The organism is Streptomyces sp. NPDC002853, from assembly GCF_053591915.1.
The window spans coordinates 339,710-395,204 of the sequence record NZ_JBSFUS010000008.1; the positions used below are offsets into that span (position 1 = coordinate 339,710).

Sequence of the window (55,495 nt, forward strand, 5' to 3'; positions counted from 1 at the left end):
CTGCTGCTGATCGGCGCCGTCGCCTTCGGCGCGGTCTCGGTCCTGAACGCCTACGCGACGACGCCCGAGCTGCTCATGCTGGCCCGCGCGCTGCTCGGTGTCGCGGGTGCGACGCTGATGCCGTCCACGCTCGCGCTGATCCGCAACATCTTCCACGACCCCCGCGAGCGCAGCCTCGCGGTCGGCATCTGGGGTGCCATGGCGTCGGCCGGTGCCGCCGTCGGCCCTGTCGTCGGCGGTTTCCTGCTCGAACACTTCTGGTGGGGCTCGGTCTTCCTGATCAACCTGCCGGTGATGGCGGTCCTGGTCGTCGTCGGCATCAAGTTCCTGCCCGAGTCGAAGAACCCGGCGCCGGGCCCGTGGGACCTGGTCAGCGTCGTGCTCTCGCTCATCGGCATGATCGCCGTCGTGTACGCCATCAAGGAGGCGGCGGCGCACGGCATCCGCTGGGACATCGGGGCGGCGGCCGTGCTCGGCGTGGCCGCGCTCACCTGGTTCGTACGGCGCCAGCTCACCCTGACGGCGCCTCTCCTGGACATGCGTCTGTTCCGCAACCGGGGGTTCTCCGGGGCGGTCCTCGCCGACCTCCTCACGGTCCTCGGGCTCTCGGGCCTGGTCTTCTTCCTCTCCCAGTTCCTGCAACTGGTCCAGGGGCGGCGGCCGTTCGAGGCGGGCCTTGCCGAACTGCCCGCCGCGGTGGGCGCGGTGGCGGCCGGTCTGATCGCGGGCATGGTCGCGCGGCGGTTCTCCGTGCGCGCGGTGGTGGCCGGTGGACTCGCGGCGGTGGGCATCGCGCTTGCGGCGCTCACCACGCTGGAACAGAGCACCGGCTATCCGCTGCTCGGGGCCTCGCTCCTGGTCGTCGGCATCGGCGCGGGCTTCTCGTTCACGGTGACCGCCGAGGTCATCCTCTCCAGCGTGCCCAAGGAGCAGGCGGGCGCCGCGTCCGCGGTCTCCGAGACGGCGTACGAACTGGGCGCCGCCCTGGGCATCGCCCTGCTCGGCTCCATCGTCACCGGTGTCTACCGCGACTTCACCGCCCCGGCGGGCACCCCGCCCGAGGTGGCATCGGCAGCGCACGAGTCACTGGGCGGCGCGGTGGAATCCTCCGCGAGCCTGCCCGCCCACGAGGCCCAGGCCATGCTGGCCTCGGCCCAGGGCGCCTTCGTCGACGGCCTGCGCCTGGCGGCGGGTGTGGGCGCGGGGGTACTCATCGCCACCGCCGTGGCGGCGTGGTTCCTGTTGAAGGGCTCGAAGCTGGAGGACGGCGTGGAGCACTAGTCATTGACCGCTGACACGAAGGAGGGCCGTACCCCGCGGGGTACGGCCCTCCTTCGTGCGTCGCGTACCGTCAGGCGGCTTTCGCCTTGGTGGCGTACATGTCCACGTACTCCTGACCGGAGAGCTGCATGACCTCCGTCATCACGGAGTCCGTCACGGCGCGCAGCACGTAGCGGTCGCGGTCCATGCCCTCGTAGCGCGAGAACTCCATCGGCTCACCGAAGCGCACCGTCACGCGGCCCGGCCGCGGCAGGCCCTTGCCGCCCGGCTGGAGCTTGTCCGTGCCGATCATCGCGAAGGGGACGACGGGCGCACCGGTCATGAGGGTCAGCCGGGCGATGCCCGTACGGCCGCGGTACAGACGGCCGTCGGGGGAGCGGGTGCCCTCGGGGTAGATGCCGAAGAGCTTGCCCTCCTCCAGGACGCGTCGCCCGGTCATCAGCGCGGCGACACCGCCGTGGCCGCCGTCGCGGTCCACGGGGATCATGCCGGAGCCGGTGAAGAACCAGGCCATCAGGCGGCCCTTGAGCCCCTTGCCGGTGACGTACTCGTCCTTGCCGATGAAGTACACCGGACGCGGGCAGACGAGGGGCATGATCATCGAGTCGATGAACGTGAGGTGATTTCCGGCCATGATGACCGGGCCAGTGCCCGGAATGTTCTCTGCGCCTTCCACCCGAGGGCGGAACATCAGACGCAAGATCGGTCCGAGCACAGCCTTGATGAGCGCGAGACGGGACAACGGGCCCTCCGGTGTCAACGGGTCGACGACGAGTATGTGCAGGTGAGGACGATACTCGCGGGTCCACGCTCACCGCACATCGGGTTCACGCACTGGATACGCAGAGTTGACATGCAGGTGCGTGGTGTAGCCCTCGGACCGCTCTCCCTGTGATGACGTTATCCCCGTGTGCCCCATGTGGCGCGTCCTAGTGGCCCTTGTCACGCGCCGAGGTCACGCGCTGCCACGCAGTTCCGGGGCGGACGCGCCGTACCGATGCCCACCGAAAGGACCCCACCCCGCACACCAGTCGCCATCCGGCGTCACCCTTACGTTCGGTCCAGGGTCTCCCGTCCGTCACGTGAGGCCACCTACGATCGTGCCGCTTTGTCAGGTGCAAGGCAGTACATCGGGAGGAGCGCTCAATGGCCACACAGAAGCCGGGTCGGTCGGGGTCGGGGTCGGGGGAGCGGAGCCCGGGGCGACGCGCGGTACTGGGAGCGGCGGTCCTCGGGGCGGGCACGGCCGTCGTGGGACTGCCCGGCGTGGCGAGAGCCGACGCCAGGCACGGGCACAGAGACCTGCCGGTCCCCACGGTCGTCGCGCACCGCGGCGCCAGCGGCTACCGGCCCGAGCACACGCTCGGCGCGTACCAGCTCGCCCTCGACATGGGCGCGCACGTCATCGAGCAGGACATCGTGCCCACCAAGGACGGCCATCTCGTATGCCGTCACGAGAACGACATCACCGGGACCACGGACGTCGCCGCGCACCCCGAGTTCGCGTCGCGCAAGACCACCAAGTCCGTGGACGGCACCTCCTACACCGGCTGGTTCACCGAGGACTTCACGCTCGCCGAGCTGAAGACGCTGCGCGCCAAGGAGCGCATCCCCGGCACCCGCCAGCGCAACACGCTCTACGACGGCCGCTGGGAGGTGCCCACCCTGGAGGAGGTCTTCCGGTGGGCCGACAAGCAGGGACGTGAGCGCGGCAAGCGGGTCTGGCTGCACATCGAGACCAAGCACCCCACGTACTTCCGCAAGCTGGGCCTCGGTCTCGAGGAGCCGCTCGCCAAGCTCCTTCGCAAGTACGGTCGGCACAAGAAGAGCTCGCCCAACTTCCTGCAGTCCTTCGAACCCAGCAGCATCCAGCGCCTGAACAAGCTGGTCGACCCGCCGCTCGTGGTGCTCCTCTCCGGCGCGAGCTCCCGCCCCTGGGACTTCGTCGAGGCGGGCGACCCGCGCACCGTCGCCGACCTCATCAAGCCCGAGGGCCTGAAGTGGATGGCGTCGTTCGCGCAGGGCATCGGCCCCACGCTCGACCTGATCATCCCGAGGAAGCCGGACGGAAGCCTCGGCACCCCGACCACCCTGGTCAAGGACGCGCACAAGGCGGGCCTGATCCTGCACCCGTACACGATGCGCAACGAGAACACCTTCCTGCCCGCGAACTTCAGGAAGGGCACCGACCCGGCGGCCTACGGCGACGCCTTCGGGGCCTTCAAGGCGTACTTCGAGACGGGCATCGACGGGATCTTCTCCGACAACTGCGACACCGCGCTGCTCGCCCGCGAGGACTTCGTCAACGGCTGACCGCCCGGCCCCGGTTGGGGTGACAGACGGCCGCCCCGGCAACCTCCTGCCGGGGCGGCCGCGTCACGCCCTGCATGACTCACTCGCTCATCCCCACGCTGCGCCCGCTCCTCGCCGCCGAGGCCTCCGCCGCGGCGCACGGCTCTGGCGCCGACCCCGGTGACCTGGAACAGGCCGTCTGGCTGCGCCTGTTGGAACGCATGGACGCCGCCGACCCACCCGCCGACCCGGCCACCTGGCTGCGCGCCGCCGTCGCCGCCGAGGCACGCCACAGCCGACGTACGCAGGAGCGCGAGGTGGCGTACGCGGCCGAGCCCGCCGACGACTCCGAGTGCGGGCCCGAGCAGCGCGCCCTGCGGGCCGACCGCGACCGCACCCTGCACGCGGCGGTGCGCAGACTGCCCGGCCGCTGCCCCGGTCTCATGGCGGCGCTGCTGTCCCCCGAGGACCTCACCTACCGGGAGATCGCAGGTGAGTTGGGAATGTCACAGGGCAGTCTGGGGCCCGAACGTTCCCGTTGCCTGGGATGCCTGCGCAGAATGCTCGCGGCGGAGGTTGCAGCTCCTGCACCGTGGGGAATGGAGCGATAGACAACCGGCGGAGCAGGTGAGCGGGAGGCATGCACACATGGGCATGAGCGTGACCATCTCGGAGGCGGGCGGACAGGACGCCGAGAAGATCCTCAAACTGCAGTACCTGTGCTACCAGAGCGAGGCCGAGCTGTACGGCGACCATTCCATCGAGCCGCTCACGCAGTCCCTCGACTCCATCAAGGCCGAACTGACCACCGGGAACGTGCTGGTGGCCCGCCTCGGGGACGAGGTGGTCGCGTCGGTGCGCGGCACGGTCGACGCCGACGGAACGGCGCGGATCGAGAAACTCATCGTCCACCCCAGGATGCAGCGCCACGGTCTGGGCGGCCGGCTCCTGGACGCGATAGAGAGGCGCCTCGGCGCGGGCGGCACCGCCAAGTGCTTCCAGCTCTCCAGCGGCCACCGCAGCGAACAGAACCTCCAGCTCTACCGCAAGCACGGCTATACGGCGGTGAACACCCGGCATGTGAACGACCGGCTCACGGTGGTGACGCTCGCCAAGGAGTCGGCCGACCAGGCGTATGCGGCCAGGGCCTAGCGCCCCGCCCGCCGCGCCTTGGTCAGCCAGAAGATCGCCGTGACCGGGAGGATCACCGGGATGAACAGATAGCCCATCCCGAAGTCCGACCACACCGTGGCATCGGGGAAGGCGGACGGCTCGACGAGCGTCCACGTCCCCACCGCCAGGACGCCCACCAGCTCGGCGGCGCAGCACACCAGCGCCGCCTTGCGGGCCCTCTCGCCGCCGCGTACGAGCGAGTACGTGATGAAGCCGTAGACGAGACCCGCGAGCGCGGACAGCGTGTACGCGAGCGGGGCCTTGTGGAAGTCCGCCGAGATCTGCACGGCCGAGCGCGACACGGCGCCGACCACCATCACCCCGTACAGCCACACCAGAAGGATGCCGGGACCGCCGACCAGCTTCTGGCGGGCGGGAGCCTCCGGCCGCCCGGAGTTCTCGGGTTCGGTCACCGTCACCTCAGCCTCCCCAGATGTCGTAGAGCCGTACCTGGAGCACGGCGAGGACCACGCCACCCGCGGCGACCGTGATGGAGCCCCAGCGGGTGCGCTCGGCCAGGGACATGAAGCCCGCCGCCGGCACGCAGGCGAAGGAACCGATCAGATACGCGATGAAGATCGTCATGCCCTGCTCGGGCTTCTCGCCCCGGGCCAGCTGGACGATGCCGACGATCAGCTGGACCGTGGCCAGGAAGGTCACCACGCCCATGCCGATGAAGTGCCAGTCCTTGGTCGGCTGGTCACGGTAGGCGGCGAAGCCGCACCACGCGGCGAGCGCGAGCGCGGCCACGGCGGTCGCGATCGTCAGGGCAACAAGCATGCCGTGACTTTATTACGGGCCCTTTGACCCCATGCGCGCACCCCTGAGACCCCATGCGCGCACCCCCGGGGCGACCCGTACGCTCGAACACCATGAAGATCCACGCTGAAGCGCTCCTGTTCGACAACGACGGCACCCTCATCTCCTCGATGGCGTCGGTGTACCGCTGCTGGACGCGGCTGGCGCAGGAGTACGGGATCACCGCCGAGGAATTCGCCCGGGTCGAGCTGCACGGCCGCCCCGCCGCCGAGATCATCGCCGACATGCTGCCCGCCGAGCGCGTGGCCGAGGCCGTCGCCCGCATCGAGGAGCTGGAGGTCTCGGACGTCGCCGGCGGCGTCGTGCTCCTTCCCGGCACCCGTGAGCTGCTCGCCTCCCTGCCGCCCGAGCGCTGGGCCGTCGTGACCTCCGCCGGGCGGCGCCTCGCGGAGGCCCGGCTCGCGGAGGTCGGCATCGACCCCGCGATGCTGATCGCCGCCGACGACATCACGCGCGGCAAGCCGGACCCGGAGCCCTTCCTGCTCGCGGCCGCGAAACTGGGCGTGGACCCGGCGCGCTGCGTGGTCTTCGAGGACGCGCCCGCGGGCCTCACGGCGGGGCGCGCGGCCGGCATGACCACCGTGGCGTTGGCCACAACACACACCGCCGGCGAGCTCACCGCCGATGTCGTCGTGAAAGACCTCTCGGCCGTGTCCGCACAGGCCACCGAGGGCGGCGTGGAGATCACCGTCGCGAGCTGAGCAGCCACCGCCGACGCCCGCACCTGTCCACCGGCTGTCCGTATACCGGACAATGGTGGCGGTGCGTGACCGCACGCGTGTTTTACTGGTCCACATGACCACGACGAGCAGCCGCAACCCTGCGACCGAGGCGATCACGACGCCCGGTGCTCGTTGTATGTGTCGAATGTGCGCCTTCTGAGGGCCCCCCCACCACTCCTGAGCATCGCGCCCCGAAGCGAAGCCGCTGTGCCGCGCCCCTGTGCGACGTACGCCTTACCGGCGGACGAGACGTAGGAAGCGAGCCTGCCCCGCGCACACCTCCTCCGGTTCCTTTCGCCACCGCGAGAAACCGTGCCGCGTTCCCCACGAATGCCCCGTGCCCGGCGAAAACCGCGCCGCGCACTCGACAGTGACGGAAACCCCTGTGATCACCACTTCCGGCCTGACCAAGGTCTACCGCTCACGCGGTCGTGAAGTAACTGCCCTCGACGGCGTCGATCTGCATGTCCGCGAAGGCGAGGTGTACGGCGTCATCGGCCAGTCCGGCGCCGGCAAATCCTCGCTGATCCGCTGCGTGAACCTCCTGGAGCGCCCCACCGCCGGCACCGTCAGCGTCGCCGGCCAGGACCTCACCGCCCTCGCGGGGCGCGGCAGCCGCGCGAGCAAGGACCTGCGCCGGGCGCGCAGCCGCATCGGCATGGTCTTCCAGCACTTCAACCTGTTGTCCTCGCGCACCGTCAAGGACAACATCGAGCTGCCCCTGGAGATCCTCGGTCTCAGTGGCGCCGAGCGCTCCCGCAAGGCCCTCGAACTCCTCGACCTGGTCGGCCTCGCCGACAAGGCGAAGTCCTATCCGGCGCAGCTCTCCGGCGGCCAGAAGCAGCGCGTCGGCATCGCCCGCGCGCTCGCCGGTGACCCGAAGGTGCTGCTCTCGGACGAGGCGACCAGCGCCCTGGACCCGGAGACCACCCGCTCCATCCTCAAGCTCCTGCGCGACCTCAACCAGCAGCTCGGCCTGACCGTCCTGCTGATCACGCACGAGATGGACGTCGTCAAGAGCGTCTGCGACTCCGCCGCCCTCATGGAGAACGGGCGGATCATCGAGTCCGGCACCGTCACCGAGCTGCTCGCGACGCCCGGCTCCGAGCTGGCCGCCGCGCTCTTCCCGGTCAGCGGCGACGCCACGGGCGAGAACCGCACCGTCGTCGACGTGACCTTCCACGGCGAGGCCGCGACCCAGCCGGTCATCTCCCAGCTGTCGCGCACGTACAACATCGACATCTCGATCCTCGGCGCCGCGATGGACACCGTCGCGGGCAAGCAGGTCGGCCGGATGCGTATCGAGCTGCCGGGCCGCTTCGAGGAGAACGTCGTCCCGATCGGCTTCCTGCGCGAGCAGGGACTGCAGGTCGACATCGCGAACGTCGCGGGCGAAGACCCCGCGACCGCCCCGAAGGACAGCACGCTGCTGGTCAAGGAAGGTGCCAAGTGACCTGGTCGGAGATGCAGCCCCTGCTGGAGCAGGCCTGTTGGGACACCCTCTACATGGTCGGCTGGTCGACGCTGATAGCCGTCGTCGCCGGACTTCCGCTCGGCATTCTGCTGGTCCTCACCGACCGCGGCGGGCTGCTGCAGAACACGGTCGTGAACAAGCTCATCGGGCAGATCGTGAACATCGCGCGCTCGATGCCCTTCATCATCCTCATGGTCGCCCTGATGGGCTTCACGCGCTGGATCACGGGCACGACCATCGGCCGCGAGGCCGCCATCGTGCCGCTCGCGATCGGTGCCACGCCGTTCTTCGCGCGGCTCGTGGAGACCGCGGTGCGCGAGGTCGACGGCGGCCTCGTCGAGGCCGTGCAGTCGATGGGCGGCAACACCTGGACCGTCGTACGCAAGGTCCTGGTGCCGGAGTCGCTGCCCTCGCTGATCTCCAGCACCACCACGACGATCGTCACGATCATCGGCTACTCGGCCATCACCGGCGCCGTCGGCGCGGGCGGCCTCGGCGACATCGCCATCCGCTACGGCTACCAGCGCTTCGAGACCGAACTGATGTGGATCACGGTCGGCGTCCTCGCCGTCGTCATCTCGATCATCCAGTTCGCGGGCGACTACGCGGCCCGCAGGCTGCACCGGCGCGGCGGCCACTCGGGCGCCGCTCCCAAGCTGCGCCTGCTCAAGCTCAAGACGTCCGCGCCCCAGGCCCCCTCGATCTGAACCCACCCCGCACACCCCATCGCGGGGCGTACCACCCATGGAGAAAGGCACTTTTCGTGCGTAACACCGCCAAGATCACCACCGCTGTCCTCGCTGTCGGAGCCCTCACCCTCGGTCTCTCCGCCTGCGGCTCCGACAAGGGCTCCGCCGCGGGAGACAAGGACGGCGCGCTCATCGTCGCCGCCACTCCCACGCCGCAGGGCGAGATCCTCGACTACGTCAAGAAGAACCTGGCGAAGAAGGCCGGTCTCGACCTCGACGTGCGGGAGTTCACCGACTACGTCACGCCGAACACCGCCGTGGAGCAGGGCGAGGTCTTCGCCAACTACTTCCAGCACAAGCCGTACCTGGACGACTTCAACAAGAAGAACGGCACGGACATCGTGCCCGTCCCGAACGCGACGGTGCACCTGGAGCCGCTCGGCATCTACTCCAAGAGCGTCAAGAAGCTCGACGACCTGAAGAAGGGCGCCACGGTCGCCCTGCCGAACGACACCACCAACGAGGCCCGCGCGCTCAAGCTCCTGGCCGAGAACGGCCTGATCGAGCTCAAGAAGGGCGTCGGCTACGAGGCCACTCCCAAGGACGTCTCGAAGAACCCGAAGAACCTCAAGTTCAAGGAGATCGAGGCGGCCCAGGTGCCCCGCTCCCTCGGTGACGTCGACGCCGCGGTGATCAACGGCAACTACGCCCTTGAGGCCAAGCTCAGCCCCGCCAAGGACGCCATCGTCGCCGAGCCCGCCAAGGGCAACCCCTACGGCAACTTCCTCGCCGTGAAGAAGGGCGACGAGAACGACCCGCGCGTGAAGAAGCTCGCCAAGCTCCTCACCTCGCCCGAGGTCAAGAAGTTCATCGACGACAAGTACGACGGTGCCGTCGTCGCGGCGTTCTGATCATGCGTACGCCCGTCATGGCCGCTGCCGGTGTCCTGGCCCTCACGCTCGGCCTGACCGCGTGCGGTGCCGGATCCGGCTCGGAAGGCGCCGACGGTGACACCCTCACCGTCGGCGCCACCCCGACCCCGGCCGGCGAAGTCCTCACGTACATCAAGGAGAACCTCGCGAAGAAGAAGGGACTCGACCTCACGATCACGGAGTTCACGGACTACGTCACGCCGAACACCGCGCTCCAGGAAGGGTCCCTCGACGCCAACCTCTACCAGCACACCCCGTACCTGGAGGACTTCAACAAGTCCAAGAAGACGGAGCTCACGCCGGTGACCGAGGTCTATCTGCCGCCGATGGGGGTGTACGCGAAGAAGACGAAGGACGTCACCAAGCTGCCCGCGGGTGCGACCGTCGCCATTCCCAACGACACCACCAACGAAGGCAGGGCGCTGCAACTCCTCGCCTCCAAGGGCGTCATCGGGCTCAAGAAGGGGGCCGGTTCGACCGCCACCCCCGGGGACATCACGTCCAACCCGAAGAAGCTCACCATCAAGCCGCTGGAACCCGCCCAGCTGCCCCGCTCCCTGGAAGACGTCGAAGCCGCGGTCATCAACAACAACTACGCGCTCGACGCCGACCTCAGCCCAAAGAAGGACGCCATCCTTCTTGAGTCACCCAAGGACAATCCGTACAACAACGTGCTCGCCGTCAAGAAGGGCGACGAGAACGATCCCAGGGTCAAGAAGCTGGCCGAACTGCTCACTTCACCCGAGGTGAAGCAGTTCATCAAGGACAAGTACAAGGGCTCCGTCCTGCCCGTCGAAACGACCTGACGCACAGTCCGTTTCCGTCCCCACCACGGGGTCCACTCCTGATGAAGGAGCGGACCCCGTGGTGCGTTTGCGCGTCGGCATGCTGCATGCTGGGCACTTCAGCAGGCCCGAGGGTTCCAGGTTACGGAGCAGCGCATGACTACCTTCCCCGATATCTCCATCAGCACGGAGCGGTTGGTGCTGCGCCCCTTCGAGGAAGCCGACGTCTCCGCGTACGCGGAGATGATGAACGACGAGATGGTCACCGCCTGGACCTCCGTGCCCCAGCCCTACACCGAGGACGACGCCCGCGACTGGATCAACCGCCTCGCACCCGCCGAGCGCACCGAGGGCCGCGGCATCGCCCTCGCCGTCACGGAGTTCCTCACCCAGCGCCTGGTCGGCATCGTGCAGCTGCGCGACACCGACTGGCGCGTACGCTCCAGCGAACTCAAGTACGTCGTCGCCCCCTGGGCCCGCGGCGAGGGCTATGCGTCGGAGGCGGCGCTCGCCACCGCCCAGTGGCTCTTCAACGACCAGCGCTTCGAGCGCATCGAGCTGCGCACCGCCGCCGACAACACCGCGGCCCAGCAGGTCGCGCAGAAGATCGGCTGCATCAGCGAGGGAGTCCTGCGGGGCGCCTGGATAGCGCGTACGCGAAACGGCGGAGACCCGTTCGGCGGCTGGATCGAGGTCCGCACCGACCTCATCGTGTGGAGTCTGCTCCCCGAGGATCTGGAAGGAGTCGGCGAGCAGCTCGCCGACAGCGGGTTCACGGCTTTCTCCGACTGGAACTGACCCCACAAGCACCTCAGGGCCCCACCAGGTACGCTCGCCCCTGGCCGCACGCGGTTGCCCCCTACACGCGACACCCGGCCGCTCAGACGATCCGCGAGAAACCAGGAGACAGACGACGATGGCCGACCGCGTCACGGTGATCGGCTGGGACGGTTCGCCGCTGACCGCCGCGGCGCGCTCGGCGCTCGGCGCCGCCACACTCGTCGCGGGCGCCGCCCACCACCTCGCGCTGACCGAGGTCCCGCCGGCCGCGGAACGGATCCGCCTGGGCAGCGTGAGCCTGGCCGCCCGCCGCATCGCCGCCCACCGCGGCACCGCAGTGGTCCTCGCCGACGGCGACCCGGGATTCTTCGGCGTCGTCCGCACCCTGCGCGCCCCGGAATTCGGCCTCGAGGTCGAAGTGGTGCCCGCCGTCTCCTCCGTCGCCCAGGCCTTCGCCCGCGCCGGGATGCCCTGGGACGACGCCGAGGTCGTGGTCGCCCACCCCCGTACGCTGCGCCGCGCCGTGAACGTCTGCCGCGCGCACACCAAGGTCGCCGTCCTCACCTCGCCCGGCGCGGGCCCGGCCGAGCTCGGCCTGCTCCTCCAGGGCGTGCACCGCACCTTCGTGATCTGCGAGGAGCTCGGCACCGAGCGCGAACAGGTCACCGTCCTGACCTCGGACAAGGCCGCCGACCACACCTGGCGCGACCCGAACGTCGTCATCGTCGTCGGCGGCCCTGCCGCCACGACCGACACCGGCTGGGTCGCCGGACGTGACCCGGGCACCCCGCGCGGCTGGGCGCTGCCCGCCCCCGCCTACGGCGGCGACGCCCACCTCGGAGAGGGCGAGAGCGACCGGCTGCGGGCCGTCCAACTCGCCCGCATCGGGCCGCGCATGGGCGATCTGGTCTGGGACATCGGCTGCGGCAGCGGCGCCTTCGCCGTGGAGGCGGCACGTTTCGGCGCCGCCGTCATCGCCGTCGACGCCGACCCCGACGCCTGTGCCCGCACCACGGCCGTCGCCCGCCACTTCGGCGTGCAGCCGCAGATCCTGCACGGCACCGCGCCGCACGTACTCGAAGACCTGCCCGAGCCCGACGTCGTACGGATCGGGGGCGGGGGAGCGGAGGTGGTCTCCGCCGTCGCCGACCGCCGCCCGGCGCGGATCGTGACGCACGCGTCGACCCGTGACGCCGCCGAACTCATCGGCAGGGGCCTGACGGAGCACGGATACACCGTCGAATGCGCGCTGCTCCAGTCCGTCGAACTCGACACGCGCGCGTGGACGGAGCGGGAGCGGACCGTGGTCTTCGTGCTCTCCGGACAGTTGCCCGATCGCGCCCCGTGACCCTGCCGCGGCACGGTGCGGGGTAGGCTGGCCGATCGTTGTACCGCACCGAGTGTCCGGCAAATAGTTGGTCAATGTCCGGAAAGCTCGCCCGTTTTGGGGGGTGTGTGGTACGGCAGGACCGGAGGGCGCGCAACGTGGCGCAGCCCACAGCGGGCCGTTGCGGATCAAGGCGCCGCGGTGGCAGCCCGACCGGGACAATGCCTGTTGTCCGTACGCGGTTCGTGCCGCGTGGCGCGCACGCTCGTTGAGATTGACGGGCGGTTGGTGCGCCGCTCCGGGCAATGGGGCTTCCCCGGCCGACGGCTGAGGGGCGGTCGAAGAAGCACTAACCGATGGGCGAGGGGTTACGCATGACCGACACCGGCCAGGTCCCGGGCGAGGGACTGCCGGAGAACGCAGGCATGGTGGAGCAGCCGGGCGTCCCCGCCCCGGGCGCGTACACCTACCTCGACCCCTCCGAGAGTCCCGCCGAGAGCGTCGCCCCCGCAGACGATGACGACCTGCTGCTGATGCCGGGTGCCCAGGGCGCCTGGAGCGAGCCGCAGTCGGGCGCGCCGCAGCATGGAGGCCCGGAGCAGCCGGTGGCCGCCCAGCACGTGGCCGTCGGTCAGCCCGCGGGTCAGCCCGCTGGTCAGTCCGCTGGTCAGCAGGGCGCGGGTGGGCCTGTCGGTGACCCGTCCTTCGCGAACCAGTACGCGGCGGGCCAGCCCGTGGGCGGCCAGCCCCTGGCCGACCCGGCCATAACGGGGCAGCCCGCCGGGGGCCAGTCCGCCGGTGGCCGGCACTCGGCGGACCAGTCGCTGGGCGGCCGGCACCTCGTCGGCCAGCACGCCGCCGGACCGCAGGCCGCCCACCAGCCGGGCCCGCACGAGACGGCCGGCCGCGACAGCGGCTCGGTCGACCTGAACGGCGTCCAGTTGCCCGGTGCTCCGACTCCCGCCCCCGCGTCGCACCCCGGCCCCTCCCGCCGTCCGCTCCACCGCGGGCCTTCGGGTCCCGCCGTGCCCGACGGCTCGGGCAGCCCCGTACGCTCCCTCGCCGACCGCGGCCCGGCCGGTGCGCCGCAGCACGCCGCGCCCGTACGGCACGCGGGGCCGCCCACGGTGGGCCCCGAGTACCTCGACATCCCGCGTGACGACGACGGCATGCCCAGAGGGACGCGGCTCGGCGAGAACGTGCCGCAGGGCGCGACGCCGTGGACGCCGCAGCCTCAGCCGCAGCACCCCCAGCCTGCGCAGCCGTCCCAGCCTTCACAGCACGCGCAGGCCGCGCAGTCGCCTCAGTCCGCGCAGGCCGCGCAGGCCGCGCAGCCCGTCGTACCAGCAGAAACGGTCGTCCCGGACGTCACTCCCGTCACAGGGGAAACAGAGGGCGCGCAGGACGCACACGCCCCCGAGGCCCCGCAGCCCGCGGACGCCGCCGAACCGCCCCAGCCCGTGGTGACCGACCCCGCGGCTCCGGCCGCCGCCGAGACACCCGCGGCCGCCTTCCCGCAGGCCGCGGAGGCCGCCGACCCCGCCATCGCGCAAGGCACCGAGGCCGACGCCCACTTCGGGCACGCCGCCGCCGAAGCAGGGCAGCCCGCGTTCGCCGCGGACGCCGAGCAGCCGTCGGCCGAGCAGCCGCCCGCCGCGCAGCCGATCGTCGGGGACCCGGCCGCCTCCGCCCCGGAAGCGAGTCAGGAGCCCGCGCTCGCCCAGGCCTCCGGTCAGCCGCAGTTCGCCATGGCGGGCGCGCAGCCCTGGTCGGACGCGCCGCTCGCCGGTGCGGGACCCGCGGCCCATGTCCCGCACGTCCAGCAGCCGCAGCAGTACGCCGACGTTCCCGTGGCGCAGGCGCCGCAGGGCGACGGTCTTCCGGGTGGCCCGAACCAGCACTTCGCGGACCCCCAGGCACCCGCGCCCCTCGGCCAGTTCGTGCCGGTCGAGGGCTCGGTGCCGACCACGCCCCACCTGGCACCGACGCCTCCGCACGCCCTGTCCGTACCCCCCGAGCACGTCGAGGCCCCGCAGCCCGTCGCCCCCGAGGCGCAGGCGGAGTCCGCCGAGGCAGAGGCCGCCACGCCGGCAGCCGACGCCCCGGAGCCGTCGGCCGTCCCGGAGGCTCCCGAAGCCCTCGCGGTCCAGGAGCCGTCGGCGCCCGTCGAAGCAGAGGCACCCGTGGCAGCAGCCGAGCCCGCCGAAGCAGCCGAGCCCGCCGAAGCAGGCGAGCCCGTCGAAGCCGCCGTCACTCCCGAGACCGCCGAGGCTCCCGAGACCGTGGCCCCGCAGCCCGTGGCCACCGTGCCCGCGCCGCGTGACGGAGGAGAGCCCGCCGTGGCTCCGGAGGCGGCGGAGGAACCCGCGGCCCTGGCGCCCGAACCCGCGGAGGTGGCAGCCGAACCCGCGCCCCTGGACGTGGTCGAGGCGCCCGCCGAAGCGGCGGGCGTGGTGGCGGCCGACGCCCCCGAGCCCTTGCTCATCGTCGAGGCCGGGCCCGCCGAGGCGGCCGAAGCCGCTGCCCCGGTGGCAGCCGAGGACGCGGACGCCCCCGTTGAGCCCGCCCAGCAGCCGGAGCCCGTCCAGCAGCCGCAGACGCCCGCCGCCCCCGCCTACGACGACGCCGAGCGCGAGGCCGTGCTGCGCGTCATGCGCGAACGGCGCGACATCCGCAACGGCTTCCGCAGCGACGCCATCCCGCACGAGGTCCTGCTCCGCGTCCTGGAAGCGGCCCACACGGCACCCTCCGTGGGCCACTCGCAGCCCTGGGACTTCGTCGTCATTCGCTCGGCGGAGACCCGCAGCACCATGCACGAGCTGGCCATGCGCCAGAAGGACGCGTACGCCAAGTCGCTCCCCAAGGGCCGTGCGAAGCAGTTCAAGGAACTGAAGATCGAGGCGATCCTCGACACCCCGGTGAACATCGTCGTCACCGCGGACCCCACCCGCGGCGGCCGCCACACCCTCGGCCGTCACACCCAGCCGCAGATGGCGCCGTACTCCTCGGCCCTCGCCGTCGAGAACCTCTGGCTCGCGGCCCGCGCCGAGGGCCTCGGCGTCGGCTGGGTCAGCTTCTTCGACGAACGCGAGATGGTCCGGACCCTCGGCCTGCCCGAGCACCTCGAAGTGGTGGCCTACCTCTGTGTCGGATACGTCGACGAGTTCCCGGAGGAGCCCGAGCTGATGCAGGCAGGCTGGTCCAAGCGCCGCCCGCTCTCCTGGGTGGTCCACGAGGAGACGTACGGCCGCCGCGCCCTGCCCGGCGAGGACCCGAGCGACCTCCTCGCGGAGACCGTCTCCAACATCCGACCGCTGGACGCGAAGGCGCTCGGTGAGGCGTGGGAGCGGCAGAAGCGCATGACGAAGCCGCCGGGTGCGCTCGGCATGCTGGAGATCATCTCCGCGCAGCTCTCCGGCCTCTCCCGGCAGTGCCCGCCGCCGATCCCGGAGCCCGCGGCCGTCGCGATCTTCGCGGGCGACCACGGTGTGCACGCCCAGGGCGTCACCGCCTGGCCCCAGGAGGTGACCGCGCAGATGGTCGCCAACTTCCTCGGCGGCGGCGCGGTCTGCAACGCCTTCGCCAACCAGGTGGGCGCCGAGGTCTGCGTCATCGACGTGGGCGTGGCCAGTGAACTTCCGGCCACCCCCGGCCTGTTGCCCCGCAAGATCCGCGCGGGCACGGCCGACATGACGACCGGCCCCGCGCTGAGCCGCGAGGAGGTCAAGGCGGCCGTCGAGGTGGGCATCGAGACCGCCCGCGACCTGGTGGCGGCAGGCAACAAGGCCCTGCTCACCGGCGAGATGGGCATCGCGAACACCACGGCGTCCGCGGCCCTCATCTCCGTCTACACGGACACCGACCCGGGCGAGGTGACCGGCCGCGGCACCGGCATCAACGACGAGATGCACAGCCGCAAGGTCGACGTCGTGCGCCGCGCGCTCGAACTGCACCAGCCCGACCCGGCCGACCCGATCGGCGTCCTCGCGGCGATCGGCGGCCTGGAGCACGCGGCGATGGTGGGCCTCCTCCTGGGCGGCGCCTCCCTGCGTACGCCGGTGATCCTGGACGGCGTGAGCGCCGGCGCGGCGGCCCTGGTCGCCCGTGCCATCGCCCCCGAGGTCCTCGCGGCCTGCATCGCGGGCCACCGCAGCGCGGAACCGGGTCACGTGGCGGCCCTCAACAAGCTCGGCCTGCGCCCCCTGGTCGACCTCGACCTCCGCCTGGGCGAGGGCACCGGCGCCCTCCTGGCCCTCCCGGTGGTGCAGAGCGCGGCGCGCGCGATGCACGAGGTGGCCACGTTCGATTCGGCGGGCGTGACCGAGAAGTAGCCGCACGACGAGGCTCCGGGGCGAAGCCCCACCGGCGGAGCCGCACAGTGATACAGCCGGGCAGGGGCGGGGCTGGGGGAGAGACCCCGCCCCGCCCCAGCCATACTGAACCCGCACGTCACAGCATCAACGCAGCCGCCCCACCGTCGTAGCGGCACCCGCAAAGCCCCGCGCCCCGCACGAGGAGCCTCCCGCCATGGCCGAAAGCCCCGCCTACCCCGTAGGCCTCCGCCTCACCGCCCGCCGCACGGTCGTGCTCGGCGGCGGCCAGGTGGCCCAGCGCCGCCTGCCCGCCCTGATCGCGGCGGGCGCCGACATCCTCCTCGTGTCGCCGACGGCGACCCCCTCCGTGGAGGCGATGGCGGACGCGGGCGAGATCACCTGGGAGCGCCGGCGGTACGAGACCGGTGACCTCAAGGACGCCTGGTACGCCCTCATCGCCACCAGCGACAGCGAGGCCAACACGGCGGCCTCCGCGGAAGCCGAGGCCCAGCGTGTCTGGTGCGTCCGCTCGGACGACGCCGACGCGGCCACCGCCCTGACCCCCGCGACCGGCCGCTCCGAGGGCGTCACGGTCGCCGTCCTCACCACGGACATCCACGGCCGCGACCCCCGCCGCACCGCCGCCATCCGCGACGCGGTCGTCGAGGGCCTGCGCGACGGCACCCTCGTGGCGCCCCACCACCGCACCCGTACCCCCGGCGTGTCCCTCGTCGGCGGCGGCCCCGGCGACCCGGACCTCATCACGGTCCGCGGCCGGCGCCTCCTCGCCGAGGCGGACGTGGTCATCGCCGACCGGCTCGGCCCCCGCGACCTGCTCGACGAACTGCCGCCGCACGTCGAGGTGATCGACGCCGCGAAGATCCCGTACGGCCGCTACATGGCCCAGGAGGCCATCAACCACGCCCTCATCGAGCACGCGAAGCAGGGCAAGTCGGTCGTCCGGCTCAAGGGCGGCGACCCCTTCGTCTTCGGGCGCGGCATGGAAGAGGCGCAGGCGCTGGCCGAAGCGGGCATCCCCTGCACCGTGGTGCCCGGCATCTCCAGCTCGATCTCCGTGCCGGGCGCGGCGGGCATCCCCGTCACGCACCGCGGGGTCGCCCACGAGTTCACGGTGGTCAGCGGCCACGTGGCCCCGGACGACGAGCGCTCCCTGGTGGACTGGGCGTCGCTGGCCAAGCTGCGTGGCACCCTCGTCGTCCTGATGGGCGTGGACAAGATCGGCAAGATCGCGGCGACACTCACCGCGCACGGCCGGTCGCCCGAGACCCCCGTCGCCCTGATCCAGGAGGGCACCACCGCGGCCCAGCGCCGTGTGGACGCCACGCTCGCCACCGTCGCCGCCGAGGTCACCGCCCACGAGGTGAAGCCCCCGGCCGTCATCGTCATCGGCGACGTGGTGAACGTGGGGCCGAACAGCCCCGCGTGATCGCCCCCGCAACTCCCGCGTAACCACCGGTAACCCAACCCGCCCCAAGGCGTTGGCACCACACCCAGGACAAGGCAGTATCACCCTGTGGCTGATCTCATCACCGTTGACGACCCCGCCGACCCGCGCCTGCGCGACTACACGGGCCTGACCGACGTCGAACTGCGCCGCAGGCGCGAGCCCGCCGAGGGCCTCTTCATCGCCGAGGGCGAGAAGGTGATCAGGCGCGCCAAGCAGGCGGGTTACGAGATGCGCTCGATGCTGCTCTCCGCCAAGTGGGTCGACGTCATGCGGGACGTCATCGACGAGGTCCCCGCCCCGGTGTACGCGGTCAACCCCGACCTGGCCGAGCAGGTCACCGGCTACCACGTGCACCGCGGCGCCCTCGCCTCGATGCAGCGCAAGCCGCTGCCGACCTCGGACGAACTCTTGACCAGGGCGCGCCGTGTCGTCGTCATGGAGTCGGTCAACGACCACACCAACATCGGGGCGATCTTCCGCAGCGCCGCCGCACTCGGCATGGACGCGGTGCTGCTCTCGCCGGACTGCGCGGACCCGCTCTACCGCCGCTCGGTGAAGGTCTCCATGGGCGCGGTCTTCTCCGTCCCCTACGCCCGCCTCGAATCCTGGCCCAAGGGTCTGGACGGCGTACGCGAGGCGGGCTTCAACCTCCTCGCGCTCACTCCGGACGAGAAGGCCAAGACCCTGGACGAGGCGGCGCCCCACCGCATGGACCGGGTCGCGCTGATGCTCGGCGCGGAGGGCGAGGGCCTGACCACGAAGGCCCTGATGGCGGCCGACGAGTGGGTCCGTATCCCGATGGCCCACGGTGTCGACTCCCTGAACGTGGGAGCGGCGGCCGCGGTCGCGTTCTACGCCGTGGCGACGGGCCGCCCTCAGCTCTGAGAGCCGGGCCCCGGGTCCTGCCGCTGGCTCTGCTGTACGTCGCGCACATCGTGCACGCCGCTGCCGCCGAGCCCGCGCGCGGGCCCCTGGCAGCCCTGGGCCGCCGCGATCCCCAGGGCCACGAGCAGCGTCACGACCACGAAGACGAAGAGCCGCTGACGCAGCAGCCGCGGATTGGCGGGACGCCGCGCGCCACCCGAGCGCGTGGTGTTCCGGGGCTGCCCGGGACGCGAGCCGGACCGCGAGGAACTTGACCCTCCCCGCGAGGGGTGCGGCCGAGAGGAACCCGTCCGCGAGGAACCCGTGCGCGAGGAACCGGTCCGCGAGGAACCCGTCCGTGAGGAGCTGGGCCGCGGCGGGGGAGTGCCCTGCGGATGGCGCCGCTGGGTGCGCTGGTCGGCGTACTCCTCGGCCATCCGTCCCGTCGGCCGGTCCTGCTCCTGCCGGGGCGCGGGCGGCCGGGGTTCCGTCAGGCCCTGCGCCTCGCGGGCCGCGATCTCCTTGAGCCTGAGCGACAGTTGAAGCGTGCTGGGACGCTCCTCGGGGTCCTTGGCGAGGCAGGCCCTGATCAGCGGCGCGAGCGCGTCCGGCACCCCGCCGAGCTGCGCCTCCTCGTGGACGACGCGGTAGAGCATGACCTCTGAACTGCCGTGCCCGAAGGGTGAGTCCGCCATGCCCGCGTACGCGAGGGTGGCGCCGAGGGCGAACACGTCCGTCGCGGGGGTGACGGCGGCGCCGCGCACCTGCTCGGGCGCGAGGAAGCCGGGGGACCCGACGGCGGTGCCCACGTGGGTCAGCGTCGAGGCCCCGGTGGCCCAGGCGATGCCGAAGTCGATGATCCGCGGCCCCTTCGGGGACAGCAGGATGTTCGACGGCTTGAGGTCGCGGTGCACGACACCGGCCTCATGTACGGCGACGAGGCCCTCGGCGAGCGCCGAACCGACGACCGCCACGTCGGCCGCGGAGAGCGGCCCCTCGGCGGCGACCTTGTCGTGCAGGGAGGGCCCGGGAACGTACTGCGTGGCGAACCACGGCCGGTCGGCGTCGAGATCGGCGGCCACGAGCCGCGCCGTACAGCCGCCGCGGATGCGCCGGGCCGCGGAGACCTCGCGCGCGAAGCGCGACCGGAACTCCTCGTCCTCCGCCAGATCGGGCCGGATCACCTTCAGGGCGACGCGCTGCCCCCGCCGGTCCGACCCCAGGTAGACGACCCCCATGCCGCCGGCGCCCAGCCGCCTGTGCAGTCTGAACGAGCCGACGACACGCGGGTCCTCGCGCCGGAGCCGCATCATCGCCATGTCCATCCCCGCTGCCCGGTCCGTTGTCGTGCCACAGCTTACGTTTCCGTGGCCGGGCAGGTGCAGAGGCCGCGCCCTCGCGGCCCGACGGATTGTCAGTGCCGGGTGGGAAACTTGAAGAGTGGTCAGGGCGCCGGGCGGAAGCGGCCGTTGTCAGGGTCGCCGACCCCAACCATCCATCGCTGAAGGGGGATTGATCCCGTGAAAGGTGATCGTGTGGAGATAGTCGTGGACGCCGGAGACACGACACGGACGTACGAGGTGGTGGCGAGCCGGGCGGGCCGCCGGGTGGAGACGGCGGTCCGCAGGGGGGTGGTCGAAGTGAGCGAAGTCACCCGTAGCGGCTCGGTCGTGCGGACGGCGCGGTTCATGGCGACGCGCGTCCTGGCTCTGGTCGAGCAGCCCATCCCCCGGGAGGACACATCCGAGCAGGCCGCCCGCCCCCTCCGGGAAGACCCTGAGACCTAGGACCCCGTCTCCACCCATGGGAGTACATGACCGACGATCGGTCATCCTCCGGGAGGCCCGGCAATCGGTACGAGGGCATGACGACCCAGGCCCGGGGCGCACCTAGATTTGAGGTCAAGCGGCGGGTGCAGCACTCGTCCCCCGAGGTCAGACACCCGCCGCTGCCAAATGCATACAGACTCGGTCAGGAGAGGAACCATGGCGGACACGGCACCGCGGGCAATGATCCGCACGCAAGGACGTAAGGCCTTCGCCACGTTCGGCGTCCGCCCGTCCGGCACGCGCCACCCCTTGGTGGCCACGGCCATGGTTCTTCCTCTGGCGGCCCTGCTGGTGGTCGTCTTCGGCGGCTGGGAAGCAGTGGTCACACAGGCGTCGTCCGTGGGCGTGATGCTGGGGCGCTGAGCGGCGCCCCAGGCCCGGATGAGCGGTCCGGGCGGGGACATCCGGCCAGGAAACCCCGTGGGGACGGGGGTGCGGCGGACGGCACGAGAAATGCCCGCGCAGCTGGGGAGCTGCGCGGGCATTCCTTTGTGCGGGGACGGTTCAGCCCGGCCGGCGTCCGAGGCCATCTTGTACGGGGGCCAGGGGCGGAGCTACGAGGCCCAGGGGCCAAAGCCCCCTGGCTTCGGGAAGGGCCGGGATGGGGGAGGGAAACCGGCCATCAACCCCCGTCCACCCGATGCGTACGCTCACGGGGAACGCCGATCGACGCACCCGGGGGATCCGTGACCACCTTGCTGACCGCGCTGACCGCCCAGGTCCGCCGCACAGCCCACCACACCCCGTGCGTATGCGCTCCCGAAGCCGCCGTCCTCGCGGACCGGGACGACGCCACCGTCGTCCGGCACGGCGGCACCGTGGCCAAGGCGCACGCCCCCGGCACGGACCCCACCGATCTCGCGGCCCGCCTAAAGGTCGCCGCCGCCCTGCACGGCACCCTCCTCCCTCCGCTCGGCGAGGCGGCGATCGCGCTCCACGGACGGCTGGTCACCCTCTGGGAGGCCGGCACCCCGGTGGACCGCGACGACCCCGACGCCGCCCCTTGGGAAGCCGCCGCCACCCTCCTCGCCCGCCTGCACACCACCTCCCCGGCGCAACTCCCGCACCCGCTCCCGGACATGCGCGGCCCCGCGAAGGCGGCCCGGGCGATGGCGCGGATGCGGGCCGCGGGACCGCACCCCGCGGCGGCCCCCGTCGAGCGCGCCTGGGCCACGCTCCCCGCCTGGGCACGCGCCGAGGCTCCCGCACCGCTCCCCAAGCTCCTGTGTCACGGCGACCTGCACCTGGGGCAGCTGGTCCGCACGGCCGAGGGGCGCTGGCTGCTCATCGACGTCGACGACCTCGGCCTCGGTGACCCGGCCTGGGACCTGGCCCGCCCCGCGGCCTGGTACGCCTGCGGTCTCCTCCCCGCGGACGAGTGGACCCGCTTCCTCGCCGCCTACCGCGCGGCACACGGCCCGGCGGTCCCGGCGGACGGCACGGACCCCTGGCCCGCCCTCGACGTACCGGCCCGCGCCCTCACCGCGCAGACCGCCGCCCTGGCCGTCGCCAAGTCCGTCAAGGAGGACCGACCCCTGGACGAGATCGAGCGTGCGGTGGTCGACGCCTGTGATCGAATGGCCGCCCTCCCGCCGGAGTTGGCCCCCACCACCACGAAGTAGGGTGCAACGCACCGAAGCCGGGCAGAGTTCCGGCGAAGCAGTCACGACCGGCGAGGAGTTGAGCCGACCATGCAGTGTCCCAAGTGCCATGCACCGATGCACACGTACAACCGCAATGGCGTCCAGATCGAGCAGTGCAGCGGTTGCCGCGGGATATTCCTCGACTACGGCGAGCTCGAGGCCCTGAGCCGCGTCGAGTCCCAGTGGGGCGGCCAGCAGGCCCCGCCACCGCCGCCGGCCCCGCAGGGCTACCCGGCCGCTCCCGCCCCGGCGTGGGGCGCTCCGCAGCACGGCGGCCACCACGGCGGTCACGGCGGACACTACGGCCACAACAAGCGCCACAAGAGCTTCGGCCACATGCTCTTCTCCTCCTGACCGGAGGGAACGACGAAGCCCCCGGCCGTGGGAACGGCCGGGGGCTTCGTGTGATGGTGCGCGATACTGGGATTGAACCAGTGACCTCTTCCGTGTCAGGGAAGCGCTCTCCCGCTGAGCTAATCGCGCGGGTCAACCTGCGTGTGCTGCGTACTGCATGTGATGCCTACTGCGTGCGCGATACTGGGATTGAACCAGTGACCTCTTCCGTGTCAGGGAAGCGCTCTCCCGCTGAGCTAATCGCGCGGGGATCCTTGCGGACCAAATCTTCGGTTGTGCTGCGTGCGCGATACTGGGATTGAACCAGTGACCTCTTCCGTGTCAGGGAAGCGCTCTCCCGCTGAGCTAATCGCGCTTGGAGGTGGAGACGGGATTTGAACCCGTGTAGACGGCTTTGCAGGCCGTTGCCTCGCCTCTCGGCCACTCCACCAGGAGTGCGGGGGTTCGGGAAGATCCCCCACTTCCTGCGAGCGGACGACCAGGTTCGAACTGGCGACCTCAACCTTGGCAAGGTTGCGCTCTACCAACTGAGCTACGTCCGCTTGTCTTTCCCGGCCCGCTTGCGCGTCCCGGCGACGTGTTGAACTCTAGCGGATTCCTGGGCCAGTACAAAAACGCGTTTGCGCAGCGTGCTGCGCTGTCACCGGCCCGGGGCGCGACCAGGACGCCGGTCATAGACTCACAGGCGTGCACAGCGCCCCTCAGATGTCCTCCCGGCCGCCCTCCGGGGCGTCCCTGCCCATGGCGCGCTTCGGCGGCCTGCTCGCGACCGGCCTCAAGGACGTGACCAGCGATCCCTCGGCGCTGGAGACCCGCGGCTTCTGGGCCGTCGCCGCCGACTTCGAGGGCGGCCTTGTCTGTGCCCGCTTCGACGACGTACGGGCTGAGCCGGTGCCCGCGCCGGTGCCCGGCGCGTGGCGGGGGCCCGCCGCCGGTGACTGGACGTCGTCGCTCGACCGCGCCGCGTATGTGGACGGTGTGCGGCGCGTGCGGGAACACATCGCGGCCGGGGACGTCTATCAGGCGAATCTCTGCCGCGTGCTGTCCGCGCCGCTCGCGGACGGCGGGCACGGCGCGGACGTCGACGCCCTGACCGCGCTCCTCGCCCGCGGGAACCCCGCTCCGTACGCCGGAACGATCCGCCTGCCGGGACACGGCGTCGAGATAGCCACGGCCTCGCCCGAGCTGTTCCTGCGCCGCGCGGGACGCGTCGTGGACTCGGGGCCGATCAAGGGCACGGGCCGGACCGAGGCCGATCTCCTGGAGAAGGACTACGCCGAGAACGTCATGATCGTGGACCTCGTCCGCAACGACCTCGGGCGGATCTGCGCGACCGGCTCCGTGACCGTGCCCGACCTGTGTGTGGTCGAGAAGCATCCGGGTCTCGTCCATCTCGTCTCCACGGTCCGGGGCGAGCTGCGCCCCGATGCCGGCTGGCCCGAGCTCTTCGCCGCGACGTTCCCGCCCGGTTCCGTCACCGGCGCCCCCAAGTCCAGCGCCCTGCGCATCATCGACGCCCTGGAGACCGCGCCGCGCGGCCCGTACTGCGGCGGCATCGGCTGGGTCGACGCCGACCGGGGCACCGGAGAACTGGCCGTCGGCATCCGCACCTTCTGGATCGACCGCGCGGAGGGCGTGCTGCGGTTCGGCACCGGCGCCGGAATCACCTGGGGCTCGGATCCCGAGGGGGAGTGGCGGGAGACCGAACTGAAGGCGGAACGGCTGCTGGCGGTAGCGTCGGGAGCGTACGAAGTGAGTGGAGGGACCCCTTGGTGAAGATCTGGCTCAATGGCGGACTGCAGGACCTCGAGACGGCCCGTGTCTCCGTGCTCGATCACGGGCTGACCGTCGGCGACGGCATCTTCGAGACGGTGAAGTCGGTCGAGGGGCGGCTCTTCGCGCTGACCCGGCACCTGGACCGGCTCGCCCGTTCGGCCCGTGGTCTCGGCCTGCCCGAGCCGGACCTCGACGAGGTGCGCGCCGCCTGCGCCGCCGTTCTCGACGCCAACCCGATGCCGCTGGGACGGCTGCGCATCACGTACACCGGAGGCCTCTCGCCGCTCGGCTCGGACCGTGGCGACCAGGGTCAGACGCTCGTCGTCGCCCTCGGGGAGGCGCCAAGGCGCCCCGACACGACCGCCGTGATCACGGTGCCGTGGACCCGCAACGAACGTGGCGCCCTGACCGGCCTGAAGACCACCTCGTACGCCGAGAACGTCGTCGCCCTCGCGCGCGCCCACGAACAGGGCGCTTCGGAGGCGCTGTTCGCCAACACGGTGGGTCAGCTGTGCGAGGGCACGGGCTCGAACGTCTTCGTCGTGATCGACGGCGAGATCCATACGCCGCCGGTCGCCTCCGGGTGCCTGGCGGGCATCACGCGCGCGTTGGCCGTCGACTGGACGGGCGCGCGCGAGACCGACCTGCCGTTCGACGTCCTGGCCCGCGCCGACGAGGTGTTCCTGACCTCGACGCTCCGTGACGTCCAGGCCGTCCACCGGGTCGACGGGCGCGAACTGCCCGGAGCGCCGGGTCCGGTGACCGCCAAGGCGATGCGGATCTTCGGCGAGCGCGCGGCGGACGACCTCGACCCGTGAGGGGCCGGGTGACAGCCGCAAGTGCTTGTAATCCTGATGACGCGGGAGCCGCAGGGTGGGTAGAACTCCACTGATGACCACGACCCTGCGGCCGACCGGGCCGCTTCAGCAGAGCGCTGACGGCGCGAAGTCACGCACGTACGAAGTGCGCGTGAACAGCCGTCCTGTGGGCGGGATAGAACTCGCCACGCATCCCGTCTTCGGGCCCGGTGTCGCCGAGATGCGGGATCTGAGCATCAAGGAGCCCGACCGCAGGCGCGGCCGTGCCACCGTCGCGGTGCTCGCCGCCGAGGAGGTGGCGCGCGGCTGGGGCTGCGAGCGGATCGAGGTGGCCGTGCCCGCCGAGGCAGCGGCGGCCCACCGTCTGGCCGTGTCCCTCGGTTACGTCGAGCGCAACCGCCACATGGTCAAGCCCTTGACCGATGTGACGCCCGCGCTGCCGACGGGCGTCGAGGGGCGGCCGATGACCGAGGGCGAGTACGAGGTCTGGCTGGCCCGCGAGAAGGAGGACTACGCCCAGACCTGGATCGAGCGCGGCGTCCCCGAGGCGGAGGCGCGCGCCAAGTCCGACGCCGACCACGCGGACCACCTGCCACAGGGCATCGCCACCCCCGGCACCCGCCTCAGCGTGCTCACCCACGAGGGCACGGCGGTGGGCACCCTGTGGCTGGCGCGGCGCGGCGCCGACGCGTTCGTCTTCGACGTCGAGGTCGACGAGGAGTACCGCGGACGTGGGCACGGCCGGTCCCTGATGCTCCTCGCGGAGACCCAGGCCCGCGAGGCGGGCCTCGGCCGCCTCGGCCTCAACGTCTTCGCGGGAAACACCCCGGCCCTGCGCCTGTACGAGTCGCTGGGCTACGAGCCGGTCATGTACTACGTGTACAAGCAGCTGCTCTAGGCGTCCTGCCCGGAGGGGTGCGAGGAGGCGGTCAGGACGCCGGCAGGTGATCAGGACCCGAGCAGGCCGTCCACGATCTTCTCGACGCGCTCGCGCAGGCCCTCCTGGCTCTTGCCGCCGTCGAGGCGCTCGCCGTCGATGACGTACGTCGGTGTCCCGGTGACGCCGATCGCCTTGCCCTCGGCCTGGTCGGCGTCGACGATCAGGATGTGCCGGCCGTCGACGAGCGCGGTGTCGAACTCCTCCGCGTCCAGGTTTAGTTCACGCGCGGTCTCGACCAGGAAGGGCTCGCCCTCGCGGTCCAGGTCCTCGACCTTGCCGAGCACGGCCTCGACGTACGGCCAGCCCTGCCCCTGCTCGAAGGCCTCCTCGGCGGCCTGGGCGGCGGCGAAGGCGTGCTTGTGCTTTTCGAGGGGGAAGTGGCGCAGCCGCAGGTCCACGCGGTCGCCGTAGCGGGCGCGCAACGCGCGGACGTCGTCGAGGGCGGTCCGGCAGTCCGGGCACTGCAGCTCGCACCAGAGGTCGATGACGAGGGGGCCGGCGGGGGCCGCGGGGGCAGAGTCGCTCATGGTGCCCAGTCTTCCAGCCCCGCGTCCGCCTCCCAACCGGGGCCGGGGGCGGCGACCGGACCCTGCGGAGGAGACGCGACCCTGATATGTCCCTGAAGTCCGCTCGGGGCGTGGCTTGTGGGGGTCCACCCGGTGCAGGATGGAAGGGAGGACAGTGCCAGTCAGGGCCACCGTCCACGCCCGTGCGCCTGGAGGACCGGATGATTGCCGAGACCGTCTGTTCCGCCGTATCCGCGGCCGGCCTCGGCATTGCCGCGATCACGGCCTATCGCAAGCGATTCCTCGCGGCGACGCGCCTTGCCGCCTATGCGCTGGTCCCGGTCGGCCTGGTGATGACCGGCGTCGTCGGTTGGCTGGCGGACACCGCCTTCAGCATGAAGGCGTGGGCGGGCTTCGGGGTCCTCGGCGTCGCCTGGCTGCTCTTCATGATCACGCGCGCGGTGGAGCGCCGCTCCGGAGGCACCCGCAAGGAGCGCAAGGCCGCGAAGGCGGCCCAGCGCGAGGCGGTGGCCCCCGCTGCGTCCGCACCCTCTCTGGGCCAGGGCGCCCGTCCGGCCGCCCAGCCCGCGCAGCGGCCGAAGGCTGCCGCGCCCAAGGAGGACTTCAGTGACATCGAGGCGATCCTGAAGAAGCACGGCATCTGAGAGCGGCCCTCGTCAACAACGGTCCGCGTTCGATGACCGCGACACTCCCTCGTTCGAGTGGACGGCGGTGCCGCCGAGTCTGACGAGATCCGTCGCTGGTCGGCCACCGGCGAAACACGCGGCACGCTGGGCTTTCGCAGGTCACCGATGCCGCGAACTCCCGTGCCCGCCGGGGGCATTGGTCATCCGCACCCCCGGGACTAGGTCATCATCGCCGCGAGATGCTGGACACCGCACCGGGCGATGCCGCCCCGCCGACCGATGAGCGAGCCGCGACGGAAGAGCCCAAGGGCTGTCTGTTCGCGCTCTCCCAGCCACCCCTGATGATCTTCCTGGCGGTGATCGGCGTCCTGATCCTGATGGGTTCCCTGCACGATCTGCTGGGGCTGTAGCGGGCGGCGCCGCGGGCGACGCGGCCGGGGCTCAGCCCGCCGCTTCCTTGCGCCGGGCCCGGTAGGCGGCGACGTGCAGCCGGTTGCCGCAGGTGCGGCTGTCGCAATAGCGGCGCGAGCGGTTACGGGAGAGGTCGACGAAGGCGTGCCGGCAGTCCGGGGCCTCACAGCGCCGCAGCCGCTCCTGCTCGCCGGCGACGACGAAGAACGCCAGCGCCATCCCGCAGTCCGCGGCGAGGTGGTCGGCGATGGAGGCGCCGGGCGCGAAGTAGTGCACGTGCCAGTCGTAGCCGTCGTGATCGGTGAGCCGGGGCGTGGTGCCCGCCGCCGCGATCAGTTCGTTGATCACCGCCGCGGCGGCCTGCGGCTCGGGCGCCGCGAAGACCTCCTGGAAGCGGCCGCGGATGTGCCGGACGCCGGCCAGGTCACGCTCCGTGAGTACGCCGACGTCACTTATGTCATGGCTTCGTACGAACTCGTTCAGGGCTGCCAGGTCCGGGAGCCCCTCCGTGTCGGTGCTCGCCGCGTCCGCCGCGTTCGCTGCGTTCTTGTCGTCCGGCGCGGTGTTCACCAGATCGACCACGGCGTCGAGTGCGCACCGGGTGTCGTGGGTGATCAGCACGTTTGCTCCCTGGCCTGGGGGTAGTGGGGCCTGCCCCGCTCATTGAGAGCTTGGAAGGGTGCCCGCCGATGCTGGCCGATGCTAGCGGCTTCACGACAGGACACACCGGCGCCGTCCCCGCGGGAACCCGCGGCGACGGCGCCGGTGTGTCTGCTGTGTGCGGTTGTCGTGCCCGAGCCGTCGCCCCGAGTCGGACGGCGCCGGGCGCTCTCGCGCGGCCTGGAGCTAACTTTCGGCCAGGATGTGCGAGAGCTCCGTATCCAGATCGAAGTGGCGGTGTTCCGTTCCGGGCGGCACGGCCGCGTCGGTTCGCTTCAGGAACGATTCCAGGGCCCGCGCCGGGGCCTCGAGCAGAGCCTCACCCTCGGGGGAACTCAGGGCGATGCAGACGACGCCCTGACCGTGGCTCCGGGACGGCCAGACTCGGACGTCGCCGGTACCGGTGGGCCGGTGCAGGCCCTCGGCGAGGAGGTCGCGGGCGAACACCCACTCGACGGTTTCCTCGGCTCCGGTGTGGAAGGTGGCGTGCACGGCATAGGGATCGGCCGTGTCATACCGCAGTCCTGCGGGTACAGGCAGTGAGGACTCGCTCGACACAACGAGGCGCAGGTGCAGCTCGCAGCTGACCGTGGTGTTCATAAGCGCCAGGGCCTTTCGCTCAGTGTGCGCTCGGGGATTCGCACGTCGGCGAAATCGACATGCCACCTACGGTGCCGTTGTAAACCCCTCTGAGGGTTTTGGGTGTCTTTAGGTAGCTCGTACGGCGGGTTGTTCGTTCGACGGGTACAGCCATTCCAGTGACGGGTTTCCGTCCGGTAGGGTTTGGCCGTATGAATACGGGGAGTAACGAGCCGGGGGTTGCCGAAACAATCGCCGGTACGAAGGACGAACAGCCGCTCGGATCGCGTGCGCCGGAGTACATCCAGGCCCGCAAGGCGCTGCACCTCAGCTGGCAGGTGGGCGTGTTCATCGTCGGCCTCGCCGTGGTTGCCGCGGGCATCGTCATGCTGCCGCTGCCCGGGCCCGGCTGGCTGGTGATCTTCGGGGGAATGGCGATCTGGGCGACCGAGTTCGTCTGGGCCCAGCTGGTGCTTCGCTGGACGAAGCGGAAGGTCACCGAGGCGGCGCAGCGTGCGCTCGACCCCAAGGTGCGCCGCCGGAACATCATCCTGACGACCGTCGGTCTGGTGATCGTCGCCGTGCTCGTCGCGGTCTACGTCTGGAAGTTCGGCCTCGAGATGCCATGGAAGATCAAGGAGTGACCTCCGGGTGACTCCACGCTCGTTGAACGGCGGTCGGAGGCACCCGCTGACATGCGGTAATGTTCTCCGTGCGCCCGGGGCGATTAGCTCAGTGGGAGAGCGCTTCGTTCACACCGAAGAGGTCACTGGTTCGAACCCAGTATCGCCCACCCCGGAACTGCGGCCCGGAGGCTTTTAGCCTCCGGGCCGCAGTCGTATTCGCTCCATTTCCCGGGCGGCCGAAGGAATTTGATACTCCGTCGGCTGCCGAACGGGAAAAGCGGAGTCAGCGCATTCTGCCGAGAACGTCACGGACCCGGCGTGCGTCGCGCAACCGCTGTTCGTACGTCGCGCCGATCGCGAGGAGCAGAAGTCCGGCGAGTGCCGGCGGCAGCCAGCGCGGCAGGGCGTCCACCACTTGGACGATGTAGGGCGCCAGTTCGTGCAGGGCGTCCAGGGCGAGGACCGTGCCGCCGAGCACCAGAGGTGCCTGCATCCGGTGCCGGGCGCCCGCCAGCGTGATCAGCAGGGCCGCGACGCCGAGGAGCAGCGGCCGCTGCCAGTGCGGGTCGCTCCAGGCGGCGACGAGGCTCGGCAGGAGGGTCGCGGCGAGGCCGGGCCCGTACGCCGTCCAGGAGGTCGTCTCGGGGGCGCGGCGGCACCGCAGGGCTCCGATCAGGAGCGCGGGGGCGGTGACCGGCAGGGTGTAGGCCTCGGGGGTCCCGACGTCCCAGGCGGCGAGGCGGACCCAGCTCGCCAGGATGAACAGCACCCCGGCCGCGTAGCCGACGGGGCGGCGGTCCGTGCGGAGTGCGGTGCCCGCGGCGATGAGACCGCCGAGCGAGAGGGCCAGGGCGAGGGTCGTCGCGTGCCCCGCGGTGAGAGTGATCGCGAGCCCGCCCGCGGCCGCCCCGGAGATCTCGACCGGCCGTGTCAGCGGATGGCGGCCGAGCCGGGCCGCGGCGAGGGCGGTGAGCGCCGGGACGACGAGGGTCAGGAGGCCCGTGTGGTCCGCGCGCAGGCCCCCGGCGGCCCCCGAGGCGCAGGCGAGCGCGGTGGCGTACGTGACGGCGGCACAGGTGGCGACAGGCGCGACCCCCGGCACGGGCGCCGGGCGGCGGGCCGCGAGCACCGTGGCCGCCAGGAAGAGCGCCGTCAGGGCGGCCAGAGTGCCGAGCGTGGCGGACGTGGTGGCGAGGCCAAGGAACGCGACGCTCACCGAGGAAGCGACCCCCAGGCCCAGCGAGGTGAGAGCAACCACCCGCGAGCCGACACGCGACGCGACGGCGAGCAGGGCTGCGGTGAGCACTGCACAGGCCGATACGCCCGCTGAGTAAGGGAGTTGGAGCGCGGACGGCAGCACGATGAGGGCGGCCCAGACGAGGCCCAGGGCGGCGGACCGGGGGACGTCGGGGCGGTTCAGGGGCGATGCGGTGGGCTGCTCGGGGGTGGGATCTGCGGAGGGGGTGGCGTGCGGGGGGCTCGGGGGAGTGGATGGTGCAGCCGGGGTGGTTGCGGTGGGTGTGAGCGGGTTCGGGGGTGTGGGGGCGGGTGGTGGTGTTGCTCGTTGCTCGGTTTGTGGGGGCAGGAGGCGGGGGATTGCGAGCAGGACGCCGGCGACGGTTGCGAGTACGAGTGAGGCCATGACGGGGTGCTGTATGGACAGTTCGGGCATCAGGGATGCTTCGCCCATGTCCCGCGGTGCACCCGACCAGATCTTCCCGGCCCAGCTGACCGGCCCGGCGAACGCCGAGACGAACGCGGGCAGTGCCCACAACACCGCGAGCGCGTGCACCACGAGTCCCGCACCGGCGACCCCGCGCACGACCGGCCGCGGCAGCGCGGTGCGGACGACCGCCAAGAGCGCGACGGCACACGCCAGATAGGCGGGGACAGTCCAGGCGGAGGGCAGTACCTCACGCAGCACGCCACCGGCCGCCGCCGTCACGAGCAGGCCGCCCGCGAGCGCGGCACCCGTGGCCCGCGAGGGCTGGGCGATCCGCCGAGCCGCCACCAGCGCGATCGACGCTGCCAGCAGCAGAAGCGCTCCCGCCCGCGCCGCATCGGGCAGATCCGACGCCGACCAGGACAGGTGGCCGGCACTCAGCGCACCCCACAGGCCCGTGGCGCAGGCGCCCACGGCCGCGACGACGCGGACGGCCGGCGCGCTCACCCGCAGCGCGACGGCGACATCGAAGGCCGCCGTCACCAGAAGCGCGGCCCCCGTCCCGTGGACATCCGCGTCCGCCGCGAGCGCCCCGAGGAAGAGCGGGAGTTGCGCGGTCGCGACGGCCAGCGGCAAGGGCAGCCGCAGCTCGTGGAAGACGAGGCCGTACGCCGTCCACAGCCCGGCGAGCACGGCGGACGCGGTCGCCGTGTAGCCGAGGGCGTCCGTCCGCGGCAGGGCGACGGCATGGAGGGCGTACGCGTCCAGGACGGTCAGGGCGAGGCCGAGCGCGGCCACCGTCTCCGCCGTCGAACGCAGCTTCCGGCGCAGCAGCAGCGCGGGCGCGCCGAGCGCCGTCAGTGTCACGGCCGCCAGGACGGCGCCGCGCCCGCCGATGCCCAGGTGCCCCCAGCTCACCAGCGTGAAGGCGATCGCAGAGATCGTCAGAAGGATGCCGCCCAGGGTGAGCAGCGCGTTCTGCACGTTCGGCGGTGTGGCCTCGGGGGCGCGGACCGGCCGCGCGGGAGCGGGCGCGGGAGCCGCGGCCGTCCGCAGGGCGCCCAGGAGCCAGGCGCGGCGTTGCAGCAACTGCGCCCTGCGCGCGTCGAGATGTCGCAGCTCGAGGTCGAGGATCCTGAGCTCCTCGGCCGGGGGCGGAATGTTGGTCATGCCGGGGAGTGTGGTCCGGGACACAGCGACAGGCATCGGTGCGGATACTCAGGACGTACTCAGATCGGCGCCCTACCGGCAGACTCGGTCCATGGACTGGAGCCACTACCGCTTCCGCAGCATCTGGAACGTACCCGCGCCCCCCGCCGACGTGTACGCGGCCCTCGAACGCGCCGAGGACTATCCGGCGTGGTGGCCCCAGGTGCGGGAGGTGACGCCCGTCGACGAGCGCACCGGCACGGCCCGGTTCCGCTCCCTGCTGCCGTACGACCTGTTCGTCACCGCCGAGGAGCGGCGCCGCGACCCGGCCGCCGGGATCCTGGAGATCGCGATGACCGGGGACCTGGAGGGCTGGGCGCGCTGGACCGTCACGGCGGTGCCGGGCGGCACACAGGCGCTCTACGCGCAGGAAGTGGTGGTGCGAAAACCGCTGATGCGACGCCTCGCCGTACCCGGAAGACCCGTCTTCCTCCTCAACCACGCGCTCATGATGCGCGCGGGTGAGCGCGGCCTGAGGGCGCACCTCGGGCCAGGCTGACGGTTCTCGCACAAGCGGTTTGAAGGAAACCCGCGAAGACCTGTATTGTTCAGTCCGTTCCCGGGCGATTAGCTCAGTGGGAGAGCGCTTCGTTCACACCGAAGAGGTCACTGGTTCGAACCCAGTATCGCCCACCCGGAGAATGCCGGTCCGTCGTCGACGGACCGGTTTTTTCATGCCCGCGGACAGCAGTCGACGGGCGTCGATCGTCAGGCCGCGGCCGGGAGTTCGGGGCGCAGCGGCCACGCGGGATCCACCGCCTCCGGCGTACCGCTGCGCGCGAACCAGGCCTGCAGGCCGCGCGCCTGCGCCGCGTGCCACACCGCCTGCAGCGCGTGCAGCTCGGCCGCCGAGAGCCGTTCGAGGCGCGAGGCGAAACGCTGCCCCACGGCACGTACGACATCCAGCGCGGCCTGCGCGTCGGCCGCCGCGTCGTGCGCCTCGTCCAGCTCCACCGCGTAGTGCGCGCACAGATCGGTCAGCGTGCGACGGCCCTTGCGGTAGCGGTCGAGCTGCTTGTCCAGGACCCGGGGATCCAGGACGCACAGGGGTGAGCCCGCCATGTAGTGACCGAGGGACGACGCGCGGTGCCTGCGCAACTCCCGGTCCAGGATCGTCAGGTCGAAGGGAGCGTTCATGACGACGATGGGGCGGCCCGCCGCGCCCTGTTCCGCCAGCTCCCTGGCTATCTCCTCCATCACCGGCGCGGGCCAGCGGCCGTTGTGCTGCAGATGTTCCTCCGTCAGGCCGTGCACCGCGGTGGCGCTCTCGGGCACCGGAACGCCCGGGTTCACCAGCCAGCGAGTGATCCGCGGGCGGGTGCCCGCGCCTTGCTGGACGACGACGGCGGCCGACACAATGCGGTCGGTCTCGACGTCGACGCCCGTGGTCTCCGTGTCGAATGCGGCCAAGGGCCCCTCGTACCAGCACGTCATAGTGACGCAACTCCTCGATCATGTCCGGCAGATGGCTTTCCTCCCCTGCCCACACCGGTGATACCCGGGCCGTTTGCGCTGTACGCGGCCCGGAGACAACAGAGGTACAGGGCTTGGGAATTGACCGGCCCGAAGCGGGGATTCACTGGTTCGGAAGGCTCGTTGGACATGGCGCTCGCGCGGCCCGAACAGGGTGGGCTGCTGCCCGAGCGGATCGCACCGCCGCGCGGCACACTCGCCACCACCGCCTGTATGGAGACCCTTCAGGTGGGCTATCTGCACGCCGTCGCCGCGGCGGCGGGGTGCTCGCTCTCCCAGCCGTTTCCGGACAACGGCATCGACTGGCACGTCAGCCACAGCGCCCCCGGGCACACGGTCGATGACGAAGTCACCATCAAGGTGCAGCTCAAGTGCACGTACCAGATACCACCGAACCCGGCGGGTCCGGCCTTCTCCTTCACGCTCGACAACCCCCACCTGGAGAAGCTCGCCCGCACCCCGGTCTCCGTGCACAAGATCCTGGTCGTGATGCTCGTGCCCCGGTCGCGGGACGACTGGCTGCGCGCGGGCCACGACCGGCTCGACCTGCGGCACTGCTGCTACTGGACCAACCTCGCCGGACACCAGGTGACCGGCCGGCGCAGGACCACCGTGCGCGTCCCGACCTCGCGGATCTTCGACGACAAGGCCCTCTGCGAGATCATGACGCGGGTAGGGACGGGAGGGAGACCCTGATGCACCGCCCGATCGAAGAGCCACTACGCCCCGTTCGCCCGCACCCCGTGGAACCCGCGGGCGACTGGGCCGCTCAGGCGGCCCCGCTTGGTCCCCCCGATCCCTCTCAGGTCGATCCCGCCGTGCTCGGCGCGCTGCTCGGCCGGCACGGCTGGCATCGGCGCGGGGGAGCGGTGGGGCGCTACGCCCGCTGGACCCCGCCGGGCCCCGGTGGTGGCGGCACGAGTCTGCTCGTGCCCGAGAGCAGGGCCTTCCCCGACTGCGAGGACCTGCTCGGCGAGGCGCTCACGGCCCTGGCGTGCAGCGCGTCGCCGTCCGCGCGTGACGTGCTCGTCGGGCTCGCCGTGCCCAGCGACGAGATCCGCTGGTGGCGCGATGTCCCGGCGGGTCCTGCGGGCGCCGCGACCTGGACGGCGGAGGAACAACTGCGGGCGGCGGCACGGCAGATGCTGCTCGCCGGGGCCCTCGCGGCGCGTGGTCGTGCCGGGTACTACGGGGCGCGGCACCGCGGTCCCGCCGCCGCGTCCCTGGACGGCGTCCTGGTCGGGCCCGCTCCCGGCGGGCGCCGGCTCACCGCGTTCGTGCCCGTCCTGGCCGGGCGGCTCCTCGCGGTGCGGCTGCACCAGGCGCTGTACGCGGTTCGCGAGGCCGTCGACTACCGGCGGGCCACCGGGGGCATGGACGCCTTCGACGGCGCCGTGGAGGCGGGCGTCAGCCATGAGCTGACGGAGGCCGTCGTGGCGCTGGTGCGGGGCACGGAGGGGGCCCGGGTGGCCGTGGAGTGGGCGCCGGCCGCCGGGGTGCCCGAGGGGTGCGCCGTCGATGCCGGGCCCGTCGAGTTCTCGCCCGGTGACCTCGCGGTGCTCAGGGAGGCGAGCGCCCGCTATCTGCGGGACGAGCCGGCGATGCCGGTGCGGATCACGGGGGCCGTGGTGCGGATGCGGCGGTCGGGGCCGCGGGGTGAGGGCACGGTGCGGGTCCGGGTGCTCGCGGGCGCCGACGTCCCCAACGTACGTATGACCCTGGACGAGGAGTCGTACCGCATCGCGGGCCATGCCCATCTGGTGGGGCTGCCGATCCGCGTGCACGGGCGCCTGGAGAGCCGGGGCGGGTTCCGGCGGCTCACCGGGGCCTGCGGGGTGGTGCCCGTGCAGGTGGACGAGGGGGAGAAGGACCGCCTGATGAAGTCGCTCCAGGAGAACCTCGACTTCTTCGAGGAGGCGTGCAGCGGGGACTGAGGCGGGGGCGGCCGAGGCCCGGGGGACAACCGTTTCGCGGTGGGCGCCCCCGGCTCGGTACGATTCGTTTCGCGTGCAGGAGCAGATCTGCCGCGACCCCCTTCAGGTAGGAGAAGACCGGTGTCAGACGTCCGTGTGATCATCCAACGCGATTCCGAGCGGGAAGAGCGCGTGGTGACGACGGGCACTACGGCCGCCGAACTCTTCGCCGGAGAGCGCACCATCGTCGCCGCCCGCGTGGCCGGCGAGCTGAAGGACCTCGCGTACGCCGTGCAGGACGGCGAGGAGGTCGAGCCGGTCGAGATCTCCTCCGAGGACGGCCTGAACATCCTGCGTCACTCCACCGCGCACGTCATGGCGCAGGCCGTGCAGGAACTCTTCCCCGAGGCCAAGCTGGGCATCGGCCCGCCGGTCCAGAACGGCTTCTACTACGACTTCGACGTCGAGAAGCCCTTCACGCCCGAGGACCTCAAGGCCATCGAGAAGAAGATGCAGGAGATCCAGAAGCGCGGCCAGCGCTTCTCGCGCCGCGTCGTCACCGACGAGGCGGCCCGCGAGGAGCTCGCCGACGAGCCGTACAAGCTGGAGCTCATCGGCATCAAGGGTTCCGCTTCGAGCGACGACGGCGCGGACGTCGAGGTGGGCGGCGGCGAGCTGACCATCTACGACAACCTCGACCCGAAGACCGGCGACCTGTGCTGGAAGGACCTCTGCCGCGGTCCGCACCTGCCCACCACCCGGAACATCCCGGCGTTCAAACTGATGCGCAACGCGGCGGCGTACTGGCGTGGCAGCGAGAAGAACCCGATGCTCCAGCGCATCTACGGCACCGCCTGGCCCACCAAGGACGAGCTCAAGGCGCACCTGGAGTTCCTCGCCGAGGCCGAGAAGCGCGACCACCGCAAGCTCGGCAGCGAGCTGGACCTCTTCTCCATCCCGGAGCAGATCGGCTCGGGCCTCGCGGTCTTCCACCCCAAGGGCGGCATCATCCGCCGGGTCATGGAGGACTACTCGCGGCGCCGCCACGAGGAGGAGGGGTACGAGTTCGTCTACACCCCGCACGCCACGAAGGGGAAGCTCTTCGAGACCTCGGGCCACCTGGACTGGTACGCCGACGGCATGTACCCGCCCATGCAGCTCGACGAGGGCGTGGACTACTACCTCAAGCCCATGAACTGCCCGATGCACAACCTGATCTTCGATGCGCGCGGGCGTTCCTACCGTGAACTGCCGCTGCGCCTCTTCGAGTTCGGCACGGTGTACCGCTACGAGAAGTCGGGTGTCGTGCACGGTCTGACCCGTGCCCGCGGCTTCACCCAGGACGACGCGCACATCTACTGCACCAAGGAGCAGATGGCGGACGAGCTGGACAAGACGCTCACCTTCGTCCTGAACCTGCTGCGCGACTACGGCCTGACCGACTTCTACCTCGAGCTGTCCACCAAGGACCCGGAGAAGTTCGTCGGCTCGGACGAGATCTGGGAAGAGGCCACCGCGACACTGCAGCAGGTCGCCGAGAAGCAGGGCCTCCCGCTGGTCCCGGACCCGGGCGGCGCCGCCTTCTACGGCCCGAAGATCTCCGTGCAGTGCAAGGACGCCATCGGCCGCACCTGGCAGATGTCGACCGTGCAGCTGGACTTCAACCTGCCGGAGCGCTTCAACCTGGAGTACACCTCGCCGGACGGCAGCAAGCAGCGTCCGGTGATGATCCACCGCGCGCTCTTCGGTTCGATCGAGCGGTTCTTCGCGGTGCTCCTGGAGCACTACGCGGGCGCGATGCCGCCGTGGCTCGCCCCGGTCCAGGCGGTGGGCATCCCCGTCGGGGACGCGCACATCCCCTACCTCCAGGAGTTCGCGGCCGAGGCCAAGAAGAAGGGTCTGCGGGTCGAGGTGGACGCCTCGTCCGACCGCATGCAGAAGAAGATCAGGACGCAGCAGAAGCTGAAGGTCCCCTTCATGATCATCGTCGGTGACGACGACATGAACGCGGGCACGATCTCCTTCCGCTACCGCGACGGCTCGCAGGAGAACGGCATCCCGCGCGAGCAGGCGCTCGCCAAGCTCCTGGACGTGGTGGAGAGCCGCGTACAGGTGTGACCTGAGACAGGGGGCCCCCGGGACGTTCAGCGTCCCGGGGGCCTCTTGTCGTCCTCCCGCGCGAACACCTGCAGCAGCCACGACGAGAACGACCCCGTCACCGCGCCGAGCAGCGCGAGGCCGCAGAGCATCATGCCCACCGCGATCAGGCGGCCGAGCGGCGTCACGGGAGTCTCGTCGCCGTAGCCGACGGTCGCGAGCGTGGCCGACGCCCACCAGACCGCGTCCCCGAAGGTGCGGATCGTCGCCCCCGGGGCCGAGTGCTCCTGCTGGTAGACGGCCAGCGCCCCCGTGAAGCCGAGGAGCAGCGCCGAGAGACCGGCGTACGTGACCACGCGCGCGTGCAGCGCGAGCCTCGGCCGCCCACGCCTGCGCTGGACGGCCTCGTAGACGTGCACCACGCGCAGCGGCCGCAGCAGGGGCAGCACGAGGACGAGCGTGTCCAGGAGGTGTCGGCGCACGAACCGCCGCCCCTGCCCGCTCAGCCGCCACCGCACCGCGTAGTCCACGGCGAACGCGGCCCAGGCCGTGAGGAGTACCACGAGGCAGATGCCGCGCCAGGCCCGGGGCAGCCCGGAGGCCAGGACAAGGACCGCGTACGCGGTCAGGTAGAGCAGCGAGGCCACGCCGAGCGGCGCCTCCGTGCGGTTCTCCCAGCGTGCCTGACGGCTGTCATCGCTCATCGGTCCAGCTTCGCCGTGCTGTGCCCGGCGGGCGCCCCGCCGACACGCTTCGATCGGACCAAGTCATATGCTGCACTGCATGACGAGTGAGCCGGAGCAGCAGATCGGAGTGGGGACGCAGGACGCGTTCCAGCGCCTGTGGACGCCCCACCGGATGGCGTACATCCAGGGCGAGAACAAGCCGAGCGGTCCGGGCGCCGACGACGGCTGTCCCTTCTGCTCCATCCCGGCGAAATCCGATGAGGACGGTCTCGTCGTCGCGCGCGGCGAGCACGTGTACGCGGTGCTCAACCTCTACCCGTACAACGGCGGCCACCTGATGGTTGTGCCCTACCGCCACGTCGCCGACTACACGGAGCTGACCGCCCCGGAGACGGCCGAACTCGGTGAGCTCACCAAGCAGGCCATGACGGCGCTGCGCACCGCGTCAGGCGCGCACGGATTCAACATCGGCATGAACCAGGGCACCGTGGCGGGCGCCGGCATCGCCGCGCACCTGCACCAGCACATCGTGCCGCGCTGGGGCGGGGACACGAACTTCATGCCGGTCGTCGGCCACACGAAGATCCTGCCGCAGCTGCTCGCGGACACCCGCAAGATGCTGGCCGACGCCTGGCCCGCCGCTCTCTGACGCGCCTCACGCGTCGTACACGTCCGCCTTCCTCGGCATCGGGTCCTGGACCGCGCCGCTGAGGAAGCCGGAGCGGGTTCCGAACTTCTCCGTGGCCACGCCGTTCTCCTCGAGCACCCTGATGGCCGCCGAGTGCACGACGCGGAGCACGGGGGTGGCCGCGCGCAGCGCGTCGTCGGCCATGAAGCGGTGCCGCCACGGCTTGTCCGCCCAGGCGTGCCGCAGGCCGAACGGCTCGGGCAGCACCAGCTTGCCTCCGAGGTGGTCCAGGATCGGCGGATACCAGGTGAAGGGCGCCCGCACCGCGAGGCGCACGACCTCGTCGGCGTCGACCAGCGGCAGCTTGCGCTCCGTGGTCTCCCAGAACTTGATGGGCTTGGCGACCTTCTTGACCTTGGGGTCGGGCTTGCTGGTGAACAGTGAGTGGACCGGGCCGAGCGCGTGGCCGGTGACCTCGATGCGCAGGGTCTCGTGCAGGACGGTCACCGTGATCAGCATCGTGATGACCAACTGGCCGTCCCAGAGCGTGAACTGGACGCCGAGATAGTGCCGGTTACCGCTGCCGAACTGCTGTTCGTTGCAGATCCGCTGTATCTCGTGGCCGCGGACCTGATAGGCCTCGACCTCCGTGCCGCCGGGGCGGGCGACCGCCTTGGCGTTCTCCCCGATGGGCGAGACGATCCAGTGCTTTATCGACGGGGTCGGGAAGCCGCCGGTGTGCAGCGGGCCGCGTTCGAGCAGGCGCAGCTGGTCGTGCACCGACCGTATGACGTCCCAGCTGCGGAACGGATGGATCTCCGTGCCCTCCTTGGCGGAGACCAGCTCCTCGGCAAGCTGCCAGCTGCCCCAGCGCGTGCCCATGCCCAGTATTCCCTTGGGGCCGGCGTAGAAGACCGAGTTGCTCTGCTGCTCCGCCGACAGGCGCGCGAGCCCCTGCCGCAGCTGCTCGGCGGCCGTCTCGCCGGGGCTGCCCGGCACCGCCTCGGGGATCTTGGCGCCGATGCCGCCCCCGGAGAGCAGGCTTCCCCAGCGCTCGCGCAGGTCCCGCGCGGTGCGCTCGGCGATCAGCTTGGCCCAGAACCAGCCGGCCACGGGAACGACGATCGCCGCGCGGATGTACCAGCCGAGGAGGCCGCCGATCGGCAGCTTGATGAGAAAGATCACGGCGAGCACGCCCACGGCGACCAGAACGGCCGTCGCGATGGCGCTCGCCCGCTTGTTGTCCCGCTTGACGACCGCCTGCTTGGCCGTGAAAAGCAGCAGCCATACGAGCAGTCCCGGCAGGAACAGCAGCCCGCACAGCACCATCACGACCGTGAGCCAGCGGTCGCGCTCCTTGCGGATGTTGTTCGCCGCGAGGCAGTGCTCGACGATCGACTGCGGCTCCATGCCGAAGGACTGGATGAGCGGCTTGCGGGCACCGCCGAGCATCCTGACCTGCACGGCCCGTGCGAACGCCTCACCCAGATTCGGTGCGAAGAGCGACCAAAGCCCTTCCTTCACCTCGGACTTGTGCCATTCGTTGTTGGCGTCGAGAATCTTCGACACCTTGTCGTCGCGGTACGCGGCCGACGCGAGGGCGTGGGTCGCCGCCGTCTGTCCTGCGGCCCCGGACAGCGGGACCTGGGCCCCGGGCCTGAAGTCGAATACGTCGTCCGCCACTGCCGCCCCCATCGCCGCCAACTCTCGCTGCTGCGGCTCTTCCCGACTTCCTTGCCCGGCACACCTGTTGATCAGGTCATCAGCGTATCCGGGCGCAGTGACATCCGGCAGGGCGCATCCGTGCGCCCCGCCGGACGACCGCAACTAGGAGACGTCCTGGGCCTGTTCACGAATCCTCTCGGAGAGCTGGGGCGGCATCGGTTCATGGCGTGCGTACGCGCGGCTGAAGCGGGCGGTGCCCTGCGAGAGCGACCTCAGGTCCACGGCGTAACGCCCGATCTCGATCTCCGGCACCTCGGCCCGCACCAGCGTGCGCCCGCCGGGCGCCTGCTCGGTGCCGACCACCCGGCCGCGACGCCCCGAGAAGTCGCTCATCACCGAACCCACGTGATCGTCGCCGACCAGGACCCGCACCTCGGCCACCGGCTCGAGGAGGTGGATCCTGGCGTCGGCGGCGGCCTCGCGCAGGGCGAGCGCGCCCGCCGTCTGGAACGCGGCGTCCGAGGAGTCCACCGAGTGCGCCTTGCCGTCGAGCAGCGTGATGCGTACGTCGATGAGGGGGTATCCGGCGGCCACACCCTTCGCGGCCTGCGCGCGCACGCCCTTCTCGACGGACGGGATGAACTGCCGGGGCACGGCACCGCCCACGACCTTGTCGACGAACTCGATGCCGCTGCCGCCCGGCAGCGGCTCGACCTCGATCTCGCAGATCGCGTACTGGCCGTGGCCGCCGGACTGCTTCACATGCCGGCCGCGCCCCGCCGACCTGCCCGCGAACGTCTCCCGGAGGGAGACCTTGTGGGCCACGACGTCGACCTGCACGCCGTACCGGCTGCGCAGCCGCTCCAGGGCGACGTCCGCGTGGGCCTCGCCCAGACACCACAGGACCACCTGGTGGGTGTCCTGGTTCTGCTCCAGGCGCATCGTCGGGTCCTCGGCGACCAGCCGCGAGAGCCCCTGGGAGAGTTTGTCCTCGTCCGCCTTGCTGTGCGCCTGGATGGCGAGCGGCAGGAGCGGATCGGGCATGTCCCAGGGCTCCATCAGGAGCGGATCGTCCTTGGCCGAGAGGGTGTCGCCCGTCTCGGCGCGGTTCAGCTTGGCGACGCAGGCCAGATCTCCCGCGATACAGCTGCTGAGCGTGCGCTGCTGCTTGCCGAAGGGGGAGGAGAGAGCTCCGACGCGCTCGTCCACGTCGTGGTCCTCGTGGCCGCGGTCGGCCAGACCGTGCCCGGACACGTGCACGGTCTCGTCGGGACGCAGGGTGCCGGAGAAGACCCGTACGAGCGAGACGCGTCCCACGTAGGGATCGGACGCCGTCTTCACCACCTCGGCGACCAGCGGCCCCTCGGGGTCGCAGGTGAGCGCGGGCCGCGCCTTGCCGCCAGGTGTGGTGACGGACGGCGCCGGGTGCTCCAGGGGGGTGGGGAAGCCGCCCGTGATCAGCTCCAGGAGCTCCACCGTGCCGATGCCCTGCCGGGCTCCCTCGGCGGCGGGGGCCGCCGCGAGCACGGGGTGGAAGATGCCGCGCGCCACGGCCCGTTCCAGATCGTCCACGAGGGTCTTGAAGTCGAGGTCCTCGCCGCTGAGATAGCGGTCCATGAGCGACTCGTCCTCGCTCTCGGCGATGATCCCCTCGATCAGCTTGTTGCGTGCCTCCTCGATGAGCGGGAGCTGGTCGTCGCCCGGCTCGGACTCCTTCCGTTCGCCGGACGCGTAGTCGAAGACCCGCTGCGACAGCAGCCCGACCAGGCCGGTCACCGGCGCGTGCCCGTCCGGCCCCTTGGCGCCGTGCAACGGCAGATACAGCGGCAGTACGGCGTCGGGGTCGTCGGCCCCGAAGGCCTCGGCGCAGGTCCGTGTCATCTCGCCGAAGTCAGCGCGGGCCGCCTCCAGATGCGTCACCACGATGGCCCGCGGCATGCCGACCGCCGCGCACTCCTCCCACACCATGCGGGTGGCGCCGTCCACGCCGTCGGCCGCCGAAACGACGAAAAGGGCCGCGTCCGCGGCGCGCAGACCGGCCCGTAACTCGCCGACGAAATCGGCGTACCCGGGGGTGTCCAGGAGATTGATCTTGTAGCCGCCCCATTCGACGGGGACCAGGGACAGCTGTACGGAGCGCTGTTGCCGGTGCTCGATGTCGTCGTAATCCGAGACGGCGGTGCCGTCCTCCACGCGGCCCGCGCGGTTCACCGCCCCCGCGGTCAGCGCTAGGGCCTCCACCAGAGTCGTCTTGCCCGATCCGCTGTGGCCGACCAGCACCACATTCCGTACGGACGCGGGGTGGTCGGCCGCCGTAGCCCTGCCGGCGGCTCCGGGGTGTGCGTTCGCCTTGTCGCCCATGCCTTGGCCTCCCGGTCACGTGCGCGATGAGGAGGCACAGCCCCCTCGGGGATGCTGGCTGATCGCGGACACGCGGGGCCGTGTGCGGGTCGGCTCCGGCGACGCCCGCGGTGCTTTCGAGCTTTCCACTCGGGTCACTGTGCGTCCATACGTCGTACGCGATCGTGAGGGGGCGAGCCGGTCCGTCAAGGGCGTGACTACGATGGGCCAGCCGGTGGCCAACAGGGCCGCGCGGCTCACCGACCCCTCGGGAAGGCCATGCTGAACAAGTACGCGCGTGCATTCTTCACGCGTGTTCTCACACCGTTCGCCGCGTTTCTCATCCGTCGCGGCGTGAGCCCCGACGCGGTCACGTTCATCGGCACGGCCGGTGTGGTGGCGGGTGCGCTGGTCTTCTTCCCTCGCGGCGAGTTCTTCTGGGGCACGATCGTCATCACGCTCTTCGTGTTCTCCGATCTCGTCGACGGGAACATGGCGCGGCAGCTGGGACGCTCCAGCCGCTGGGGAGCCTTCCTGGACTCGACGCTCGACCGGGTCGCCGACAGCGCGATCTTCGGTGGCCTCGCGCTCTGGTACGCGGGCTCCGGGGACAACAACATCCTGTGCGCCGTCTCCATCTTCTGCCTGGCCAGCGGCCAGGTGGTCTCGTACACGAAGGCGCGCGGCGAGGCGATCGGCCTGCCCGTCGCGGTCAACGGCCTGGTGGAGCGCGCCGAGCGCCTGGTGATCTCGCTGGTCGCCGCGGGCCTCGCGGGGCTGCACAAGTTCGGGGTCCCCGGCATCGACGTCCTGCTGCCCATCGCCCTGTGGATCGTCGCCGTCGGCAGCCTCGTCACGCTCGTCCAGCGCGTCGTCACCGTGCGCAGGGAGTCCGCGGAGGCGGACGCGGCCACGCAGGCGCAGGGCAGTGAGGCCACGTCGTGAAGGACCGACTGACCGACGCGCTCTACGGAGCCGCCTGGAGCTCGGTCAAAAAGCTCCCGGAACCGGTGGCGGTGCGGCTCGGCCGGACCATCGCCGACGCCGTGTGGAAACGGCGCGGCAAGGGCGTCCTGCGCCTGGAGGCCAACTACGCGCGCGTGGTGCCCGACGCAAGCCCGGAGCGCCTGGCCGAGCTGTCCAGGGCGGGCCTGCGCTCCTACCTGCGCTACTGGATGGAGTCGTTCCGGCTGCCGTCGTGGAGCAAGGAGCGCATCGAGGCGGGCGTCGCCATCAAGGACCTCCACTACCTCACGGACGGCCTCGCCGCCGGCAAGGGCGTCATCATCGCGCTCCCGCACCTGGGCAACTGGGACCTGGCCGGCGCGTGGGTCACCACGAAGCTGGACACCCCGTTCACGACGGTCGCGGAGCGGCTCAAGCCCGAGACGCTGTACGACCGGTTCGTCGCCTACCGCGAGAGCCTGGGCATGGAGGTTCTGCCGCACGAGGGCGGCGCCGCGTTCGGCATCCTGGCGCGGCGGCTGCGCGCCGGCGGCCTGATCTGCCTCGTCGCTGACCGGGACCTCTCCTCGTCCGGCGTAGCGGTGAAGTTCTTCGGCGACACCGCGCGGATGCCCGCGGGGCCCGCGCTCCTCGCGCAGCAGACGGGCGCGCTGTTGCTGCCCGTCACCCTCTGGTTTGACGACTCGCCCGTCATGAAGGGGCGCGTTCACGCCCCCATCGATGTCCCCGAGACAGGTACCCGCCCCGAGAAGACGTCTGTCATGACGCAGGCGCTGGCAGACGCCTTCGCCACGGGTATCGCCGACCATCCGGAGGACTGGCACATGCTGCAGCGCTTGTGGCTCGCTGATCTCGACCCCGCCAAGGGGCCCGCCGACGACTCCGCGCACCCTGCCGAGGGGACCGCCCCGTGAGGATCGGCATCGTCTGCCCCTACTCGTGGGACGTGCCGGGCGGCGTCCAGTTCCACATCCGCGACCTCGCGGAGCATCTGATCCGCCTGGGGCACGAGGTGTCCGTCCTCGCCCCCGCGGACGACGAGACCCCCCTTCCGCCGTACGTCGTCTCGGCGGGCCGCGCCGTTCCCGTCCCGTACAACGGCTCGGTGGCCCGGCTCAACTTCGGGTTCCTGTCGGCCGCCCGGGTGCGCCGCTGGCTGCACGACGGCACGTTCGACGTCATCCACATCCACGAGCCGACCTCGCCGTCCCTGGGGCTGCTCACGTGCTGGGCGGCCCAGGGCCCGATCGTCGCGACGTTCCACACGTCCAACCCGCGCTCGCGGGCGATGATCGCGGCATACCCGATCCTGCAGCCCGCCCTGGAGAAGATCAGCGCGCGCATCGCGGTGAGCGAGTACGCGCGCCGCACGCTGGTCGAGCACCTGGGCGGCGACGCGGTCGTCATCCCGAACGGCGTCGACGTCGACTTCTTCGCCAAGGTCGAGCCCAAGGTGGAGTGGCAGGGCGGGACGATCGGCTTCATCGGCCGCATCGACGAGCCGCGCAAGGGCCTCCCGGTGCTGATGAAGGCGCTGCCGACGATCCTCGCCGAGCGCCCCGACACCCGGCTGCTCGTCGCCGGCCGCGGCGACGAGCACGAGGCCGTCTCCTCGCTGCCCGTCGAGATGCGGGAGCGCGTGGAGTTCCTCGGCATGGTCAGCGACGAGGACAAGGCGCGCCTGCTGGCCAGCGTCGACGTGTACGTCGCTCCCAACACCGGCGGCGAGAGCTTCGGGATCATCCTCGTCGAGGCGCTGTCGGCGGGCGCACCCGTGCTCGCCAGCGATCTGGACGCCTTCGCGCAGGTCCTCGACCAAGGCGCTGCGGGCGACCTGTTCACCAACGAGGACGCGGACTCGCTGGCCGCGGGGGCACTGCGGCTCCTCGGCGACCCCGAGCGCCGCGACGAGCTGCGCGAGCGCGGCAGCAAGCACGTGCGCCGCTTCGACTGGTCGACGGTGGGCGCGGACATCCTCTCGGTGTACGAGACGGTGGCGGACGGGGCTGCCGCGGTGGCCGCCGACGAACGCACCGGTCTGCGGGCGCGGTTCGGCCTCGCACGGGACTGACCACCCGCCCGGCTCCTCAAGACGGCCCGGGGAGCCCGGCGGTGAACCGCCGCCGCCGATGCGACTAGCCTTCCCCCGGTGACCTCGACACTGATCTGGATCGCGGTAGCCCTCTTCGCGATCGGCCTCTACCTGAGCTGGACCGCGGGCCGCCTCGACCGGCTGCACGCCCGCATCGACGCGGCCCGCGCCGCCCTCGACGCCCAGTTGCTGCGCCGCGCGTCGGTCGCCCAGGAGCTGGCCACCTCGGGGGTGCTCGACCCGGCGGCCTCCATCGTGCTCTACGAAGCGGCGCACGCGGCACGGCAGGCCGAGGAGGAGCACCGCGAGGTCGCCGAGAGCGAGCTCAGCCAGGCGCTGCGCGCGATCTTCGGCGAGGTGCAGCAGGTCGAGGCGGTGCGCGAGGCTCCCGGCGGCGACGAGGCGGCGACCGAGCTGGCGGCGGCGGTACGCAGGGTGCCGATGGCCCGGCGCTTCCACAACGACGCCGTGCGCGCGGCCCGCGCGCTGCGCAGGCACCGCACGGTCCGCTGGTTCCGCCTCGCGGGGCACGCGCCGTTCCCGATGGCCTTCGAGATGGACGACGAGCCGCCGGTCGCGCTGGCCGACCGGGCGACGGCGTAGAGCCACCGATACGTCGCTGACCAGGGGCGTACGGGAAAAATGAGCCACCGGTCGTCCATTGGCCCTTGCTGTGGACTGGTCGCCGGGAGTTTCCTCGTAGACGCAGTAACCCGTCTTCAGCGAGCGAGGTCAACTCCGTGTCCAGCACCCTGCCCAGCAGCAACCAGTCGCCCGAGACCGGCACCGCGCGCGTCAAGCGCGGCATGGCCGAGCAGCTCAAGGGCGGCGTCATCATGGACGTCGTCAACGCCGAGCAGGCGAAGATCGCCGAGGACGCCGGCGCAGTGGCCGTCATGGCGCTGGAGCGGGTCCCCGCGGACATCCGCAAGGACGGCGGCGTCGCCCGGATGTCCGACCCGAACATGATCGAAGAGATCATCGAGGCCGTCTCCATCCCGGTCATGGCCAAGTCCCGCATCGGCCACTTCGTCGAGGCCCAGGTCCTGCAGTCCCTCGGCGTCGACTACATCGACGAGTCCGAGGTCCTGACCCCCGCCGACGAGGTCAACCACAGCGACAAGTTCGCCTTCACGACCCCGTTCGTGTGTGGCGCCACCAACCTGGGCGAGGCGCTGCGCCGCATCGCCGAGGGCGCGGCCATGATCCGCTCCAAGGGCGAGGCCGGCACCGGCAACGTCGTCGAGGCCGTGCGTCACCTGCGCCAGATCAAGAACGAGATCGCCAGGCTGCGCGGCTTCGACAACAACGAGCTGTACGCCGCCGCGAAGGACCTGCGCGCCCCGTACGAGCTGGTCAAGGAGGTCTCCGAGCTGGGCAAGCTGCCGGTGGTCCTCTTCTCGGCCGGTGGCGTCGCCACCCCCGCCGATGCCGCCCTGATGCGCCAGCTCGGAGCCGAGGGCGTCTTCGTCGGTTCCGGCATCTTCAAGTCGGGCGACCCGGCCGCGCGCGCCGCCGCCATCGTGAAGGCCACCACCTTCTACGACGACCCCAAGATCATCGCGGACGCGTCCCGCAACCTCGGCGAGGCCATGGTCGGCATCAACTGCGACACCCTCCCCGAGGCCGAGCGCTACGCCAACCGCGGCTGGTAAGGCACTACGCAGATGACTGACAACCCTGTGGTCGGCGTCCTGGCACTCCAGGGCGACGTACAGGAGCACCTGATCGCCCTGGCCTCGGCGGACGCCGTGGCCAGGCCGGTCCGGCGCCCCGAAGAGCTGGCCGAGGTGGACGGCCTGGTCATCCCGGGCGGTGAGTCCACCACCATCTCCAAGCTGGCCGCCCTCTTCGGTCTCGCGGAGCCCCTTCGCGCGCGCGTGCGCGCCGGTATGCCGGTCTACGGCACCTGCGCGGGCATGATCATGCTCGCCGACAAGATCCTCGATCCGCGCTCGGAGCAGGAGACCTTCGGCGGCATCGACATGATCGTGCGCCGTAACGCTTTCGGGCGGCAGAACGAGTCCTTCGAGGCGGCCGTCGACATCGCGGGCATCGACGGTGACCCCGTGGAGGGTGTCTTCATCCGCGCCCCCTGGGTCGAGTCGGTCGGCGCGCGCGTCGAGGTGCTCGCCGAGCACGAGGGGCACATCGTCGCCGTGCGTCAGGGCAACGCCCTCGCGACGTCGTTCCACCCCGAGTTGACGGGCGACCACCGCATGCACGAACTGTTCGTCGGGATGGTGCGGGGGAACGCGGCGACGGGATCCTAGTAGGATCCGGGGGTCCCCCTGGTCCCTTAGGGTCGGGGGAGTTCGTACAGGTTGGGTAACGCGAAGGAGACAGGCAGATGTCCGGCCACTCTAAATGGGCTACGACGAAGCACAAGAAGGCCGTGATTGACGCCAAGCGCGGCAAGCTCTTCGCGAAGATGATCAAGAACATCGAGGTCGCGGCCCGCACGGGCGGCGCCGATGTGTCCGGTAACCCGACCCTCTTCGACGCCATCCAGAAGGCCAAGAAGAGCTCGGTCCCGAACAAGAACATCGACTCCGCGGTCAAGCGCGGCGCCGGTCTCGAAGCCGGTGGCGCCGACTACGAGACGATCATGTACGAGGGCTACGGCCCCAACGGCGTCGCGGTGCTCATCGAGTGCCTCACGGACAACCGCAACCGCGCGGCCTCGGACGTACGCGTCGCGATGACCCGCAACGGCGGCTCCATGGCCGACCCGGGCTCCGTCTCGTACCTCTTCAACCGCAAGGGCGTCGTCATCGTCCCCAAGGGCGAGGCCGGTCTCTCGGAGGACGACGTCCTGGGCGCGGTCCTGGACGCGGGCGCCGAAGAGGTCAACGACCTCGGCGAGTCCTTCGAGGTCCTCTCCGAGGCCACCGACATGGTCGCGGTCCGCACCGCGCTCCAGGACGCCGGCATCGAGTACGACTCGGCCGACGCCAACTTCGTCCCGACCATGCAGGTCGAGCTGGACGAGGACGGCGCCCGGAAGATCTTCAAGCTGATCGACGCGCTGGAGGACAGCGACGACGTGCAGAACGTCTTCGCCAACTTCGACGTCAGCGACGAGGTCATGGAGAAGGTTGACGCGTAGGCGTGCCCCTTCGGGGTGCTGAACGGGCCGACGGGACACACCCCCGTCGGCCCGTCGCGTTGTCAGAGGGACCCGATAACCTGCACGGACAGGCAACGGGAGGGGATTCATGCGCGTGTTGGGGGTCGACCCCGGGCTCACCCGGTGCGGTGTCGGTGTCGTCGACGGGGTCGCCGGACGACCGCTCACCATGTGCGGCGTCGGAGTCGTGAGGACGCCGCCGGACGCCGAGCTCGGCCACCGCCTGGTCGCCATCGAGCAGGGCATCGAGCAGTGGCTCGACGAGCACGACCCCGAAGTCCTCGCGGTGGAGCGGGTGTTCAGCCAGCACAACGTCCGTACGGTCATGGGCACCGCCCAGGCCAGTGCCGTCGCCATGCTCTGCGCGTCCCGGCGCGGCATCCCCGTCGCCCTGCACACGCCCAGCGAGGTCAAGGCCGCCGTCACCGGCAGCGGCCGCGCGGACAAGGCGCAGGTCGGCGCGATGGTCACCCGCCTCCTGCGGCTCGACGCACCGCCCAAGCCCGCCGACGCCGCGGACGCCCTCGCCCTCGCCATCTGTCACATCTGGCGCGCGCCCGCGCAGAACCGCCTCCAGCAGGCGGTCGCCACCCAGAACCGCCTGCAACAGGCCGCGGCCCTGCACGCGTCGAAGACCCCGCCCGCCCGAACAGCCAAGCCAGCACAGAAAGGCCGTACCGCATGATCGCCTTCGTCAGCGGCCCCGTCGCCGCCCTCGCCCCCGATTCCGCGGTGGTCGAGGTCGGTGGCATCGGCATGGCCATCCAGTGCGCGCCGAACACCCTCTCCACCCTGCGCATCGGCCAGCAGACCAAGCTCGCCACCTCCCTCGTCGTCCGCGAGGACTCCCTCACCCTGTACGGCTTCGCGGACGACGACGAACGCCAGACCTTCGAGCTCCTGCAGACCGCGAGCGGCGTCGGACCGCGCCTCGCGCAGGCCATGCTCGCCGTGCACAGCCCGGACGCCCTGCGCCGCGCGGTCGCCACCGGTGACGAGAAGGCGCTCACCGCGGTCCCGGGCATCGGCAAGAAGGGCGCCCAGAAGCTGCTCCTGGAGTACAAGGACCGCCTCGGCGAGCCCCTCGGCACGGGCGGGCCCGCGATCGGCACCCCTGTCACCTCCGGCTGGAGCGACCAACTGCACGCGGCCCTCATCGGCCTCGGGTACGCGACGCGCGAGGCCGACGAAGCCGTCGCCGCCGTCACCCCGCAGGCCGAGGCGTCCGAGAAGCCGCAGGTGGGCCAGCTCCTCAAGGCCGCGCTCCAGACGCTGAACCGCACCCGCTAGCACGTGCCGGCCCCTTCACCACCAGAACCACATCGCGAGGCGAGCTCATGAACTGGGACGAGACCACCGACGACACGACCGCCCCGGCGGGCGCGGCCGAGCGGCTCGTCGGGCCCGCCGCGGAGCGGCTGGTGGACTCTGTGGCGGACGGCGAGGACCAGGCGGTCGAGGCCGCCCTTCGCCCCAAGGACCTGGACGAGTTCATCGGTCAGGAGAAGGTCCGCGAGCAGCTCGACCTCGTCCTGCGCGCCGCCCGCGCGCGGGGCGCCACCGCCGACCACGTGCTGCTCTCCGGGGCCCCCGGCCTCGGCAAGACCACCCTCTCGATGATCATCGCGGCCGAGATGGGCGCCCCGATCCGCATCACCAGCGGCCCGGCCATCCAGCACGCGGGCGACCTCGCGGCGATCCTCTCCTCCCTCCAGGAGGGAGAGGTGCTCTTCCTCGACGAGATCCACCGGATGTCGCGGCCCGCCGAAGAGATGCTCTACATGGCGATGGAGGACTTCCGCGTCGACGTGATCGTCGGCAAGGGCCCCGGCGCCACGGCCATTCCCCTGGAGCTGCCGCCCTTCACCCTGGTCGGCGCCACCACCAGGGCGGGCCTGCTGCCGCCGCCGCTGCGCGACCGCTTCGGCTTCACCGCGCACATGGAGTTCTACGAACCCGCCGAGCTGGAGCGGGTGATCCACCGCTCCGCGCAGCTGCTCGACGTGGAGATCGACCCGGCCGGCGCCGCCGAGATCGCCGGGCGCTCGCGCGGCACGCCCCGTATCGCCAACCGACTGCTGCGCCGCGTACGGGACTATGCGCAGGTCAAGGCCGACGGAGAGATCAACAAGGACATCGCGGGCGCCGCCCTCAAGGTCTACGAGGTGGACGACCGCGGGCTCGACCGCCTGGACCGCGCGGTCCTGGAGGCCCTGCTCAAGCTCTTCGGCGGCGGCCCCGTCGGCCTCTCCACGCTCGCCGTCGCCGTGGGGGAGGAGCGCGAGACGGTCGAGGAGGTCGCCGAGCCGTTCCTGGTGCGGGAGGGACTGCTCGCGCGCACCCCCCGTGGCCGGGTCGGGACGCCCGCCGCGTGGGCGCATCTCGGCCTTGTTCCACCGCGGCAGGCGGGCGGAATCGGACAAGGGGACCTGTTCGGGGCGTGACGGCGCGCGTACTCGCCCGGTCAGGAACTGCGGTGCCATGCTGAGCGTTGTTCGTTAGGTGCGGACTCGCTTAGACTCCGCCGATGCCGTCCTTGTGGGCGGCGTGCCCACCCCCGTCCATCAGGCCGCTTATCTGCGCGGTCATGCGAAGGAAACTCCGTCCCGTGAATATCGTGACCCTCCTCCCCTTCATCGTGCTCATCGGGGCCATGTTCCTGATGACGCGCTCCGCCAAGAAGAAGCAGCAGGCGGCCGCGCAGATGCGCAATGAGATGCAGCCCGGCACCGGCATCCGCACGATCGGGGGCATGTACGCCACCGTCAAGGAGGTTCACGACGACGCCGTCCTCCTTGAGGTGGCTCCTGGTGTGCACGCGTTCTACGCGAAGAACTCCGTGGGCGCCGTCCTCGAGGACGACGAGTACAACCGCATCGTTCACGGCACGAGTGCCGTGAAGTCGGACGACCCCGTCGTCCCGGACGACGCCTCCTCCCTCACCGAGACCGACGAGCCCGCCGCCGACGCTTCCGACGACTCGCCCATCGACCTCGGCAAGAAGGACGCGGACAGCGCCCCCAAGGCCGACGACGCCGAGCCGAAGAAGACCGACGGCGAGTCCGACGCGAAGTAACCACGACAGGGGTCCGTGGCGCGCGGCCTGCGCGGCCACGGCCCCCGCGGTGCGTGGGTCTCGTGACGGGTCTCGACACCACTTCATGGCCGCCCTCGGCACGTAATGGGGTCCGGGCGGTTGGACAGGGAGAAACGAGAAGGTGGCAGCACCGAAGAAGGGCCGGAGGCAGAGCGGCCAGGGGAGGCCGGGCCGTTCCCTGGTCCTCATCCTGATCGCCATGGTGGCGCTCACCGGGGGGATGTTCCTCTCCGGTCACACCACCCCGCGCCTGGGCATCGACCTCGCCGGCGGTACGAGCATCACGCTCGGCGCCAAGAGTGAGCCCGGCAAGCCCAACGCGGTCAACAAGACCAACATGGACACGGCCGTGGGCATCATCGAGCGCCGCGTCAACGGTCTCGGTGTCTCCGAGGCCGAGGTCCAGACCCAGGGCGATCGCAACATCATCGTCAACATCCCCAAGGGGACGAACCAGAAGCAGGCGCGCGAGCAGGTCGGTACGACCGCTCAGCTCTACTTCCGTCCCGTGATGACGATGGCGGCCGGAACGCCGACCCCCGATCCCTCCGCCAGCCCGTCCGAGTCGCCGAAGGCGACCGACAAGGACGGCAAGGGTGACAAGGGCGACGCGGCTGACAAGGACGGCAAGGACACAGCGTCCTCGCCCGGCCCGACCGAGAGCCCCCAGGGCCGTGCCGTCACCGACGCCCTGAAGGCCGACCCCACTCCGTCGCCCAAGGGTTCGGAGAAGCCCAAGGGCAGCGACGCCCCGTCGCCGACCCCTCCGGCGGACCCGGCCACGAAGGAGCTGCAGGAGAAGTTCACCGCGCTCGACTGCACCAAGCAGAGCAGCCGGACCAAGGCGACCGAAGGCGTCAAGCCGAGCGAACCGATGGCGGCCTGTGGCAAGAACAGCGCCGGCCAGTGGGAGAAGTACGTCCTGGGTCCGGCCGAGGTCGAGGGCAAGGACGTCAAGGACGCCAAGGCCGTGCTCGACCCCGAGCGTGGCATCTGGATCGTCACGATGGACTTCACCAAGAAGGGGTCCAAGGACTTCGCCGCGACCACCGGCAAGCTGATGAAGCAGAGCGAGCCGCAGAACCAGTTCGCGATCGTTCTCGACGGTGATGTCGTCTCCGCCCCGCGCGTGACCTCGCAGCTGAGCTCCAACGCCGAGATCAGCGGCAGCTTCAACCAGGACTCGGCCAAGGACCTGGCGAACATGCTGTCCTACGGAGCCCTGCCGCTCACCTTCCACGAGGACAGCGTCACCACCGTGACCGCGGCGCTCGGCGGCGAGCAGTTGCACGCCGGTCTGATCGCCGGCGCCATCGGTCTGGCGCTGGTCGTCATCTACCTCGTGGCGTACTACCGAGGCCTGGCCTTCATCGCGCTGCTGAGCCTTGTGGCCTCCGGCATCCTCACGTACACGATCATGACCTTGCTGGGTCCTGCCATCGGCTTCGCACTGAACCTGCCCGCGGTGTGTGGTGCGATCGTTGCGATCGGTATCACCGCGGACTCGTTCATCGTGTACTTCGAACGCATCCGGGACGAGATCCGCGAGGGCCGCACGCTGCGTCCCGCCGTCGAGCGGGCCTGGCCGCGTGCCCGGCGCACCATCCTGGTCTCGGACTTCGTGTCCTTCCTGGCGGCCGCGGTGCTGTACATCGTGACCGTCGGCAAGGTGCAGGGCTTCGCCTTCACGCTGGGTCTGACCACTCTGCTCGACGTCGTGGTGGTCTTCCTCTTCACCAAGCCGCTGATGACGATCATGGCCCGCAAGAAGTTCTTCGCGAGCGGCCACAAGTGGTCCGGGATCGACCCGTCGCGCCTCGGTGCCAAGCCTCCGCTGCGCCGCACCCGCCGTACCCCTGGTCCCGCTGGCTCCGACCCGAAGGAGGCGTGAGATGTCGAAGCTCGGCAACCTCGGCGCCCGGCTCTTCCACGGCGAAGTCGGCTACGACTTCATCGGCAAGCGGAAGATCTGGTACGGCGTCTCTGTCCTGATCACCATCACGGCGATCGTCGCCCTGGCCGTCCAAGGCCTCAACATGGGCATCGAGTTCAAGGGTGGCGCGGTCTTCACCACGCCGAAGACCTCGGCCTCGGTCGAGCAGGCCCAGGAGTCGGCGGAGGAGGCCTCGGGACACCAGGCCATCGTCCAGAAGCTCGGCAACGACACGATGCGTGTCCAGATCTCGGGCGTGGACACGAACAAGTCCGACCAGATCAAGGAAGAGCTCGCCAAGGACCTCGGCGTCCCGGCGAAGGACATCAACGCGGACCTGGTCGGCCCCAGTTGGGGTGAGCAGATCGCCAACAAGGCCTGGACCGGCCTCGGTGTCTTCCTCGTCCTGTGCGTGATCTACCTGGCGATCGCCTTCGAGTGGCGGATGGCCGCCGCCGCGCTGGTCGCCCTGATCCACGACATCACCATCACGGTCGGTATCTACTCCCTGGTCGGCTTCGAGGTCACCCCGGGCACCGTGATCGGTCTGCTGACGATTCTCGGTTACTCGCTCTACGACACGGTCGTCGTCTTCGACTCGCTCAAGGAGCAAGGTAAGGACGCGGCCAAGCAGACGAGGTTCACCTACAGCGAGATCGCCAACCGGTCGATCAACAGCACCCTGGTGCGTTCCATCAACACCACGGTGGTCGCGCTCCTTCCGGTGGCGGGCCTCCTGTTCATCGGTGGCGGTGCGCTCGGAGCGGGCATGCTGAACGACATCTCGCTGTCGCTCTTCGTGGGTCTCGCGGCCGGAGCGTACTCCTCGATCTTCATCGCCACTCCGCTCGTCGCCGACCTCAAGGAGCGCGAGCCGGCGATGAAGGCCCTGAAG

Annotated in this window: 54 protein-coding genes and 7 tRNA genes (2 of these 61 cut by a window edge); 44 read left to right on the plus strand and 17 right to left on the minus strand. The window is 71.0% G+C overall.

Translation table 11 applies throughout. The features are described 5' to 3' along the window. On the plus strand, window positions 1-1,281 hold the 3' portion of the coding sequence (locus tag ACWD02_RS23615) for an MFS transporter (protein WP_451214171.1). Its footprint begins 261 nt before the window's first position; 1,281 of the gene's 1,542 nt are visible here — the last part of the coding sequence; the start codon falls outside the window, past its left edge; the stop codon is at window positions 1,279-1,281. A gap of 70 nt (window positions 1,282-1,351) precedes the next feature. Here the strand turns inward: ACWD02_RS23615 and ACWD02_RS23620 are convergent, their stop codons facing one another. Then, window positions 1,352-1,915 carry a lysophospholipid acyltransferase family protein gene (locus ACWD02_RS23620; RefSeq protein ID WP_451214174.1) on the minus strand — a complete coding sequence of 188 codons (564 nt, stop codon included), beginning with the start codon at window positions 1,913-1,915 and terminating at the stop codon, window positions 1,352-1,354. Between the two features lie 512 nt (window positions 1,916-2,427). On the opposite strand from ACWD02_RS23620, the gene ACWD02_RS23625 reads away from it, so the two are divergent. The 3 genes from ACWD02_RS23625 (at window position 2,428) to ACWD02_RS23635 (ending at window position 4,725) form a co-directional block, all read left to right on the plus strand. Beyond that, complete coding sequence (locus ACWD02_RS23625) at window positions 2,428-3,594, plus strand: glycerophosphodiester phosphodiesterase (protein ID WP_451214177.1); 1,167 nt, start codon at window positions 2,428-2,430, stop codon at window positions 3,592-3,594. A gap of 74 nt (window positions 3,595-3,668) precedes the next feature. Further along, on the plus strand, window positions 3,669-4,184 hold the full coding sequence (locus ACWD02_RS23630) for an RNA polymerase sigma factor (protein ID WP_451214180.1): 516 nt from the start codon (window positions 3,669-3,671) through the stop codon (window positions 4,182-4,184). A 37-nt stretch (window positions 4,185-4,221) separates the two neighbouring features. Next, on the plus strand, window positions 4,222-4,725 hold the full coding sequence (locus ACWD02_RS23635; protein ID WP_451214183.1) for a GNAT family N-acetyltransferase: 504 nt from the start codon (window positions 4,222-4,224) through the stop codon (window positions 4,723-4,725). On the opposite strand, the gene ACWD02_RS23640 is transcribed toward ACWD02_RS23635, so the two are convergent. Beyond that, window positions 4,722-5,165: a hypothetical protein gene (locus tag ACWD02_RS23640; protein ID WP_451214186.1), complete on the minus strand. Its 444-nt coding sequence runs from the start codon at window positions 5,163-5,165 to the stop codon at window positions 4,722-4,724. The two genes, ACWD02_RS23635 and ACWD02_RS23640, sit on opposite strands and share 4 nt — an antisense overlap. A gap of 1 nt (window position 5,166) precedes the next feature. Next, window positions 5,167-5,526, minus strand: a complete 360-nt coding sequence (locus ACWD02_RS23645) for a hypothetical protein (RefSeq protein WP_363210953.1) — start codon at window positions 5,524-5,526, stop codon at window positions 5,167-5,169. A gap of 92 nt (window positions 5,527-5,618) precedes the next feature. On the opposite strand from ACWD02_RS23645, the gene ACWD02_RS23650 reads away from it, so the two are divergent. The 10 genes from ACWD02_RS23650 (at window position 5,619) to ACWD02_RS23695 (ending at window position 18,940) form a co-directional block, all read left to right on the plus strand. After that, window positions 5,619-6,266 carry an HAD family hydrolase gene (locus ACWD02_RS23650; RefSeq protein ID WP_451214189.1) on the plus strand — a complete coding sequence of 216 codons (648 nt, stop codon included), beginning with the start codon at window positions 5,619-5,621 and terminating at the stop codon, window positions 6,264-6,266. Between the two features lie 406 nt (window positions 6,267-6,672). Further along, entirely contained in the window at window positions 6,673-7,740 is a 1,068-nt protein-coding gene (locus ACWD02_RS23655; protein WP_451214192.1) for a methionine ABC transporter ATP-binding protein, read from the plus strand. Then, window positions 7,737-8,468 carry a methionine ABC transporter permease gene (locus tag ACWD02_RS23660; RefSeq protein WP_451214195.1) on the plus strand — a complete coding sequence of 244 codons (732 nt, stop codon included), beginning with the start codon at window positions 7,737-7,739 and terminating at the stop codon, window positions 8,466-8,468. The genes ACWD02_RS23655 and ACWD02_RS23660 overlap by 4 nt, the downstream gene beginning before the upstream one ends. 56 nt (window positions 8,469-8,524) lie before the next feature. Continuing rightward, entirely contained in the window at window positions 8,525-9,361 is an 837-nt protein-coding gene (locus ACWD02_RS23665; RefSeq protein WP_451214198.1) for a MetQ/NlpA family ABC transporter substrate-binding protein, read from the plus strand. A gap of 2 nt (window positions 9,362-9,363) precedes the next feature. Continuing rightward, entirely contained in the window at window positions 9,364-10,188 is an 825-nt protein-coding gene (locus ACWD02_RS23670; RefSeq protein WP_451214201.1) for a MetQ/NlpA family ABC transporter substrate-binding protein, read from the plus strand. Window positions 10,189-10,323: 135 nt separating this feature from the next. After that, entirely contained in the window at window positions 10,324-10,965 is a 642-nt protein-coding gene (locus tag ACWD02_RS23675) for a GNAT family N-acetyltransferase (protein WP_451214204.1), read from the plus strand. Between the two features lie 118 nt (window positions 10,966-11,083). Continuing rightward, window positions 11,084-12,295, plus strand: a complete 1,212-nt coding sequence (gene cbiE / locus ACWD02_RS23680; protein ID WP_451214207.1) for a precorrin-6y C5,15-methyltransferase (decarboxylating) subunit CbiE — start codon at window positions 11,084-11,086, stop codon at window positions 12,293-12,295. Window positions 12,296-12,648: 353 nt separating this feature from the next. Continuing rightward, window positions 12,649-16,605 (plus strand): nicotinate-nucleotide--dimethylbenzimidazole phosphoribosyltransferase, encoded by a 3,957-nt coding sequence (cobT, locus tag ACWD02_RS23685; RefSeq protein WP_451214210.1) that lies wholly within the window; start codon window positions 12,649-12,651, stop codon window positions 16,603-16,605. Window positions 16,606-16,801: 196 nt separating this feature from the next. Further along, window positions 16,802-18,034: a uroporphyrinogen-III C-methyltransferase gene (gene cobA / locus ACWD02_RS23690; protein WP_451214213.1), complete on the plus strand. Its 1,233-nt coding sequence runs from the start codon at window positions 16,802-16,804 to the stop codon at window positions 18,032-18,034. A gap of 87 nt (window positions 18,035-18,121) precedes the next feature. Continuing rightward, entirely contained in the window at window positions 18,122-18,940 is an 819-nt protein-coding gene (locus ACWD02_RS23695; RefSeq protein ID WP_451214216.1) for a TrmH family RNA methyltransferase, read from the plus strand. Here the strand turns inward: ACWD02_RS23695 and ACWD02_RS23700 are convergent. Further along, complete coding sequence (locus ACWD02_RS23700) at window positions 18,931-20,244, minus strand: serine/threonine-protein kinase (protein WP_451214219.1); 1,314 nt, start codon at window positions 20,242-20,244, stop codon at window positions 18,931-18,933. The two genes, ACWD02_RS23695 and ACWD02_RS23700, sit on opposite strands and share 10 nt — an antisense overlap. Before the next feature lie 195 nt (window positions 20,245-20,439). On the opposite strand from ACWD02_RS23700, the gene ACWD02_RS23705 reads away from it, so the two are divergent. The 4 genes from ACWD02_RS23705 to ACWD02_RS23720 all read left to right on the plus strand — a co-directional run bounded on the left by ACWD02_RS23705 (window position 20,440) and on the right by ACWD02_RS23720 (window position 22,745). Then, window positions 20,440-20,706: a hypothetical protein gene (locus tag ACWD02_RS23705; RefSeq protein ID WP_363210965.1), complete on the plus strand. Its 267-nt coding sequence runs from the start codon at window positions 20,440-20,442 to the stop codon at window positions 20,704-20,706. Window positions 20,707-20,904: 198 nt separating this feature from the next. Beyond that, window positions 20,905-21,111, plus strand: coding sequence for a hypothetical protein (locus ACWD02_RS23710; RefSeq protein WP_160503827.1), 207 nt, complete (start codon window positions 20,905-20,907; stop codon window positions 21,109-21,111). A gap of 323 nt (window positions 21,112-21,434) precedes the next feature. Then, window positions 21,435-22,370, plus strand: coding sequence for an aminoglycoside phosphotransferase family protein (locus ACWD02_RS23715; protein WP_451214223.1), 936 nt, complete (start codon window positions 21,435-21,437; stop codon window positions 22,368-22,370). A gap of 69 nt (window positions 22,371-22,439) precedes the next feature. Beyond that, a complete protein-coding gene (locus ACWD02_RS23720; RefSeq protein WP_363210967.1) occupies window positions 22,440-22,745 on the plus strand; it encodes a TFIIB-type zinc ribbon-containing protein in 306 nt (101 codons plus the stop codon). Window positions 22,746-22,799: 54 nt separating this feature from the next. On the opposite strand, the gene ACWD02_RS23725 is transcribed toward ACWD02_RS23720, so the two are convergent. The 5 genes from ACWD02_RS23725 to ACWD02_RS23745 form a co-directional block, all read right to left on the minus strand. Continuing rightward, window positions 22,800-22,874, minus strand: a tRNA-Val gene (locus ACWD02_RS23725). Between the two features lie 45 nt (window positions 22,875-22,919). After that, window positions 22,920-22,991: transfer RNA gene (locus ACWD02_RS23730), tRNA-Val, on the minus strand. Window positions 22,992-23,028: 37 nt separating this feature from the next. Continuing rightward, a tRNA-Val gene (locus ACWD02_RS23735) sits at window positions 23,029-23,100 on the minus strand. A 1-nt stretch (window position 23,101) separates the two neighbouring features. Next, window positions 23,102-23,175 (minus strand) — tRNA-Cys (locus ACWD02_RS23740). Between the two features lie 39 nt (window positions 23,176-23,214). Further along, window positions 23,215-23,287 (minus strand) — tRNA-Gly (locus tag ACWD02_RS23745). Window positions 23,288-23,450: 163 nt separating this feature from the next. Here ACWD02_RS23745 and ACWD02_RS23750 point away from each other — a divergent pair. From ACWD02_RS23750 to ACWD02_RS23760, 3 genes are all read left to right on the plus strand, one after another. Then, on the plus strand, window positions 23,451-24,521 hold the full coding sequence (locus ACWD02_RS23750; protein ID WP_451214585.1) for a chorismate-binding protein: 1,071 nt from the start codon (window positions 23,451-23,453) through the stop codon (window positions 24,519-24,521). Next, on the plus strand, window positions 24,518-25,339 hold the full coding sequence (locus ACWD02_RS23755) for an aminotransferase class IV (protein ID WP_451214586.1): 822 nt from the start codon (window positions 24,518-24,520) through the stop codon (window positions 25,337-25,339). Before ACWD02_RS23750 ends, ACWD02_RS23755 begins: the two co-directional genes overlap by 4 nt. Window positions 25,340-25,412: 73 nt before the next feature. Next, the gene (locus ACWD02_RS23760; protein ID WP_451214226.1) at window positions 25,413-26,237 is read left to right on the plus strand and encodes a GNAT family N-acetyltransferase; all 825 of its coding nucleotides are present in this window, start codon (window positions 25,413-25,415) and stop codon (window positions 26,235-26,237) included. Between the two features lie 50 nt (window positions 26,238-26,287). Here the strand turns inward: ACWD02_RS23760 and ACWD02_RS23765 are convergent, their stop codons facing one another. Beyond that, complete coding sequence (locus ACWD02_RS23765) at window positions 26,288-26,806, minus strand: DsbA family protein (RefSeq protein ID WP_451214229.1); 519 nt, start codon at window positions 26,804-26,806, stop codon at window positions 26,288-26,290. Window positions 26,807-27,006: 200 nt separating this feature from the next. Here ACWD02_RS23765 and ACWD02_RS23770 point away from each other — a divergent pair, with 200 nt between their 5' ends. Then, the gene (locus ACWD02_RS23770) at window positions 27,007-27,450 is read left to right on the plus strand and encodes a hypothetical protein (protein ID WP_451214232.1); all 444 of its coding nucleotides are present in this window, start codon (window positions 27,007-27,009) and stop codon (window positions 27,448-27,450) included. A gap of 221 nt (window positions 27,451-27,671) precedes the next feature. Further along, window positions 27,672-27,842: a hypothetical protein gene (locus tag ACWD02_RS23775; RefSeq protein WP_451214235.1), complete on the plus strand. Its 171-nt coding sequence runs from the start codon at window positions 27,672-27,674 to the stop codon at window positions 27,840-27,842. 31 nt (window positions 27,843-27,873) lie between these two features. Here the strand turns inward: ACWD02_RS23775 and ACWD02_RS23780 are convergent, their stop codons facing one another. Both ACWD02_RS23780 and ACWD02_RS23785 read right to left on the minus strand, forming a co-directional pair. Continuing rightward, window positions 27,874-28,464 (minus strand): CGNR zinc finger domain-containing protein, encoded by a 591-nt coding sequence (locus tag ACWD02_RS23780; protein WP_451214238.1) that lies wholly within the window; start codon window positions 28,462-28,464, stop codon window positions 27,874-27,876. A gap of 225 nt (window positions 28,465-28,689) precedes the next feature. Beyond that, window positions 28,690-29,103 carry an SsgA family sporulation/cell division regulator gene (locus tag ACWD02_RS23785; protein WP_003959770.1) on the minus strand — a complete coding sequence of 138 codons (414 nt, stop codon included), beginning with the start codon at window positions 29,101-29,103 and terminating at the stop codon, window positions 28,690-28,692. A gap of 191 nt (window positions 29,104-29,294) precedes the next feature. On the opposite strand from ACWD02_RS23785, the gene ACWD02_RS23790 reads away from it, so the two are divergent. After that, window positions 29,295-29,726, plus strand: a complete 432-nt coding sequence (locus tag ACWD02_RS23790) for a TIGR02611 family protein (RefSeq protein WP_451214241.1) — start codon at window positions 29,295-29,297, stop codon at window positions 29,724-29,726. 77 nt (window positions 29,727-29,803) lie between these two features. After that, window positions 29,804-29,875, plus strand: a tRNA-Val gene (locus tag ACWD02_RS23795). Between the two features lie 116 nt (window positions 29,876-29,991). Here the strand turns inward: ACWD02_RS23795 and ACWD02_RS23800 are convergent. Then, complete coding sequence (locus ACWD02_RS23800; protein ID WP_451214244.1) at window positions 29,992-32,541, minus strand: SCO7613 C-terminal domain-containing membrane protein; 2,550 nt, start codon at window positions 32,539-32,541, stop codon at window positions 29,992-29,994. 91 nt (window positions 32,542-32,632) lie between these two features. Between ACWD02_RS23800 and ACWD02_RS23805 the strand changes: the two genes are divergently transcribed. Both ACWD02_RS23805 and ACWD02_RS23810 read left to right on the plus strand, forming a co-directional pair. Then, window positions 32,633-33,079 carry an SRPBCC family protein gene (locus tag ACWD02_RS23805; RefSeq protein WP_451214247.1) on the plus strand — a complete coding sequence of 149 codons (447 nt, stop codon included), beginning with the start codon at window positions 32,633-32,635 and terminating at the stop codon, window positions 33,077-33,079. 62 nt (window positions 33,080-33,141) lie between these two features. Next, window positions 33,142-33,213 (plus strand) — tRNA-Val (locus tag ACWD02_RS23810). Between the two features lie 75 nt (window positions 33,214-33,288). Here the strand turns inward: ACWD02_RS23810 and ACWD02_RS23815 are convergent. Then, on the minus strand, window positions 33,289-34,014 hold the full coding sequence (locus tag ACWD02_RS23815; RefSeq protein WP_451214250.1) for an exonuclease domain-containing protein: 726 nt from the start codon (window positions 34,012-34,014) through the stop codon (window positions 33,289-33,291). Between the two features lie 168 nt (window positions 34,015-34,182). Between ACWD02_RS23815 and ACWD02_RS23820 the strand changes: the two genes are divergently transcribed. The 3 genes from ACWD02_RS23820 to thrS all read left to right on the plus strand — a co-directional run bounded on the left by ACWD02_RS23820 (window position 34,183) and on the right by thrS (window position 38,084). Beyond that, window positions 34,183-34,749, plus strand: coding sequence for a DUF4365 domain-containing protein (locus tag ACWD02_RS23820; RefSeq protein ID WP_451214253.1), 567 nt, complete (start codon window positions 34,183-34,185; stop codon window positions 34,747-34,749). Continuing rightward, entirely contained in the window at window positions 34,746-35,987 is a 1,242-nt protein-coding gene (locus ACWD02_RS23825) for a hypothetical protein (protein WP_451214587.1), read from the plus strand. Before ACWD02_RS23820 ends, ACWD02_RS23825 begins: the two co-directional genes overlap by 4 nt. A gap of 120 nt (window positions 35,988-36,107) precedes the next feature. After that, window positions 36,108-38,084, plus strand: a complete 1,977-nt coding sequence (gene thrS / locus ACWD02_RS23830; RefSeq protein WP_451214256.1) for a threonine--tRNA ligase — start codon at window positions 36,108-36,110, stop codon at window positions 38,082-38,084. Between the two features lie 26 nt (window positions 38,085-38,110). Here thrS and ACWD02_RS23835 read toward each other — a convergent pair whose 3' ends face one another. Beyond that, complete coding sequence (locus ACWD02_RS23835; RefSeq protein ID WP_451214259.1) at window positions 38,111-38,767, minus strand: potassium channel family protein; 657 nt, start codon at window positions 38,765-38,767, stop codon at window positions 38,111-38,113. 67 nt (window positions 38,768-38,834) lie between these two features. Here ACWD02_RS23835 and ACWD02_RS23840 point away from each other — a divergent pair, with 67 nt between their 5' ends. Next, the gene (locus ACWD02_RS23840; RefSeq protein WP_451214262.1) at window positions 38,835-39,398 is read left to right on the plus strand and encodes an HIT family protein; all 564 of its coding nucleotides are present in this window, start codon (window positions 38,835-38,837) and stop codon (window positions 39,396-39,398) included. A 6-nt stretch (window positions 39,399-39,404) separates the two neighbouring features. Here the strand turns inward: ACWD02_RS23840 and ACWD02_RS23845 are convergent, their stop codons facing one another. After that, entirely contained in the window at window positions 39,405-41,072 is a 1,668-nt protein-coding gene (locus ACWD02_RS23845) for a hypothetical protein (RefSeq protein WP_451214265.1), read from the minus strand. A gap of 132 nt (window positions 41,073-41,204) precedes the next feature. Next, entirely contained in the window at window positions 41,205-43,403 is a 2,199-nt protein-coding gene (locus ACWD02_RS23850; protein WP_451214267.1) for an elongation factor G-like protein EF-G2, read from the minus strand. A gap of 258 nt (window positions 43,404-43,661) precedes the next feature. Here ACWD02_RS23850 and pgsA point away from each other — a divergent pair, with 258 nt between their 5' ends. The 13 genes from pgsA to secF all read left to right on the plus strand — a co-directional run. Continuing rightward, window positions 43,662-44,327, plus strand: coding sequence for a phosphatidylinositol phosphate synthase (pgsA, locus tag ACWD02_RS23855; protein WP_451214270.1), 666 nt, complete (start codon window positions 43,662-43,664; stop codon window positions 44,325-44,327). Continuing rightward, window positions 44,324-45,262: a phosphatidylinositol mannoside acyltransferase gene (locus ACWD02_RS23860; protein WP_451214273.1), complete on the plus strand. Its 939-nt coding sequence runs from the start codon at window positions 44,324-44,326 to the stop codon at window positions 45,260-45,262. The genes pgsA and ACWD02_RS23860 overlap by 4 nt, the downstream gene beginning before the upstream one ends. Continuing rightward, a complete protein-coding gene (locus ACWD02_RS23865) occupies window positions 45,259-46,419 on the plus strand; it encodes a glycosyltransferase family 4 protein (RefSeq protein WP_451214275.1) in 1,161 nt (386 codons plus the stop codon). The genes ACWD02_RS23860 and ACWD02_RS23865 overlap by 4 nt, the downstream gene beginning before the upstream one ends. A 78-nt stretch (window positions 46,420-46,497) precedes the next feature. Next, window positions 46,498-47,043, plus strand: a complete 546-nt coding sequence (locus ACWD02_RS23870) for a hypothetical protein (RefSeq protein ID WP_451214277.1) — start codon at window positions 46,498-46,500, stop codon at window positions 47,041-47,043. A gap of 137 nt (window positions 47,044-47,180) precedes the next feature. Then, window positions 47,181-48,095: a pyridoxal 5'-phosphate synthase lyase subunit PdxS gene (gene pdxS, locus ACWD02_RS23875; protein WP_363210987.1), complete on the plus strand. Its 915-nt coding sequence runs from the start codon at window positions 47,181-47,183 to the stop codon at window positions 48,093-48,095. Between the two features lie 12 nt (window positions 48,096-48,107). After that, the gene (gene pdxT / locus ACWD02_RS23880; protein ID WP_451214280.1) at window positions 48,108-48,713 is read left to right on the plus strand and encodes a pyridoxal 5'-phosphate synthase glutaminase subunit PdxT; all 606 of its coding nucleotides are present in this window, start codon (window positions 48,108-48,110) and stop codon (window positions 48,711-48,713) included. A gap of 77 nt (window positions 48,714-48,790) precedes the next feature. Continuing rightward, window positions 48,791-49,549 (plus strand): YebC/PmpR family DNA-binding transcriptional regulator, encoded by a 759-nt coding sequence (locus ACWD02_RS23885; protein WP_365821002.1) that lies wholly within the window; start codon window positions 48,791-48,793, stop codon window positions 49,547-49,549. Window positions 49,550-49,658: 109 nt separating this feature from the next. Next, on the plus strand, window positions 49,659-50,255 hold the full coding sequence (gene ruvC, locus ACWD02_RS23890) for a crossover junction endodeoxyribonuclease RuvC (protein ID WP_451214283.1): 597 nt from the start codon (window positions 49,659-49,661) through the stop codon (window positions 50,253-50,255). Continuing rightward, complete coding sequence (ruvA, locus tag ACWD02_RS23895) at window positions 50,252-50,860, plus strand: Holliday junction branch migration protein RuvA (RefSeq protein WP_363210991.1); 609 nt, start codon at window positions 50,252-50,254, stop codon at window positions 50,858-50,860. The genes ruvC and ruvA overlap by 4 nt, the downstream gene beginning before the upstream one ends. Window positions 50,861-50,907: 47 nt before the next feature. Further along, window positions 50,908-52,014 carry a Holliday junction branch migration DNA helicase RuvB gene (ruvB, locus tag ACWD02_RS23900; RefSeq protein WP_451214286.1) on the plus strand — a complete coding sequence of 369 codons (1,107 nt, stop codon included), beginning with the start codon at window positions 50,908-50,910 and terminating at the stop codon, window positions 52,012-52,014. 164 nt (window positions 52,015-52,178) lie between these two features. Then, window positions 52,179-52,646 carry a preprotein translocase subunit YajC gene (gene yajC / locus ACWD02_RS23905; RefSeq protein WP_365821006.1) on the plus strand — a complete coding sequence of 156 codons (468 nt, stop codon included), beginning with the start codon at window positions 52,179-52,181 and terminating at the stop codon, window positions 52,644-52,646. A 142-nt stretch (window positions 52,647-52,788) separates the two neighbouring features. After that, window positions 52,789-54,558, plus strand: a complete 1,770-nt coding sequence (gene secD / locus ACWD02_RS23910) for a protein translocase subunit SecD (RefSeq protein WP_451214289.1) — start codon at window positions 52,789-52,791, stop codon at window positions 54,556-54,558. A 1-nt stretch (window position 54,559) separates the two neighbouring features. After that, window positions 54,560-55,495, plus strand: the 5' portion of a protein-coding gene (gene secF / locus ACWD02_RS23915) for a protein translocase subunit SecF (RefSeq protein WP_451214292.1). 192 nt of this gene lie beyond the right edge of the window; the window shows 936 of its 1,128 coding nt (coding positions 1-936); it begins with the start codon at window positions 54,560-54,562; the stop codon falls past the right edge of the window.

Excerpts from the sequence above, each read along its gene's own strand:
- ACWD02_RS23620 (WP_451214174.1), bottom strand. The coding sequence starts at position 1,915 with ATGGCCGGAAATCACCTCACGTTCATCGACTCGATGATCATGCCCCTC.
- ACWD02_RS23625 (WP_451214177.1), top strand. The coding sequence starts at position 2,428 with ATGGCCACACAGAAGCCGGGTCGGTCGGGGTCGGGGTCGGGGGAGCGG.
- ACWD02_RS23630 (WP_451214180.1), top strand. The coding sequence starts at position 3,669 with ATGACTCACTCGCTCATCCCCACGCTGCGCCCGCTCCTCGCCGCCGAG.
- ACWD02_RS23635 (WP_451214183.1), top strand. The coding sequence starts at position 4,222 with ATGGGCATGAGCGTGACCATCTCGGAGGCGGGCGGACAGGACGCCGAG.
- ACWD02_RS23645 (WP_363210953.1), bottom strand. The coding sequence starts at position 5,526 with ATGCTTGTTGCCCTGACGATCGCGACCGCCGTGGCCGCGCTCGCGCTC.
- ACWD02_RS23650 (WP_451214189.1), top strand. The coding sequence starts at position 5,619 with ATGAAGATCCACGCTGAAGCGCTCCTGTTCGACAACGACGGCACCCTC.
- ACWD02_RS23670 (WP_451214201.1), top strand. The coding sequence starts at position 9,364 with ATGCGTACGCCCGTCATGGCCGCTGCCGGTGTCCTGGCCCTCACGCTC.
- ACWD02_RS23675 (WP_451214204.1), top strand. The coding sequence starts at position 10,324 with ATGACTACCTTCCCCGATATCTCCATCAGCACGGAGCGGTTGGTGCTG.
- cbiE (WP_451214207.1), top strand. The coding sequence starts at position 11,084 with ATGGCCGACCGCGTCACGGTGATCGGCTGGGACGGTTCGCCGCTGACC.
- cobT (WP_451214210.1), top strand. The coding sequence starts at position 12,649 with ATGACCGACACCGGCCAGGTCCCGGGCGAGGGACTGCCGGAGAACGCA.
- cobA (WP_451214213.1), top strand. The coding sequence starts at position 16,802 with ATGGCCGAAAGCCCCGCCTACCCCGTAGGCCTCCGCCTCACCGCCCGC.
- ACWD02_RS23700 (WP_451214219.1), bottom strand. The coding sequence starts at position 20,244 with ATGGACATGGCGATGATGCGGCTCCGGCGCGAGGACCCGCGTGTCGTC.
- ACWD02_RS23710 (WP_160503827.1), top strand. The coding sequence starts at position 20,905 with ATGGCGGACACGGCACCGCGGGCAATGATCCGCACGCAAGGACGTAAG.
- ACWD02_RS23720 (WP_363210967.1), top strand. The coding sequence starts at position 22,440 with ATGCAGTGTCCCAAGTGCCATGCACCGATGCACACGTACAACCGCAAT.
- ACWD02_RS23750 (WP_451214585.1), top strand. The coding sequence starts at position 23,451 with ATGTCCTCCCGGCCGCCCTCCGGGGCGTCCCTGCCCATGGCGCGCTTC.
- ACWD02_RS23760 (WP_451214226.1), top strand. The coding sequence starts at position 25,413 with ATGACCACGACCCTGCGGCCGACCGGGCCGCTTCAGCAGAGCGCTGAC.
- ACWD02_RS23765 (WP_451214229.1), bottom strand. The coding sequence starts at position 26,806 with ATGAGCGACTCTGCCCCCGCGGCCCCCGCCGGCCCCCTCGTCATCGAC.
- ACWD02_RS23770 (WP_451214232.1), top strand. The coding sequence starts at position 27,007 with ATGATTGCCGAGACCGTCTGTTCCGCCGTATCCGCGGCCGGCCTCGGC.
- ACWD02_RS23775 (WP_451214235.1), top strand. The coding sequence starts at position 27,672 with ATGCTGGACACCGCACCGGGCGATGCCGCCCCGCCGACCGATGAGCGA.
- ACWD02_RS23785 (WP_003959770.1), bottom strand. The coding sequence starts at position 29,103 with ATGAACACCACGGTCAGCTGCGAGCTGCACCTGCGCCTCGTTGTGTCG.
- ACWD02_RS23790 (WP_451214241.1), top strand. The coding sequence starts at position 29,295 with ATGAATACGGGGAGTAACGAGCCGGGGGTTGCCGAAACAATCGCCGGT.
- ACWD02_RS23800 (WP_451214244.1), bottom strand. The coding sequence starts at position 32,541 with ATGACCAACATTCCGCCCCCGGCCGAGGAGCTCAGGATCCTCGACCTC.
- ACWD02_RS23805 (WP_451214247.1), top strand. The coding sequence starts at position 32,633 with ATGGACTGGAGCCACTACCGCTTCCGCAGCATCTGGAACGTACCCGCG.
- ACWD02_RS23815 (WP_451214250.1), bottom strand. The coding sequence starts at position 34,014 with ATGACGTGCTGGTACGAGGGGCCCTTGGCCGCATTCGACACGGAGACC.
- ACWD02_RS23820 (WP_451214253.1), top strand. The coding sequence starts at position 34,183 with ATGGCGCTCGCGCGGCCCGAACAGGGTGGGCTGCTGCCCGAGCGGATC.
- ACWD02_RS23835 (WP_451214259.1), bottom strand. The coding sequence starts at position 38,767 with ATGAGCGATGACAGCCGTCAGGCACGCTGGGAGAACCGCACGGAGGCG.
- ACWD02_RS23840 (WP_451214262.1), top strand. The coding sequence starts at position 38,835 with ATGCTGCACTGCATGACGAGTGAGCCGGAGCAGCAGATCGGAGTGGGG.
- ACWD02_RS23845 (WP_451214265.1), bottom strand. The coding sequence starts at position 41,072 with ATGGGGGCGGCAGTGGCGGACGACGTATTCGACTTCAGGCCCGGGGCC.
- ACWD02_RS23850 (WP_451214267.1), bottom strand. The coding sequence starts at position 43,403 with ATGGGCGACAAGGCGAACGCACACCCCGGAGCCGCCGGCAGGGCTACG.
- pgsA (WP_451214270.1), top strand. The coding sequence starts at position 43,662 with ATGCTGAACAAGTACGCGCGTGCATTCTTCACGCGTGTTCTCACACCG.
- pdxT (WP_451214280.1), top strand. The coding sequence starts at position 48,108 with ATGACTGACAACCCTGTGGTCGGCGTCCTGGCACTCCAGGGCGACGTA.
- ACWD02_RS23885 (WP_365821002.1), top strand. The coding sequence starts at position 48,791 with ATGTCCGGCCACTCTAAATGGGCTACGACGAAGCACAAGAAGGCCGTG.
- ruvC (WP_451214283.1), top strand. The coding sequence starts at position 49,659 with ATGCGCGTGTTGGGGGTCGACCCCGGGCTCACCCGGTGCGGTGTCGGT.
- ruvA (WP_363210991.1), top strand. The coding sequence starts at position 50,252 with ATGATCGCCTTCGTCAGCGGCCCCGTCGCCGCCCTCGCCCCCGATTCC.
- ruvB (WP_451214286.1), top strand. The coding sequence starts at position 50,908 with ATGAACTGGGACGAGACCACCGACGACACGACCGCCCCGGCGGGCGCG.